General features: G+C 56.8%; 59 protein-coding genes and 4 tRNA genes. 8 read left to right on the forward strand and 55 right to left on the reverse strand.

From position 1 onward, the window contains the following. Positions 1 to 48 precede the first annotated feature (48 nt). The 3 genes from OK411_RS24985 to OK411_RS24995 all read right to left on the reverse strand — a co-directional run bounded on the left by OK411_RS24985 (position 49) and on the right by OK411_RS24995 (position 3,186). A complete protein-coding gene (locus OK411_RS24985) occupies positions 49 to 807 on the reverse strand; it encodes an alpha/beta hydrolase family protein (RefSeq protein ID WP_016772959.1) in 759 nt (252 codons plus the stop codon). Continuing rightward, positions 797 to 1,906, reverse strand: a complete 1,110-nt coding sequence (locus OK411_RS24990) for a DUF3182 family protein (RefSeq protein WP_264365838.1) — start codon at positions 1,904 to 1,906, stop codon at positions 797 to 799. The genes OK411_RS24985 and OK411_RS24990 overlap by 11 nt, the downstream gene beginning before the upstream one ends. A gap of 299 nt (positions 1,907 to 2,205) precedes the next feature. After that, a complete protein-coding gene (locus tag OK411_RS24995; RefSeq protein WP_024014512.1) occupies positions 2,206 to 3,186 on the reverse strand; it encodes a GlxA family transcriptional regulator in 981 nt (326 codons plus the stop codon). 101 nt (positions 3,187 to 3,287) lie between these two features. On the opposite strand from OK411_RS24995, the gene OK411_RS25000 reads away from it, so the two are divergent. From OK411_RS25000 to OK411_RS25030, 7 genes are all read left to right on the forward strand, one after another. Further along, positions 3,288 to 3,842, forward strand: a complete 555-nt coding sequence (locus OK411_RS25000; RefSeq protein WP_123443237.1) for a cysteine hydrolase family protein — start codon at positions 3,288 to 3,290, stop codon at positions 3,840 to 3,842. A 230-nt stretch (positions 3,843 to 4,072) separates the two neighbouring features. After that, the gene (locus OK411_RS25005; RefSeq protein WP_223631314.1) at positions 4,073 to 4,654 is read left to right on the forward strand and encodes a YjfI family protein; all 582 of its coding nucleotides are present in this window, start codon (positions 4,073 to 4,075) and stop codon (positions 4,652 to 4,654) included. A 17-nt stretch (positions 4,655 to 4,671) separates the two neighbouring features. Then, complete coding sequence (locus tag OK411_RS25010; protein ID WP_016772954.1) at positions 4,672 to 5,370, forward strand: PspA/IM30 family protein; 699 nt, start codon at positions 4,672 to 4,674, stop codon at positions 5,368 to 5,370. A gap of 210 nt (positions 5,371 to 5,580) precedes the next feature. Beyond that, a complete protein-coding gene (locus OK411_RS25015) occupies positions 5,581 to 6,231 on the forward strand; it encodes a YjfK family protein (protein WP_264365839.1) in 651 nt (216 codons plus the stop codon). Between the two features lie 15 nt (positions 6,232 to 6,246). Continuing rightward, positions 6,247 to 6,672, forward strand: coding sequence for a DUF350 domain-containing protein (locus OK411_RS25020; protein ID WP_016772952.1), 426 nt, complete (start codon positions 6,247 to 6,249; stop codon positions 6,670 to 6,672). An 18-nt stretch (positions 6,673 to 6,690) separates the two neighbouring features. Next, complete coding sequence (locus OK411_RS25025; protein WP_264365840.1) at positions 6,691 to 7,392, forward strand: DUF1190 domain-containing protein; 702 nt, start codon at positions 6,691 to 6,693, stop codon at positions 7,390 to 7,392. A 1-nt stretch (position 7,393) separates the two neighbouring features. Beyond that, positions 7,394 to 8,551 (forward strand): glutathionylspermidine synthase family protein, encoded by a 1,158-nt coding sequence (locus OK411_RS25030; protein ID WP_136494112.1) that lies wholly within the window; start codon positions 7,394 to 7,396, stop codon positions 8,549 to 8,551. A gap of 194 nt (positions 8,552 to 8,745) precedes the next feature. Here OK411_RS25030 and OK411_RS25035 read toward each other — a convergent pair whose 3' ends face one another. Beyond that, complete coding sequence (locus tag OK411_RS25035; RefSeq protein WP_003228709.1) at positions 8,746 to 9,264, reverse strand: single-stranded DNA-binding protein; 519 nt, start codon at positions 9,262 to 9,264, stop codon at positions 8,746 to 8,748. Between the two features lie 9 nt (positions 9,265 to 9,273). Then, positions 9,274 to 10,671, reverse strand: coding sequence for an MFS transporter (locus OK411_RS25040; RefSeq protein ID WP_024014518.1), 1,398 nt, complete (start codon positions 10,669 to 10,671; stop codon positions 9,274 to 9,276). A gap of 191 nt (positions 10,672 to 10,862) precedes the next feature. Between OK411_RS25040 and uvrA the strand changes: the two genes are divergently transcribed. Beyond that, positions 10,863 to 13,697: an excinuclease ABC subunit UvrA gene (uvrA, locus tag OK411_RS25045; protein ID WP_016772948.1), complete on the forward strand. Its 2,835-nt coding sequence runs from the start codon at positions 10,863 to 10,865 to the stop codon at positions 13,695 to 13,697. 64 nt (positions 13,698 to 13,761) lie between these two features. Here uvrA and bfr read toward each other — a convergent pair whose 3' ends face one another. From bfr to birA, 50 genes are all read right to left on the reverse strand, one after another. After that, on the reverse strand, positions 13,762 to 14,229 hold the full coding sequence (gene bfr / locus OK411_RS25050; RefSeq protein WP_016772947.1) for a bacterioferritin: 468 nt from the start codon (positions 14,227 to 14,229) through the stop codon (positions 13,762 to 13,764). 167 nt (positions 14,230 to 14,396) lie between these two features. Then, complete coding sequence (locus OK411_RS25055) at positions 14,397 to 15,833, reverse strand: catalase (RefSeq protein ID WP_024014520.1); 1,437 nt, start codon at positions 15,831 to 15,833, stop codon at positions 14,397 to 14,399. 239 nt (positions 15,834 to 16,072) lie between these two features. Next, the gene (rplQ, locus tag OK411_RS25060; protein ID WP_003176402.1) at positions 16,073 to 16,459 is read right to left on the reverse strand and encodes a 50S ribosomal protein L17; all 387 of its coding nucleotides are present in this window, start codon (positions 16,457 to 16,459) and stop codon (positions 16,073 to 16,075) included. 42 nt (positions 16,460 to 16,501) lie between these two features. Then, a complete protein-coding gene (locus OK411_RS25065) occupies positions 16,502 to 17,503 on the reverse strand; it encodes a DNA-directed RNA polymerase subunit alpha (RefSeq protein ID WP_016772946.1) in 1,002 nt (333 codons plus the stop codon). Between the two features lie 22 nt (positions 17,504 to 17,525). Next, the gene (gene rpsD / locus OK411_RS25070) at positions 17,526 to 18,146 is read right to left on the reverse strand and encodes a 30S ribosomal protein S4 (protein ID WP_003176404.1); all 621 of its coding nucleotides are present in this window, start codon (positions 18,144 to 18,146) and stop codon (positions 17,526 to 17,528) included. 18 nt (positions 18,147 to 18,164) lie between these two features. Beyond that, on the reverse strand, positions 18,165 to 18,554 hold the full coding sequence (gene rpsK, locus OK411_RS25075) for a 30S ribosomal protein S11 (RefSeq protein WP_002555466.1): 390 nt from the start codon (positions 18,552 to 18,554) through the stop codon (positions 18,165 to 18,167). Positions 18,555 to 18,584: 30 nt separating this feature from the next. Then, positions 18,585 to 18,941 carry a 30S ribosomal protein S13 gene (gene rpsM / locus OK411_RS25080; protein WP_003186020.1) on the reverse strand — a complete coding sequence of 119 codons (357 nt, stop codon included), beginning with the start codon at positions 18,939 to 18,941 and terminating at the stop codon, positions 18,585 to 18,587. Positions 18,942 to 19,071: 130 nt separating this feature from the next. Continuing rightward, complete coding sequence (gene rpmJ / locus OK411_RS25085; RefSeq protein ID WP_002555468.1) at positions 19,072 to 19,188, reverse strand: 50S ribosomal protein L36; 117 nt, start codon at positions 19,186 to 19,188, stop codon at positions 19,072 to 19,074. A gap of 27 nt (positions 19,189 to 19,215) precedes the next feature. Next, positions 19,216 to 20,544 carry a preprotein translocase subunit SecY gene (gene secY / locus OK411_RS25090; protein WP_016772945.1) on the reverse strand — a complete coding sequence of 443 codons (1,329 nt, stop codon included), beginning with the start codon at positions 20,542 to 20,544 and terminating at the stop codon, positions 19,216 to 19,218. Next, positions 20,545 to 20,982, reverse strand: coding sequence for a 50S ribosomal protein L15 (gene rplO / locus OK411_RS25095; RefSeq protein ID WP_003228720.1), 438 nt, complete (start codon positions 20,980 to 20,982; stop codon positions 20,545 to 20,547). Between the two features lie 3 nt (positions 20,983 to 20,985). Then, positions 20,986 to 21,162, reverse strand: coding sequence for a 50S ribosomal protein L30 (gene rpmD / locus OK411_RS25100; RefSeq protein WP_003176408.1), 177 nt, complete (start codon positions 21,160 to 21,162; stop codon positions 20,986 to 20,988). A 2-nt stretch (positions 21,163 to 21,164) separates the two neighbouring features. After that, a complete protein-coding gene (gene rpsE / locus OK411_RS25105; protein ID WP_007955637.1) occupies positions 21,165 to 21,665 on the reverse strand; it encodes a 30S ribosomal protein S5 in 501 nt (166 codons plus the stop codon). 3 nt (positions 21,666 to 21,668) lie between these two features. Then, on the reverse strand, positions 21,669 to 22,019 hold the full coding sequence (rplR, locus tag OK411_RS25110; protein ID WP_003186037.1) for a 50S ribosomal protein L18: 351 nt from the start codon (positions 22,017 to 22,019) through the stop codon (positions 21,669 to 21,671). A gap of 10 nt (positions 22,020 to 22,029) precedes the next feature. Continuing rightward, entirely contained in the window at positions 22,030 to 22,563 is a 534-nt protein-coding gene (rplF, locus tag OK411_RS25115) for a 50S ribosomal protein L6 (RefSeq protein WP_003228722.1), read from the reverse strand. 12 nt (positions 22,564 to 22,575) lie between these two features. Beyond that, on the reverse strand, positions 22,576 to 22,968 hold the full coding sequence (rpsH, locus tag OK411_RS25120; RefSeq protein WP_016772944.1) for a 30S ribosomal protein S8: 393 nt from the start codon (positions 22,966 to 22,968) through the stop codon (positions 22,576 to 22,578). A 208-nt stretch (positions 22,969 to 23,176) separates the two neighbouring features. Beyond that, the gene (rpsN, locus tag OK411_RS25125) at positions 23,177 to 23,482 is read right to left on the reverse strand and encodes a 30S ribosomal protein S14 (RefSeq protein WP_003186042.1); all 306 of its coding nucleotides are present in this window, start codon (positions 23,480 to 23,482) and stop codon (positions 23,177 to 23,179) included. A gap of 13 nt (positions 23,483 to 23,495) precedes the next feature. Then, positions 23,496 to 24,035: a 50S ribosomal protein L5 gene (gene rplE, locus OK411_RS25130; protein ID WP_003210069.1), complete on the reverse strand. Its 540-nt coding sequence runs from the start codon at positions 24,033 to 24,035 to the stop codon at positions 23,496 to 23,498. A 20-nt stretch (positions 24,036 to 24,055) separates the two neighbouring features. After that, a complete protein-coding gene (gene rplX, locus OK411_RS25135; RefSeq protein ID WP_003186046.1) occupies positions 24,056 to 24,370 on the reverse strand; it encodes a 50S ribosomal protein L24 in 315 nt (104 codons plus the stop codon). Between the two features lie 11 nt (positions 24,371 to 24,381). Continuing rightward, positions 24,382 to 24,750, reverse strand: coding sequence for a 50S ribosomal protein L14 (gene rplN / locus OK411_RS25140; RefSeq protein WP_002555479.1), 369 nt, complete (start codon positions 24,748 to 24,750; stop codon positions 24,382 to 24,384). Between the two features lie 23 nt (positions 24,751 to 24,773). Beyond that, on the reverse strand, positions 24,774 to 25,040 hold the full coding sequence (gene rpsQ / locus OK411_RS25145; protein ID WP_003194644.1) for a 30S ribosomal protein S17: 267 nt from the start codon (positions 25,038 to 25,040) through the stop codon (positions 24,774 to 24,776). A 2-nt stretch (positions 25,041 to 25,042) separates the two neighbouring features. Next, positions 25,043 to 25,234, reverse strand: coding sequence for a 50S ribosomal protein L29 (rpmC, locus tag OK411_RS25150; RefSeq protein WP_002555481.1), 192 nt, complete (start codon positions 25,232 to 25,234; stop codon positions 25,043 to 25,045). Continuing rightward, positions 25,234 to 25,647, reverse strand: a complete 414-nt coding sequence (rplP, locus tag OK411_RS25155; RefSeq protein WP_003228729.1) for a 50S ribosomal protein L16 — start codon at positions 25,645 to 25,647, stop codon at positions 25,234 to 25,236. The genes rpmC and rplP overlap by 1 nt, the downstream gene beginning before the upstream one ends. Positions 25,648 to 25,659: 12 nt before the next feature. After that, positions 25,660 to 26,346, reverse strand: a complete 687-nt coding sequence (gene rpsC, locus OK411_RS25160) for a 30S ribosomal protein S3 (protein ID WP_003176422.1) — start codon at positions 26,344 to 26,346, stop codon at positions 25,660 to 25,662. 13 nt (positions 26,347 to 26,359) lie between these two features. Beyond that, positions 26,360 to 26,692: a 50S ribosomal protein L22 gene (gene rplV / locus OK411_RS25165; RefSeq protein ID WP_003103908.1), complete on the reverse strand. Its 333-nt coding sequence runs from the start codon at positions 26,690 to 26,692 to the stop codon at positions 26,360 to 26,362. Positions 26,693 to 26,703: 11 nt separating this feature from the next. Next, a complete protein-coding gene (rpsS, locus tag OK411_RS25170) occupies positions 26,704 to 26,979 on the reverse strand; it encodes a 30S ribosomal protein S19 (protein WP_011336172.1) in 276 nt (91 codons plus the stop codon). Positions 26,980 to 26,995: 16 nt separating this feature from the next. After that, a complete protein-coding gene (gene rplB / locus OK411_RS25175; protein ID WP_016772943.1) occupies positions 26,996 to 27,820 on the reverse strand; it encodes a 50S ribosomal protein L2 in 825 nt (274 codons plus the stop codon). 14 nt (positions 27,821 to 27,834) lie between these two features. Further along, a complete protein-coding gene (rplW, locus tag OK411_RS25180; RefSeq protein ID WP_002555488.1) occupies positions 27,835 to 28,134 on the reverse strand; it encodes a 50S ribosomal protein L23 in 300 nt (99 codons plus the stop codon). Continuing rightward, complete coding sequence (gene rplD / locus OK411_RS25185; protein ID WP_003228735.1) at positions 28,131 to 28,733, reverse strand: 50S ribosomal protein L4; 603 nt, start codon at positions 28,731 to 28,733, stop codon at positions 28,131 to 28,133. Before rplD ends, rplW begins: the two co-directional genes overlap by 4 nt. Positions 28,734 to 28,745: 12 nt before the next feature. Beyond that, positions 28,746 to 29,381 (reverse strand): 50S ribosomal protein L3, encoded by a 636-nt coding sequence (rplC, locus tag OK411_RS25190; RefSeq protein WP_003228738.1) that lies wholly within the window; start codon positions 29,379 to 29,381, stop codon positions 28,746 to 28,748. 80 nt (positions 29,382 to 29,461) lie between these two features. Continuing rightward, the gene (rpsJ, locus tag OK411_RS25195; protein ID WP_003186070.1) at positions 29,462 to 29,773 is read right to left on the reverse strand and encodes a 30S ribosomal protein S10; all 312 of its coding nucleotides are present in this window, start codon (positions 29,771 to 29,773) and stop codon (positions 29,462 to 29,464) included. A 154-nt stretch (positions 29,774 to 29,927) separates the two neighbouring features. Continuing rightward, complete coding sequence (tuf, locus tag OK411_RS25200; RefSeq protein ID WP_024014521.1) at positions 29,928 to 31,121, reverse strand: elongation factor Tu; 1,194 nt, start codon at positions 31,119 to 31,121, stop codon at positions 29,928 to 29,930. A gap of 31 nt (positions 31,122 to 31,152) precedes the next feature. Next, entirely contained in the window at positions 31,153 to 33,258 is a 2,106-nt protein-coding gene (fusA, locus tag OK411_RS25205; protein WP_016772942.1) for an elongation factor G, read from the reverse strand. 30 nt (positions 33,259 to 33,288) lie between these two features. Then, the gene (gene rpsG, locus OK411_RS25210; RefSeq protein ID WP_016772941.1) at positions 33,289 to 33,762 is read right to left on the reverse strand and encodes a 30S ribosomal protein S7; all 474 of its coding nucleotides are present in this window, start codon (positions 33,760 to 33,762) and stop codon (positions 33,289 to 33,291) included. A gap of 107 nt (positions 33,763 to 33,869) precedes the next feature. Then, entirely contained in the window at positions 33,870 to 34,241 is a 372-nt protein-coding gene (gene rpsL, locus OK411_RS25215) for a 30S ribosomal protein S12 (RefSeq protein WP_003186084.1), read from the reverse strand. Between the two features lie 216 nt (positions 34,242 to 34,457). Continuing rightward, positions 34,458 to 38,657, reverse strand: coding sequence for a DNA-directed RNA polymerase subunit beta' (gene rpoC / locus OK411_RS25220; RefSeq protein ID WP_016772940.1), 4,200 nt, complete (start codon positions 38,655 to 38,657; stop codon positions 34,458 to 34,460). A gap of 64 nt (positions 38,658 to 38,721) precedes the next feature. Next, positions 38,722 to 42,795 carry a DNA-directed RNA polymerase subunit beta gene (gene rpoB, locus OK411_RS25225; RefSeq protein WP_016772939.1) on the reverse strand — a complete coding sequence of 1,358 codons (4,074 nt, stop codon included), beginning with the start codon at positions 42,793 to 42,795 and terminating at the stop codon, positions 38,722 to 38,724. Between the two features lie 221 nt (positions 42,796 to 43,016). After that, complete coding sequence (gene rplL, locus OK411_RS25230; RefSeq protein WP_007962228.1) at positions 43,017 to 43,382, reverse strand: 50S ribosomal protein L7/L12; 366 nt, start codon at positions 43,380 to 43,382, stop codon at positions 43,017 to 43,019. A gap of 73 nt (positions 43,383 to 43,455) precedes the next feature. Then, complete coding sequence (gene rplJ, locus OK411_RS25235) at positions 43,456 to 43,956, reverse strand: 50S ribosomal protein L10 (RefSeq protein WP_264365841.1); 501 nt, start codon at positions 43,954 to 43,956, stop codon at positions 43,456 to 43,458. Positions 43,957 to 44,154: 198 nt separating this feature from the next. Then, entirely contained in the window at positions 44,155 to 44,850 is a 696-nt protein-coding gene (gene rplA, locus OK411_RS25240; RefSeq protein ID WP_016772938.1) for a 50S ribosomal protein L1, read from the reverse strand. After that, entirely contained in the window at positions 44,850 to 45,281 is a 432-nt protein-coding gene (gene rplK, locus OK411_RS25245) for a 50S ribosomal protein L11 (RefSeq protein ID WP_003176435.1), read from the reverse strand. The genes rplA and rplK overlap by 1 nt, the downstream gene beginning before the upstream one ends. Before the next feature lie 118 nt (positions 45,282 to 45,399). Then, a complete protein-coding gene (gene nusG / locus OK411_RS25250; RefSeq protein ID WP_007957598.1) occupies positions 45,400 to 45,933 on the reverse strand; it encodes a transcription termination/antitermination protein NusG in 534 nt (177 codons plus the stop codon). A gap of 9 nt (positions 45,934 to 45,942) precedes the next feature. Beyond that, on the reverse strand, positions 45,943 to 46,311 hold the full coding sequence (gene secE, locus OK411_RS25255) for a preprotein translocase subunit SecE (protein ID WP_016772937.1): 369 nt from the start codon (positions 46,309 to 46,311) through the stop codon (positions 45,943 to 45,945). Between the two features lie 45 nt (positions 46,312 to 46,356). Beyond that, positions 46,357 to 46,432, reverse strand: a tRNA-Trp gene (locus OK411_RS25260). A gap of 53 nt (positions 46,433 to 46,485) precedes the next feature. After that, on the reverse strand, positions 46,486 to 47,679 hold the full coding sequence (gene tuf, locus OK411_RS25265; RefSeq protein ID WP_064361246.1) for an elongation factor Tu: 1,194 nt from the start codon (positions 47,677 to 47,679) through the stop codon (positions 46,486 to 46,488). A gap of 85 nt (positions 47,680 to 47,764) precedes the next feature. Beyond that, positions 47,765 to 47,840, reverse strand: a tRNA-Thr gene (locus tag OK411_RS25270). 27 nt (positions 47,841 to 47,867) lie between these two features. After that, a tRNA-Gly gene (locus tag OK411_RS25275) sits at positions 47,868 to 47,941 on the reverse strand. A 25-nt stretch (positions 47,942 to 47,966) separates the two neighbouring features. Then, a tRNA-Tyr gene (locus OK411_RS25280) sits at positions 47,967 to 48,051 on the reverse strand. A gap of 142 nt (positions 48,052 to 48,193) precedes the next feature. After that, positions 48,194 to 48,625, reverse strand: a complete 432-nt coding sequence (locus OK411_RS25285; RefSeq protein ID WP_024014525.1) for a hypothetical protein — start codon at positions 48,623 to 48,625, stop codon at positions 48,194 to 48,196. 7 nt (positions 48,626 to 48,632) lie between these two features. Then, positions 48,633 to 49,385: a pantothenate kinase gene (locus OK411_RS25290; RefSeq protein WP_217878905.1), complete on the reverse strand. Its 753-nt coding sequence runs from the start codon at positions 49,383 to 49,385 to the stop codon at positions 48,633 to 48,635. Beyond that, positions 49,375 to 50,328, reverse strand: a complete 954-nt coding sequence (gene birA / locus OK411_RS25295; RefSeq protein WP_217878906.1) for a bifunctional biotin--[acetyl-CoA-carboxylase] ligase/biotin operon repressor BirA — start codon at positions 50,326 to 50,328, stop codon at positions 49,375 to 49,377. Before birA ends, OK411_RS25290 begins: the two co-directional genes overlap by 11 nt. Positions 50,329 to 50,462: the final 134 nt, after the last annotated feature.

Here is a 50,462-nt window from a genome sequence, read left to right on the forward strand (position 1 = left end):
ACCTGTGGGAGCGAGCCTGCTCGCGAAGGGGCCGGTACATGCGAAACATCATCTGGATTGGATAATGCTCAACCGCTCCCCCACCACCATCTCGGTAATCCAGTCCACCAGAATCGAGGTGTAGGCCTGCTGCGAAACCGGGTCACTCAATGCGTGATCCGCGCCATCGATGATCCGGTGGGTCAACGAGTGGGTCTGCTGACACGCGGCGCGGTAACTCATGATCGTCGCGTGGGGCACGAAATCGTCGGTTTCCGATTCCACCAACAGCACGTCACCCGTGAATTGCGAGCAGGCATGCAAGGCGCGATTGCTGTCGGCGCGCACCAGCGTGCCGCGATAATCGCGCAGGTCGGCCTTGTCCAGATCGCGTTTGGGCGTGTGCCATTGCTCGTCGCGGTACAGCGCCGGCACGCGCAGCGCCAGCCAGCGCACCGGGCGCAGTGACGTCAGGATCGAGGCCAGATAGCCGCCATAACTGGTGCCGACCACAGCGATCGCCGAAGTGTCGAGGGCCGGGTGCGCCAGCAAGCGATCGTAGGCCGCCAGCAAATCACGCAGATTGTCTTCACGGGTCACCCGGGTCAGCGGAATTCCGGTGCCGCCGGTGTGCCCACGCAGGTCGAAGGTCAGGCAAACGCAACCCAGGCCGGCGATACCTTTGGCCCGTTCCAGATCACGTTCCTGACTGCCGCCCCAACCGTGCACAAACAACACCCCCGGGACCTTCGATTTGGGACTGAGAAAAGTCCCGCTCATCTGTTCGTCATCAATGTCGATTTGAATGCTTTCGCTTCTAGCCGTCATAGGATTGGACCGTCACGTATTTGAGAAGAAACGCGCTGTTTTCCGCCGGGCCGCGATAGACCTCGATGGCGTCCGCCGGCAGCGCCTGATCGGTATAGGTTTCCACCGACGACACGCGAATCGCGCGCATCTGTGGATCGTTGACGAAGCTTTGCAGCGCCGCCACTTCGGCGCTGCTGGCACCGCCCATGCGCCAGGATTGTTCGAGCACGCCGCTGCGCGGGTTACCGCTGGCGTCGAGGCCTTGGGCGATATCGTAATTGCGCCGCGAGGCGAAGAAGCGCGGGTAGGCTTGGTTGGCGGCGCTGTCGAAGACCTGTGCCTGCTCAATGGCCAGACGCACATCGTCAGGCAGATCCAGCGCGAGCAATTGGTCATAGCCCCCTTGCACCACCAGCAGATTCGAACCGCCGTAGACCTCTTCGCCCTGGCCGTCCTCGGTCAAGTATTGATCACCACAGTAGCTCAACACTTTGCCGCCGATGAACGACTGGCCGACGCTGTGGGTGACGACGTTGCTCAAGTCCTGCTCCAGCACTACGCCGTTCTTGAACAGATTTTGCGCCTCGGGCCGCGCGAGGATCTCATCGAACGCGTCGAGGCTTTTGATCACTTCCTGACCGCGACCGGCGCAAGCGTGAACCGGCTTCAAGCGAATCGGCCCGGCGTACAGCAGATGTTCGGCGGCGGGCCGTGCATCTTCCAGGGCAAATACGCTGAGACCGTCGAGCACAACGTTGCGCACCCGCTCCGAAAACAGCGGCGACCAGCCCTGCGGCGCGTGCGCCAGATGACTGCGCAAACCGTGGCTGATGGCTTTGGTGCAGATGAAATCGTATTCGACGTAACCGCCCCACAAGTCATCGGGGCCGTTGATGCCAAGCGCTTGCGCGTGGGAGGCGCCGACGATTGTCTGCGTCGGCAGCAGATAGAGGTCGCGGCCCGAATGTTTGGCCGGGTCGTAACTGCCGCCGAACTTGCAACCGAGAATCTGCGCCAACCAGCGCGCCAGAGCCTTGTTGGTCTCGACTTCATGTTGCGGCGCCTCGGCACGCACCGAATGGGCAACGACGATTTTGTTGCTGGGTGTCGGGGTCATGCGTTCCCCTTGCATCAGTCGATGGGTTCACTCAGGGAAATTGCAGAGATCAGGCCAATCAACGATCCCCCCGAACCGCCCGATAATCGGGAGCTTGCCGTGACTGTGCTGGCATCACGCCTGTTTCAAACTGCACGACAGCGCGCGCAACTCCGGCAAATTGCACGATCTCTCATCCTTGCAGAGTTTATTGTGGGAGCGAGCTTGCTCGCGAATGCGGGGTGTCAATCGAAGCTGATATGTCTGACACACCGAATTCGCGAGCAAGCTCGCTCCCACAGGAACCTCATTGATTCAGCTTACCGCGTCAGACCAAACCGCCCCCGGTAATCACTCGGCCCCAGCCCGGTAATCTTCTTGAAAATCGCACGAAACGCACCCGGATCCTGATAGCCCACCGTCCAGGCAATGTGGTCGATCGTGCCATTGGTGAACTCGAGCATTTCTCGCGCTTTGCCAACCCGCAGGTGCTGGCAATATTCGGTCGGTTTCAAGCCTGTCGCGGCGCGGAATCGGCGCAGGAAAGTGCGTTCTTCAAGGCCCGCGCGCTCGGCCATCGCGTTCAGCGAAACATCCGTCGCCCCGGTGCTTTGCAGCCAGTGCTGGACCTTGAGAATCGCCGCGTCGCCATGGCTGAGGATCGGCGCGAAATTGCTCCCGCATTCACTGGCGCTGTCGCTGTGTTCCATCACCAGAAAACGCGCGGTCGCGGTGGCGATGCTCGGGCCGAGCAAGCGATCGACCAGGCGCAGTCCCAGTTCCGACCAGGCCATCAGCCCCGCCGTGGTGATCAGGTCACCGTCGTCGACAATCGGCGTGTCGGCCTTGAGTTTGATCTTCGGGTAACGCTCGGCAAACGCCTGGGCCGAGGTCCAGTGCGTGGTGGCGCTGCGACCGTCGAGCAAGCCGCTTTCGGCGAGCATCAACGAGCCCACACAAACACCACCAAGGGTTGCGCCGCGCGCATGCTGATCGCGCAGCCATTGCGCAAGACTCGCGGTCATCTGCGCCGCATCGAACCCGCCGAGGGACGGCGGAATCAGCACGGCGAGCAAGGCGTCTTCGGCGCCGGGATGACTGTCATAGACCCGGGTCGGCAACTGCTCGCCCTCGACCTGCCAGTGACTCACCCGCAGCAAGGGCAATTGCACAGCCTGATACTCGGCGGAGATGCGGTTGGCCACGGCGAACAGGTCGGTCAGACCGTGCACCGCCGCCAGTTGCGCGCCGGGGTAAATCAGCACGCCCAGCTCAGCGGTGGCGGCTCTTTGTGCAGCCATTGTCAGTTTTCCCCCGTTTATTGTCGGTGCGGCCAATCCTCGAATCCTCGGCCAGCGTCAATACTGAGACCACACCCAATCACTGCCTCGAGGACAATCCCATGGCCAAGCAAGCGCTCATCGTAGTCGATATCCAGAACGACTACTTCCCCCAAGGCAAGTGGCCGCTGGTCGGCGCCGACGCCGCTGCGGACAACGCCGCACGGCTGATCGCAGCCTTTCGCGAAACGGGCGATCCGGTGGTGCACATTCGGCATGAATTCACTTCCGACGAGGCACCGTTTTTCACTCCCGGCTCCGAGGGCGCGAAACTGCATCCGAAAGTGCTCAACCATGCCGATGAGCCGGTGGTGCTCAAGCACTTCGTCAACTCGTTCCGTGAAACCGAACTGAAAGCGGTGCTCGACGAACACGGCATCACCGACCTGGTGGTGGTCGGCAGCATGAGCCATATGTGCGTCGATGGCATCACCCGCGCGGCGGCGGACATGGGTTACAGCGTGACCGTGATTCACGATGCCTGCGCCAGCCGTGATCTGGAATTCAACGGCCTGACGGTGCCGGCCGCCCATGTGCACGCAGCATTCATGGCCGCGCTGGGTTTCGCCTATGCCAGCGTGGTATCCACTGACGAGTTCCTCAGCAGCAACGCCTAGCAACAACTGCGCAATCCCCTGGCCCGCCGCGTTGCGGGCCTTTTTGCGTCTGTCACGAAAATCTCACGCGTGAGTCATTGATGGCACTTTGCATTGGTTGTAGTGTGGCCCACGCGTGAGACGCTCATAACCGGATTCCAGCCATGACAAGCCGCACTCGGACGACTGCCGCAGCCAGCCCCAAGGGCGAGCGTGGCAAGACGTCGGCGAAAAAACCATCGAGCTTCTACATGAAGCAGATGCGCGCAGGCCTGGCCGCCGCCGGTTATGTGAAACACGAAACTTGGGTGCTTCCGGAAAACCGAAGCTTGCTCAAGCAAATGGAGCAACAGCTACGCCAACCGATTCTGGCTGGCTCTTTCATGTCGGAGAAATACATGAGCGCAGGCAACAACTGGACCATCGACAGCCTCTTCAATGCCCTCAAGGCGCTGGAAGAGGTGGCTTCCCAAGAGATTTCGCTGTCCCTGATCCAGAGCTCCGAGCCGAGCATCAAGCTGGAAATGAACGAATTCGGCGGCCTGCCGATTCACATCGCCCTGGCCGGTCAGCAGATCATCGTCGACACCGTGCTGGTGGACATCGATTCGATCAGCAACGTCCAGGCGTTCAACGATGCCGTGCTGCGCAGCCGCGAGATGTTCCCGCTGTCGTCGATCGGGATCGAGTCGATGCCGAACGGGCAGACCGTCTACAACATGTTCGGCGCCCTCAGTGCTGATTCGAGCCTGACCAACGTGGTCACCGAGGTGAAAACCCTGGTCGACAACGTGCAGCGCGCCAGCGAAGCCTTCGAACACTTCTTCAAGTAATCAACAGGGAATATCCAATGACTCAGTCCATCTGGAGCAAGTTGTTCACCGCACTGCGCGGCGGCGCCAATGAAGTCGGCGAAGCCATCGCCGACCAGCAGGCCCTGCGCATCCTCGATCAGGAAATCCGCGACGCCGACACCGCGCTGTCCAATGCCCGCCGCGAACTGGTGACGATCATGGCCAAGCACAAACTGGCCGCCGACCGCGTCAGCGAATACGACGCCAAGATCAAGGACCTCGAAGCCAAGGCTGTAGCCGCGTTGAATGCCGGCCGTGAAGACCTGGCGCTGGAAGTGGCCGAAGCGATTTCGACCCTGACCAACGACCTCGCTGCCGAGAAGAAACTCAGCGATGAATTCGGCGCCTACGCCGACAACATGCGCAAAGACATCAGCAAAGCCGAATCGCGGATCAAGAGCCTGCGCCAGCAAGTGGACATGGCCAAGGCCCGCGACAGCGTGCAGAAAGCCCAGGTCAGCGCCTCGATTGCCAGCGGCGGCGCCAACGGCAAACTGGAAACTGCGGTCGGCACCCTGAACCGCCTGCAAGCCAAGCAGCAGCAACGCGCTGCCGAACTGAACGCCGCAGACGAACTGGCCGACGCCTCTACCGGCAACGACCTGGAACGCAAACTGCGCGACGCCGGCATCACGCCGAACGAAGGCAGCGCCAATGCGATCCTTGAGCGGCTGAAGCAGAAGTCCGCGCAGTAATGACTGAACGGTAACTTGTGGGAGCGAGCCTGCTCGCGAAAGCGTCGTGACAGTCAAATAATCGAGTGACTGACACAACCCATTCGCGAGCAGGCTCGCTCCCACATGGTTTCACGGCGTAATTGCCTCTGCTCGTTCACCGCTTCGCCCGTTACACTACCGCCACTTTTTCACCCCCGAACACCTCCACCCGCTTCAAGGAACGTACCCATGGGATGGTTTAAAGACTTGCTCGGCACCAGCAATTGGCAGACCGCTGCGCCAACGAGCACCGGCGCCAGCGGTCCACTGGGCATGGCACAAAGCAAAGGCGTGCGCTTCGACACGACCCTGGCATTGCTGCTGGAAGGCTCGACGTCGGTGCGGGTGCCATTCGATCAAGCGGTGTGGAGCGCCGGTTGGGTCGATCTCGGCCAGTCCAACAAGCTGCACCGCTACTACATGAACGACGAGGATTTCTGGGTGCAGATCCACGTCACCGGCGATGATCAGGTCGAGTCGGTCACCCTGTTCAATTACCTCAGCTATGTAACGGTCAACAGTGACGCCGAACTCCAGCGTCTGGCCGGCCCCAACAGCCTGATCGGTCTGCCGACCTACAACCACGACGGTGTTGAATACACCCGTGAATGGGGCACCGAACTGCATCAGACCGAACTGGTGCCAATGACCGAACACGTGGTCAACCCGGACGAGTCCTACACCATCAAGCACCACGCCATGCTGTATGCCCGCGACACCGGTCTGACCGATCGCCGCGAACTGCTGCTGTTCTCCGTCGAACAGGACGAAGAAGGCACCGTCAGCCTGAGCACCTCGCTGGGCATCTCGCTGTACACGACTGATTTGAGCGCCATTTAAAAAAGGAAGTTTTTCATGCTGGAAGTCTTGGCCGTTTCCCTGAACAAAACCGCGCTGGTCGGTTTTGTCGTCTACCTGATCGGCGCCGTGTTGCTGTTCATGCTGTTTCAATTCGTCTACACGCGCATTACCGCGCACAAGGAATTCGAACTGATCCGTGCCGGCAACACTGCCGCCGCCATTGCCCTGTCCGGGGCGATCATCGGTTTCGCCATTCCGGCGAGCAACGTGATCGCCTACTCGGTCAACGTGCTCGACTTCGTCCTCTGGGCGGTCATCGCCGCCGTCGTGCAGCTGTTGGCGTTCGTTGCGACCGGGCTGGTGCTCAAGGGCACGTCCCAGCGCATCGCCAACGGCGAAGTCGCCGCCGGCATTTATGTCGCCGCCGTGGCGATCAGCGTCGGCATGCTCAATGCCGCGTGCATGACACCGTCCCACTGACCGGCAGGAAGCCTCTCGATGAAACGCAGCAAATACGTGCAATTGTCCCTCGCCGCGTCGGTGGCGATGGCGATTTCCGGTGAAGCAGCGGCGCTGGATCAGCCGCGCAACTTCCAAAGCGTTGAACAGTGTGTCGACGCCGAAGTGGCCGCCGATCTCTGCTCCAGCGCCTACGTCGCCGCCCTGAACGAACACCGGCGCATCGCCCCGTCCTACACCGACAAGGCCAAGTGCGACGCAGACTTTGCCGCTGGCTGGTGTCAGAAAAATTCCGATGGCCGTTTCGTGCCGAAACTCGGCGGCTTCAAAGTGCCGGGCGATGCCGAGACGCCGCAGGATCTCGATGCCATCGCCAATTCGCAAATGCCGGCGGGGGACACCACGAGCAGCAGCAGCGCCAGCCACGGCGGCTCGCACTATTCCGGTGGCTCAGGTGGCGGCGGCAATGGCTGGCTGACCGGCTGGCTGATCGGCAACGCAATGAGCAACAACGCCGAACGCACCGTTTACCGTGATCGCGAAACGCGCCAGCCGTACAACACCTCAACGCAGTACCGCCGAGCTGACACAACCTCGCGCAGCCAGTCGGATTACGAGAGCAGCAAGAGCAAACCGGTGAACGTTGCGTCGTCGACTTCGCGCGGCGGCTTCGGCAGCCAGTCCAGCGCCCGCAGCGGTTGGGGTGGCTGGGGCAGCAGTTCCGGACGCTCGAGCAGCTGACATGAAAAAGATCCACTGCGCCGAGCGCCCCGACTGGAAACACACCGCCGAAAGCCTCGGTTTCCTGTTCCACACCATCGACGACGAACCGTACTGGGACGAAAGCGCCTACTACCAGTTCAGCCTCGCGCAGATCGAAAACGATCTGGAAGACCCGACCACCGAACTGCACGAGATGTGCATGGACCTGGTGGATCGCGTGGTCAACAGCGAGGAGTTGCTCGATCGCCTCAGCATCCCGGCGGCGTACTACGACATGATCCGCACCTCCTGGCGCGAGGGTCATCCGCATCTGTACGGTCGCATGGACTTTTCCTACAGCGGCAACGGGCCGGCGAAACTGCTGGAACTCAACTACGACACGCCGACCAGCCTCTATGAAGCGGCGGCGTTTCAGTGGGGCTGGCTGGAACAATGCATCGAGCGTGGCACGCTGCCGCCGCATGCTGACCAGTTCAACAGCATCGACACCAAGCTGCATCAGGCCTTCGCCGAGTTGCAGTTGAAGCGGCCGTTCTACTTTGCCTCGATGAAGGACTCGGTCGAGGACAAAGGCACCACCGACTATCTGCGGCTGATCGCGGAAAAGGTCGGCATCGAATCACGCCACATCGATATCGAAGACATCGGCCTGACGACTGAGGGCCGTTTCGTCGATCTGCAGGATCGCTGGATCCCGCATCTGTTCAAGCTGCACGCCTGGGAATTCATCTTCCACGAACCGTTCGGCGCAGCGATCGCCGAGTGCGATACGCAGTTTTTCGAACCGGCGTGGAAGGCGATTCTGTCCAACAAAGGTGCGCTGCCGCTGCTGTGGGAATTGCACAAGGGACATCCGAATCTGCTCGCCGCGCACCTTGATCCGAATCCGCAGAGTGGCGTGCCGAAGGGCTGGGTGCGCAAGCCGTACTTTTCCCGCGAAGGCGCCAACATCGAACTGCAAACAGCGGAAGGTCTGATCGTCAAAGAGGACGGGCCTTACACCGATGCGCCGTTCATCTTGCAGGAGTTCGCGCCGCTGCCGAAGTTTGGCGACAGCTACACGCTGATTGGCTCGTGGGTGATTGGTGATGAGGCGGCGGGGATTGGTGTGCGCGAGGACAATAGTCTGATCACCAAGGATTCAAGTCGCTTCCTGCCGCATCTCATTCTGGATTAAGACGAAGTTACCTTGTGGGAGCGAGCCTGCTCGCGAAAGCGTCCTGTCAGTTAGTGGTGCGTCGACTGATCTGACGCCTTCGCGAGCAGGCTCGCTCCCACAGGAGATTGTGAGTAGCCAGGAATTTCCTGAACAAAAAAGGCCCGTCGTTTAAGCGACGGGCCTTTTTCATTCAAGACGGTTACAGCGGCAAATCAGAACGGAATATCGTCATCGAAGCTGTCGAAATCCGGAGCCGGTTGCGGTGCGGCCTGCTGAGGTGCCGGAGCCGAACGCTGCTGTGGAGCCGACTGCTGCGGGCGCGGTGCCTGCTGACGTGGCGCCTGCTGCTGGTAGTTGTTGCCGCCGCCTTGCTGATCGCCCTGTTGTGGACGGCCGCCGAGCAGTTGCATGGTGCCTTGCATGTCGACCACGATTTCAGTGGTGTAACGCTTGATACCGTCCTTTTCCCACTCGCGGGTCTGCAGCTTGCCTTCGATGTAGACCTGCGAACCCTTGCGCAGGTATTCACCGGCAATCTCGGCCACCTTGCCGAACATCGACACACGGTGCCACTCGGTCTTCTCGACCTTCTGACCGGTCTGCTTGTCGGTCCACTGTTCGCTGGTGGCCAGACTCAGGTTGGTCACGGCGTTACCGTTAGGCAGGTAGCGAACTTCGGGATCCTGGCCGCAAGTGCCGACCAATATGACTTTGTTAACCCCACGGGCCATAACGTTCTCCTAAGCGTCGCACGCAGCCCCGGCCGGGTTGTTGACCAGGCGCTCGAGGGTGCTGCGATCCACTAATTCTTTGTCCAGTTTGATGTAAACAGCCGCCTCTTCGGCGACTATCACTGCATCTGTTACCCCTACCAGGGCCTTGAGGCGCTCGACCAGACCCGCTTCGCGGATCGCTTCGGGCGACAACGGCAAGCGCAGGCTCGTCACGTAGGGAGGTTCGCGCATGGTAACAGCAAAGGCCAGCCAAAGTGCAGCCAGCGCGGCGCATCCGAGGAACACAACCGACAGACCGCCATGCTGGAACAACCAGCCGCCGAGTATCCCGCCGAGTGCCGAACCGAGGAACTGGCTGGTGGAGTACACGCCCATGGCCGTGCCCTTGCCGCCTGCCGGTGAAACCTTGCTGATCAGCGACGGCAACGATGCCTCGAGCAGATTGAACGCGGTGAAAAACACCACCGTACCGATCACCAGAGCACGCAGGCTGTCGCCGAACTGCCAGAAGAATAGTTCAGTCAGCATCAATGTCATGACGGCGCCGAGCAAAACTCGTTTCATTTTGCGTTTCTTCTCGCCGTAGATAATGAACGGGATCATGGCGAAGAACGAAATCAGCAACGCGGTGAGGTAGACCCACCAGTGCTGTTCCTTGGGCAGACCGGCTTTTTCCACCAGTGCCAGCGGCAAGGCGACGAAGCTCGACATCAACATGGCATGTAACACAAAGATGCCCAGATCCAGGCGCAGCAGGTCCGGGTGCTTGAGCGTCGGCATCAGCGCCTGCCGGGCCACTCCGGATTCCCGGTGCTGCAACGGCCCGGTGGATTGCGGCACCATGAACATGATGATCAGGATGCCGAGCAGCGCCATGGCGCCAGTGGCGAGGAACAGCCCGGACAGCCCGAACGCACTGGTCAGTAACGGCCCGACCACCATGGCCACGGCGAACGACAGGCCGATGGTCATGCCGATCATCGCCATTGCTTTGGTCCGATGCTGCTCGCGGGTCAGGTCGGAAAGCAGCGCCATCACCGCTGCAGAAATCGCCCCGGCGCCCTGCAGGATTCGCCCGGCGATCACGCCCCAGATCGAATCGGCCTGGGAAGCCAGAACACTGCCGAGAGCGAAGACGATCAGGCCGAGGTAGATCACCGGCCGGCGACCGATGCGGTCGGAAATGATCCCGAACGGAATCTGGAAAATTGCCTGGGTCAGACCGTAAGCGCCAATCGCCAGCCCGATCAGGGCCGGGGTCGCTCCCGCCAGATCCATGCCATAGGTCGCCAGCACCGGCAACACCATGAACATGCCAAGCATACGGAAGGCGAACACCAGGGCCAGACCGCTCGCCGCGCGGGTCTCGCTGCCACTCATGCGTTCGCTGTGGGGATCGTGCATGGAAAAACCTCGTGTGAACCGGCGGCGATTCTACCAGTCCCATCGGAAGACGGGGTATATCGCGACGCTATGACGCGTATAGATGAAACTCTCTTCATGAACGGCAAAACGCCCTTCGTTGGATAGTGTGCATCCATCCAGTATTTGCCCGTATACTCCTACGTTTTCGACGCCCGCCAAGCGAGGCCACTTTGGACAAGATCCTGATACGTGGGGCCCGTACCCACAACCTGAAGAACATCGACCTGACCCTGCCACGGGACAAACTGATCGTCATCACCGGCCTGTCCGGATCCGGCAAGTCGTCGCTGGCGTTCGACACGCTGTATGCCGAAGGTCAGCGCCGCTATGTCGAATCGCTGTCGGCCTATGCCCGGCAGTTCCTGTCGATGATGGAAAAACCCGACGTCGACACCATCGAAGGCCTGTCGCCGGCGATCTCCATCGAACAGAAGTCGACCTCGCACAACCCGCGTTCCACGGTCGGCACCATCACCGAAATCTACGACTACCTGCGCTTGCTCTACGCTCGCGTGGGCACGCCGCGCTGCCCGGATCACGACATTCCACTGGAAGCGCAGACCGTCAGCCAGATGGTCGATCTGGTGCTGGCGCAGCCGGAAGGCAGCAAACTCATGCTGCTGGCGCCGGTGATCCGCGAACGTAAAGGCGAACACCTGTCGGTCTTCGAAGAATTGCGTGCGCAAGGTTTCGTCCGCGCCCGGGTCAACGGGCGGATCTGCGAGCTCGACGAGCTGCCGAAGCTGGATAAACAGAAGAAGCATTCGATCGATGTGATCGTCGACCGCTTCAAGGTCCGCGCCGATCTGCAGCAACGTCTGGCCGAATCCTTCGAAACCGCGCTGAAACTGGCCGACGGCATTGCCCTGGTCGCGCCGATGGACGACGAGCCGGGCGAAGAAATGATCTTCTCCGCACGCTTCGCCTGCCCGATCTGCGGCCATGCGATCAGCGAGCTGGAACCCAAGCTGTTTTCCTTCAACAACCCGGCCGGCGCCTGCCCGACCTGTGATGGCCTGGGTGTGAAACAGTTCTTCGACATCAAGCGTCTGGTCAATGGCGAGCTGACCCTGGCTGAAGGTGCAATACGCGGCTGGGACAGGCGCAACGTTTATTACTTCCAGATGCTCGGCTCACTCGCCTCGCACTACAAGTTCAGCCTGGACAAGCCCTTCAACGAGCTGAGCGCCGAGCAGCAGAAGTTCATCCTGCACGGTAGCGGCTCGCAGAACGTCGACTTCAAATACCTCAACGACCGTGGCGACATCGTCAAACGCTCGCACCCGTTCGAAGGTATCGTGCCGAATCTTGAGCGTCGCTATCGCGAAACCGAATCGGCGAGCGTGCGCGAAGAGCTGGCCAAGTTCCTCAGTCATCAGGCCTGCCCGGATTGCCGTGGCACGCGTCTGCGCCGTGAAGCGCGGCACGTCTGGGTCGGCGAGAAAACCTTGCCGGCAGTGACCAATCTGCCGATCGGCGATGCCTGCGAATATTTCGGCGCGCTGAAGATGACCGGTCGGCGTGGCGAAATCGCCGACAAGATCCTCAAGGAAATCCGCGAGCGTCTGCAATTCCTGGTCAACGTCGGCCTCGACTATCTGTCGCTGGATCGCAGCGCGGACACGCTCTCCGGTGGCGAGGCGCAGCGGATTCGTCTGGCCAGCCAGATTGGCGCCGGCCTGGTCGGTGTTCTGTATATCCTCGATGAACCGTCCATTGGTCTGCATCAGCGCGACAACGATCGGCTGCTCGGTACGCTCAAGCATTTGCGCGATATCGGCAACACGGTGATCGTGGTCGAGCATGATGAAGACGCGATTCGTCTGGCTGACTATGTCGTCGATATCGGCCCGGGCGCCGGTGTGCACGGCGGGCGGATCGTTGCCGAAGGCACGCCGGACGAAGTCATGGCGCACCCGGATTCGCTGACCGGCAAATACCTGTCCGGCCGGGTGAAGATCGAAGTGCCGGCCAAACGCACGCCGCGCAACAAGAAGCTCAACCTGTCGCTCAAAGGTGCGCGTGGCAACAACCTGCGCAACGTCGATCTGGACATCCCGATCGGCCTGCTGACTTGCGTGACTGGCGTATCCGGTTCGGGTAAATCGACACTGATCAACAACACGCTGTTCCCGCTGAGCGCCACCGCACTGAATGGCGCGACCACGCTGGAAGCGGCTGCGCACGACAGCATCAAAGGTCTGGAGCATCTCGACAAAGTCGTCGATATCGACCAGAGCCCCATCGGCCGTACGCCGCGCTCCAACCCGGCGACCTACACCGGGCTGTTCACGCCGATCCGCGAACTGTTTGCCGGCGTGCCCGAGTCACGCTCCCGTGGTTACGGCCCGGGGCGTTTCTCGTTCAACGTCAAGGGCGGTCGCTGCGAAGCGTGCCAGGGCGATGGCCTGATCAAGGTGGAAATGCACTTCCTGCCGGACATCTACGTGCCCTGCGATGTGTGCAAGAGCAAGCGCTACAACCGCGAAACCCTTGAGATCAAATACAAGGGCAAGAGCATCCATGAAACCCTCGAAATGACCATCGAGGAAGCACGGGAGTTCTTCGATGCGGTGCCGGCACTTGCGCGCAAGCTGCAAACGCTGATGGATGTCGGCCTGTCCTACATCAAGCTGGGGCAGTCGGCGACGACCCTGTCCGGCGGTGAAGCACAGCGGGTGAAGTTGTCGCGCGAGCTGTCCAAACGCGATACGGGCAAAACCCTGTATATCCTCGATGAGCCAACCACCGGCCTGCACTTCGCCGATATCCAGCAGTTACTCGATGTTCTGCATCGTCTGCGCGATCACGGCAACACCGTGGTGGTGATCGAGCATAACCTCGATGTGATCAAGACCGCTGACTGGTTGGTGGACCTCGGTCCTGAAGGCGGTTCCAAGGGCGGGCAGATCATTGCCACCGGTACGCCGGAGGAAGTTGCCGAGATGAAGCAATCTCACACCGGCCATTACCTCAAGCCGCTGCTGATCCGCGATCGGGCTTAACTGCCAGGCATGAAAAAGCCCCTGTCACCGTTGAAGTGACAGGGGCTTTTTTGTAGCCGTGCAATCAGGACGCGTGGGATTGCAGGTAGTTCTCGAGACCGATCAGCTTGATCAGGCCCAGCTGCTTTTCCAGCCAGTAGGTGTGATCTTCTTCGGTGTCGTTGAGCTGAACCCGCAGAATTTCGCGGCTGACATAGTCCTTGTGTTGCTCGCAAAGTTCGATGCCTTTGCAAAGCGCAGCGCGGACTTTGTATTCGAGGCGCAGATCAGCTTCAAGCATCGTAGGCACCGTGGTGCCGACATCCAGATCATCCGGACGCATGCGCGGCGTGCCTTCGAGCATCAGAATCCGCCGCATCAACGCATCGGCGTGGCCGGCTTCTTCTTCCATCTCGTGGTTGATGCGCTCGTAGAGCTTGGTGAACCCCCAGTCCTCATACATCCGCGAATGAACGAAATATTGGTCACGCGCGGCCAGTTCGCCGGTCAGCAACGTATTGAGGTAATCGATTACATCTGGGTGGCCTTGCATCGCCCTACATCTCCCTTCCTGAAAGTCTGTAGTTTGAACCAACCTGACCGGAAGGTCACTCACCGCGCGCAATAAAAGCGAAGATATTCTGAGAAAAGCGGGCCAAATAACGCAAAAACCGCCCAAATGAGGGCGGTTCTGCTTCTCGTTTAGACTACGTTAAGCTGTCAGTTGAGCAGCTTTGCGATTGCTTCTCCATACGCCGGATCGGCTTTGTAGAAATGCTGCAACTGACGATCGACGACGTCGCTAGAAACGCCCGCCATTGCGCCGGCAATGTTGCTGACCAGCAATGCTTTCTGCTCGTCGCTCATCAAGCGGAACAAGGCACCGGCATGGCTGTAGTAGTCGGTGTCTTCGCGGTGATCATAACGATCAGCGGCACCGCTCAAGGCCAGCGCTGGCTCAGCGTAATGTGGCGCTTGTTTCGGCGACTCAACGTAGCTGTTCGGTTCATAGTTCGGCGCCGCGCCGCCATTGCTGCCGAACGCCATGGAGCCGTCACGCTGATAAGTATTCACCGGACTGCGCGGAGCGTTCACCGGCAATTGCTGGTGATTGGTGCCCACACGGTAGCGGTGCGCGTCAGCGTATGCGAATACACGGCCTTGCAGCATGCGGTCTGGCGACAGACCGACGCCTGGCACCATGTTGCTCGGGCCAAACGCAGCCTGCTCAACTTCCGCGAAGTAGTTCAACGGGTTGCGATTCAGCTCCAGCTCACCAACTTCGATCAACGGAAACTCTTTCTGCGACCAGGTCTTGGTCACGTCGAACGGATTCTCGTAATGAGCCGCCGCTTGCGCTTCGGTCATGATCTGAATGCACACGCGCCATTTCGGAAATTCACCGCGCTCGATGGCCTCGAACAGGTCACGCTGCGCATAGTCCGGGTCGGTACCGGCCAAACGGGCGGCCTCGGCTGGCGCCAGGTTCTTGATGCCCTGCTGGGTCTTGTAGTGCCACTTCACCCAGTGACGCTCACCTTTGGCGTTGATCAGGCTGTAGGTGTGGCTACCGAAGCCGTGCATGTGACGGTAGCCGTCAGGGATGCCACGATCAGAAAACAGGATGGTGACCTGGTGCAGCGCTTCAGGCGAATGCGACCAGAAATCCCACATCATCTGCGCGCTTTTCAGGTTGCTTTGCGGCAGACGCTTTTGCGTGTGGATAAAGTCAGGAAATTTCAGCGGATCGCGGATGAAGAACACTGGCGTGTTGTTGCCGACGATGTCCCAATTGCCTTCCTCGGTGTAGAACTTCAAGGCGAAGCCGCGCGGATCGCGCTCAGTGTCGGCCGAACCACGCTCGCCACCTACGGTAGAAAAGCGCAGAAAGGTTGGCGTTTGTTTGCCTACCGACTCAAACAACTTCGCACTGGTGTATTCAGTGATGTCACGGGTGACGGTGAACGTGCCGTAGGCGCCCGAGCCCTTAGCGTGGACACGGCGTTCTGGAATGTTTTCACGGTTGAAGTGCGCAAGTTTTTCGATCAGATGGAAATCGTCGAGAAGCAGCGGACCGCGTGGGCCGGCGGAACGGGAATTCTGGTTGTCAGCGACTGGCGCGCCACTGGCGGTTGTAAGCGTCTTGGTCTGGCTCATGCGGTCTTCTTCCTCTGTCAGTCTTGAACTGCCGGCTAATGGGCTTGGCGGGAAGTATTGATCATCGACGTTACAGCTACAAATTCATTAACTTGCAGGCATCGATAGATAATTACTAATTATGTGTTCCCGGCACATAGTGGCAGTTCAACCATGTCAGAAACTTGTACGGACGACGCATTTCTTACAGGCACAAAAAACCGGGCACTAGGCCCGGTTCTTTGTTTCAGACTGACGTCTTACTCGGCGGATACAGCTTCGCCAGCAGTAGCACGATCAACCAACTCGACGTACGCCATAGGCGCGTTGTCGCCAGCGCGGAAACCGCACTTGAGGATGCGCAGGTAGCCACCCTCACGGGTAGCGTAACGCTTGCCCAGGTCGTTGAAGAGCTTACCAACGATAGCTTTCGAACGAGTACGGTCGAAAGCCAGACGGCGGTTAGCCAGGCTGTCTGTCTTGGCCAGAGTGATCAGCGGCTCGGCAACGCGGCGCAGTTCTTTGGCTTTTGGCAGAGTAGTTTTGATCAGCTCGTGCTCGAACAGCGACACCGCCATGTTTTGGAACATGGCCTTGCGGTGCGAGCTGGTGCGGCTCAGGTGACGACCACTTTTACGATGACGCATGGTTCATTCCTTACCAAACACTACGTTCGGTGATTACGACGATCAGGCAGTCGCCTTGTCGTCCTTCTTAAGACTTGCAGGCGGCCAGTTGTCGAGGCGCATGCCGAGGGACAGACCGCGGGAGGCCAGAACGTCCTTGATTTCAGTCAAGGATTTCTTGCCCAGGTTCGGAGTCTTCAACAGCTCTACTTCGGTACGCTGAATCAGGTCGCCGATGTAGTAGATGTTTTCCGCCTTAAGGCAGTTAGCCGAACGTACAGTCAGTTCCAGATCGTCAACCGGGCGAAGCAGGATCGGATCGATCTCGTCTTCCTGCTCGACAACCAGCGGCTCACTTTCACCTTTGAGGTCGACGAACGCAGCCAGCTGCTGTTGCAGGATGGTTGCAGCGCGACGGATAGCCTCTTCAGGATCCAGGGTACCGTTGGTTTCCAGATCAATAACCAGCTTGTCCAGGTTGGTACGCTGTTCGACACGGGCGTTTTCCACCACGTAAGCGATACGGCGAACCGGGCTGAACGAAGAGTCAAGCTGCAAGCGACCGATGCTGCGGCTTTCGTCTTCATCGCTCTGACGCGAGTCGGCTGGTTCATAACCACGACCACGAGCTACGGTGAGCTTCATGTTCAGGGCGCCGTTAGACGCCAGGTTAGCGATTACGTGATCGGGATTAACGATCTCGACATCATGATCCAGCTGAATATCGGCAGCGGTAACCACCCCCGAACCCTTCTTCGACAAGGTCAGCGTAACTTCGTCACGACCGTGCAGCTTGATGGCCAGACCTTTAAGGTTCAACAGGATTTCAATTACGTCTTCCTGTACACCTTCGATGGCGCTGTACTCGTGGAGCACACCGTCAATCTCGGCCTCGACTACTGCGCAGCCGGGCATTGAGGACAACAGGATGCGGCGCAGCGCGTTGCCCAGGGTGTGGCCAAAACCACGCTCGAGAGGCTCGAGAGTGATCTTGGCGCGGGTTGGACTGACAACCTGCACATCAATGTGGCGGGGTGTCAGGAACTCATTTACCGAAATCTGCATGGATGCACCTATTTTCTAGCCCTTACTTGGAGTAGAGCTCGACAATCAGGCTTTCGTTGATGTCGGCGGACAGATCACTGCGAGCAGGAACGTTCTTGAAAACGCCCGACTTCTTCTCAGTGTCTACTTCTACCCATTCTACGCGGCCACGTTGGGCACACAGATCGAGAGCTTGGACAATGCGAAGTTGGTTTTTTGCTTTCTCGCGAACTGCAACCACGTCACCAGCACGAACCTGATACGACGGAACGTTTACGGTCTGACCGTTTACGCTGATCGACTTGTGCGATACCAGCTGGCGGGATTCGGCACGAGTCGAACCAAAGCCCATACGGTATACAACGTTGTCCAGACGGCATTCGAGCAGTTGCAGCAGGTTTTCACCGGTTGCACCTTTCTTGCCAGCAGCTTCTTTGTAGTAGCCGCTGAACTGACGCTCGAGAACGCCGTAGATACGACGGACCTTCTGCTTTTCACGCAGTTGGGTGCCGTAGTCGGACTGGCGACCGCGGCGTTGGCCGTGGATACCAGGTGCTGCTTCAATGTTGCACTTCGATTCGATCGCGCGCACGCCGCTCTTCAGGAAGAGATCGGTGCCTTCGCGACGAGCGAGTTTGCATTTTGGACCAATGTAACGAGCCATTCTTTACAATCTCCTGGATTACACGCGGCGCTTCTTCGGCGGACGGCACCCGTTGTGCGGGATTGGCGTCACGTCGGTGATGCTGGCGATCTTGTAGCCACAGCCGTTCAAAGCGCGGACTGCGGATTCACGACCTGGACCTGGACCCTTGACGTTGACGTCGAGGTTTTTCAGGCCGTATTCCAGCGCAGCTTGACCAGCACGCTCAGCAGCTACTTGAGCAGCGAACGGGGTGGACTTGCGGGAACCGCGGAAACCCGAACCACCGGAGGTAGCCCAGGAAAGAGCGTTACCTTGACGGTCGGTGATGGTCACGATGGTGTTGTTAAAAGATGCATGGATGTGGGCGATGCCATCAACCACTGTCTTTTTAACTTTTTTACGAGGACGAGCAGCAGGTTTTGCCATGATTAAATTCCTGTCGATTCGCTGGGGCGATTACTTGCGGATCGGCTTACGCGGACCTTTACGGGTACGCGCGTTGGTCTTGGTACGCTGACCGCGTACTGGCAGACCACGACGATGACGCAGACCGCGATAGCAACCGAGGTCCATCAAGCGCTTGATTTTCATGTTGATTTCGCGACGCAGGTCACCTTCAGTGGTGAACTTCGCCACTTCGCCACGCAGCTGTTCAATTTGCTCGTCGCTCAGATCTTTGATCTTTGCTGCTGGGTTTACCCCAGTCACTGCACAGATCTTCTGCGCAGTAGTGCGACCAACACCATAGATGTAGGTCAGCGAGATAACAGTATGCTTGTTATCTGGAATGTTAACGCCTGCAATACGGGCCATTCAGTGGGACTCCAATTGACAGCTACCTACGCCCCGGAAGCCAAGAAATAGGGCGCGAGATAATATCGCTGTAATAACAAATAATCAACCCGGTAGCGCACTAGCTACCGGGCTTGAAGCACAATCACACTCAGCCTTGGCGCTGTTTGTGACGCGGTTCCGCGCTGCAAATTACTCGAACAACACCTTCGCGGCGAATAATCTTGCAGTTACGGCACAGCTTTTTCACCGATGCACGAACTTTCATCACCAACTCCTCGAACCTTATGGGTACTCAGCGCAACATGCCGCTGCCGTAACCCTTCAGGTTGGCTTTCTTCATCAGGGATTCGTACTGGTGCGAAACGAGGTGCGATTGTACTTGGGACATGAAGTCCATCACAACCACGACCACGATCAGCAACGAGGTCCCGCCAAGGTAGAACGGAACGTTTGCTGCAACCACCAGGAATTGGGGCAACAGGCACACGGCCGTCATGTAAAGAGCACCGAACAGGGTCAAGCGGGTCAGAACGCCATCAATATAGCGCGCAGACTGCTCACCTGGACGAATGCCCGGAATAAAGGCACCGGACTTCTTCAGGTTTTCCGCTACGTCTTTCGGATTGAACATCAACGCCGTATAGAAGAAGCAGAAGAAAATAATCCCTGCACTAAACAGCAGAATATTCAACGGCTGACCAGGAGCGATCGACTGCGAGATGTCCTGCAACCAGCCCATACCTTCAGACTGACCGAACCAGGCACCCAACGAAGCCGGGAACAGCAAAATGCTGCTCGCGAAAATAGCCGGAATAACACCGGCCATGTTCACCTTCAGCGGCAAGTGGCTTGTCTGCGCAGCAAAAACCTTGCGGCCCTGCTGACGCTTGGCGTAGTGAACAGCAATACGACGCTGACCACGCTCAATGAACACCACGAAACCGATAATCGCTACTGCCAGCAAACCGATGGCAACCAGGGCGAAGATGTTGATATCACCCTGACGCGCAGACTCGAAAGACTGCCCGATTGCTCTCGGAAGACCGGCGACGATACCCGAAAAAATCAACATCGAGATACCGTTGCCAACACCACGCTCAGTAATCTGCTCACCCAGCCACATCATGAACATCGCACCAGCCACAAATGTGGTTACCGCGACGAAATGGAAGCCAAAGTCACCAGTGAACGCGACGCCCTGCCCCGCCAGACCAATGGACATGCCAATAGCCTGGACCAGAGCGAGAGCGACGGTGAGGTAGCGGGTGTACTGGCTAATCTTGCGACGGCCAGCTTCACCTTCCTTCTTCAACTGCTCCAGCTGCGGGCTGACGGCGGTCATCAGTTGCATGATGATCGATGCCGAAATGTACGGCATGATCCCCAGTGCAAAGATGCTCATCCGTTCCAGCGCGCCGCCGGAGAACATGTTGAACAAGCTAAGAATGGTCCCCTCATTCTGTCGAAACAGGTCTGCGAGTCGGTCCGGGTTGATACCTGGAACCGGGATGTGTGCGCCTATTCGGTAGACGATAATCGCCAGGAACAGAAAACGCAGACGAGCCCAGAGTTCAGACATACCGCCTTTGCCGAGCGCAGAGAGAGCACCTTGCTTAGCCATTTATTCCTCGAACTTGCCGCCAGCTGCTTCGATAGCCGCACGCGCACCTTTGGTGGCGCCGATTCCCTTGCCGATAGTGACAGCGCGAGTCACTTCACCGGACAGCATGATTTTCACACGCTGTACGTTGACGTTGATCACGTTGGCATCTTTCAGGGACTGCACAGTAACGATGTCGCCTTCCACTTTGGCCAGCTCGGACAAACGCACTTCTGCGCGATCCATGGCTTTCAGGGAAACGAAACCGAACTTAGGCAGGCGACGATGCAGCGGCTGTTGACCGCCTTCAAAGCCTGGAGCGATGGTGCCACCGGAGCGGGAGGTCTGACCTTTGTGACCACGACCACCAGTCTTGCCCAAACCACTACCGATACCACGGCCCGGACGATGCTTTTCGCGACGGGAACCCGGCGCTGGACTCAGATCATTGAGTTTCATCGATTAACCCTCGACACGCAGCATGTAGTAAGCCTTGTTGATCATCCCGCGATTCTCGGGAGTATCCTGGACTTCTACAGTGTGACCGATGCGACGCAGACCCAGACCCTTAACGCACAGTTTGTGGTTAGGGATGCGGCCGGTCATGCTTTTGATCAGCGTAACTTTAACGGTAGCCATGATTACTTGATCTCCTCAACACGCAGGCCACGCTTGGCAGCGATGGACTCAGGAGACTGCATAGCCTTCAGACCCTTGAAAGTGGCGTGAACCACGTTTACCGGGTTAGTCGAGCCGTAGCACTTGGCCAGAACGTTCTGAACGCCAGCAACTTCGAGGACAGCACGCATAGCGCCGCCAGCGATGATACCGGTACCTTCAGAAGCAGGCTGCATGTACACCTTCGAAGCGCCGTGAGCGGACTTCATTGCGTACTGCAGAGTGGTGCCGTTCAGGTCAACTTGAATCATGTTGCGGCGAGCAGCTTCCATTGCCTTCTGGATCGCAGCAGGCACTTCACGCGACTTGCCACGGCCGAAGCCAACACGCCCTTTACCATCACCAACCACGGTCAACGCGGTGAAAGTGAAGATACGGCCGCCTTTAACGGTTTTGGCTACGCGGTTAACTTGAACCAGCTTCTCGATGTAGCCTTCGTCGCGCTTTTGGTCGTTATTTGACATAACTTAGAACTCCAGCCCAGCTTCACGAGCAGCATCAGCCAGCGCTTTAACGCGGCCGTGGTACTTGAAGCCAGAGCGGTCGAAAGCCACTTGCGATACGCCAGCGGCCTTAGCACGCGTAGCGACCAGCTGGCCAACCTTTGTGGCCGCGTCGATGTTGCCAGTGGCACCATCACGCAGTTCTTTATCCAAAGTCGAGGCACTTGCCAGGACTTTGTTGCCGTCGGCCGAGATGACCTGGGCGTAGATGTGCTGCGACGAGCGGAACACGCAGAGACGCACGACTTCGAGTTCGTGCATTTTCAGGCGTGCTTTGCGAGCGCGACGCAGTCGAGTAACTTTTTTGTCGGTCATTTGCTATGCCCTACTTCTTCTTGGCTTCTTTACGACGGACGACTTCGTCCGCGTAGCGCACACCTTTGCCTTTGTACGGCTCTGGTGGACGGAAGTCGCGGATCTCGGCGGCCACTTGACCTACCAGCTGCTTGTCGATGCCCTTGATCAGGATATCGGTCTGGCTAGGAGTCTCAGCGGTGATGCCTTCCGGCAGTTCGTAATCCACTGGGTGCGAGAAGCCAAGAGCCAGGTTCAGAACCTGACCTTTTGCTTGCGCCTTGTAACCAACACCGACCAGCTGGAGCTTGCGCTCGAAGCCTTGGCTTACGCCCTGGACCATGTTGTTTACCAACGCACGCGTGGTACCGGCCATTGCGCGAGTTTGTTGATCGCCATTGCGAGCAGCGAAACGCAGCTCACCAGCTTCTTCAACGATCTCAACGGACGAATGGATGTTCAGTTCAAGAGTACCCTTGGCACCCTTCACCGAAAGCTGTTGGCCTGCGAATTTGACTTCGACACCGGCTGGCAGCTTAACGGGGTTCTTAGCGACGCGAGACATGCTTATCCCCCCTTAGAACACAGTGCAAAGAACTTCGCCGCCGACACCGGCAGCGCGCGCAGCACGATCCGTCATCACACCTTTGTTGGTGGAGACGATAGACACGCCAAGACCGCCACGAACTTTCGGCAGATCTTCAACGGACTTGTACTGACGCAGGCCTGGACGACTAACGCGCTTCACTTCTTCGATAACCGGACGGCCTTCGAAGTACTTCAGCGAGATGGACAGCGACGGCTTGGCGTCGGTGGTGATCTGAAAATCCGCGATGTAACCTTCGTCCTTCAGGACTTTTGCTACAGCAGCCTTCAACGTGGAAGACGGCATGCTTACGACAGACTTTTCAGCCATCTGGGCATTACGGATTCGAGTTAGCATGTCCGCTAACGGGTCCTGCATACTCATGGGCTAGACGCTCCTAATACAAAAAAATTAGCCTTGCGGCTACTACTTGTCGCCGAGAACTTCCGGGCAGAAAAACACGGGCTCAGGCGAGCCGGTCATTCTAGACACACCCCAGAAATGAATCAAGCCCCAAAAGGGGCTTGATTCAGATTCAAGGCCACCGATGGTCAGGTTCTTGCGAACCCGAACATCGAGACTTTGACAACTGTTACCAGCTGGCTTTAACCAGACCTGGTACGTCACCACGCATTGCAGCTTGACGCAGCATGTTACGGCCGAGGCCGAACTTGCGGTACACGCCGTGCGGACGACCAGTCAGGCGGCAACGGTTACGCATGCGCGAAGCGCTTGCGTCACGTGGTTGCTTCTGCAGAGCTACGGTAGCTTCCCAACGCGCTTCTGGACTTGCGTTCAGATCGACGATGATAGCTTTCAGCGCTGCACGCTTGGTGGCGTACTTGGCAACGGTGAGCTGACGCTTCAGCTCACGGTTCTTCATGCTCTTCTTGGCCATTTTCCTACTCCAATCAGTTGCGGAACGGGAATTTGAAAGCACGCAGCAGAGCGCGGCCTTCATCATCGTTCTTGGCAGTGGTGGTCAGGGTAATGTCCAGACCGCGGAGAGCATCGATCTTGTCGTAGTCGATTTCCGGGAAGATGATCTGCTCTTTCACGCCCATGCTGTAGTTGCCACGACCATCGAAGGACTTGGCATTCAGGCCGCGGAAGTCGCGAACCCGAGGCAGGGAGATCGACAGCAGACGATCCAGGAACTCGTACATACGCTCACGGCGCAGGGTCACTTTGACGCCGATCGGCCATCCTTCGCGGACTTTGAAGCCAGCGATGGATTTACGAGCGTAGGTCACAACGACTTTCTGGCCGGTGATCTTTTCCAGGTCAGCAACAGCGTGCTCGATGACTTTTTTGTCGCCGATCGCTTCGCCCAGACCCATGTTCAGGGTGATTTTGGTAACGCGCGGAACTTCCATCACGTTCGAAAGCTTAAGTTCTTCCTTAAGTTTCGGAGCGATTTCCTTCCGGTAAATCTCTTTTAGTCGTGCCATGGTCTTCTACCTAGCAGTGTTCAAGCATCAACCGCTTTTTGGGTCGACTTGAAGACACGAATTTTCTTACCGTCTTCTACTTTGAAACCAACGCGGTCAGCCTTGTTGGTTTCGCCGTTGAAGATGGCGACGTTGGAAGCGTGCAGTGGCGCTTCTTTCTCGACGATACCGCCCTGTACGCCCGACATCGGGTTAGGCTTGGTATGACGCTTGACCAAGTTCAGACCACCAACAACCAGACGGTTGTCAGCAAGAACCTTCAGCACCTTACCGCGCTTACCTTTGTCTTTGCCGGCGATCACGATGATCTCGTCGTCACGACGAATCTTTTGCATGTCGGATCTCCTTACAGCACTTCTGGGGCGAGCGAGACGATCTTCATGAACTTCTCAGTACGAAGTTCACGGGTCACTGGCCCAAAGATACGGGTGCCGATCGGCTCTTGCTTGTTGTTCAGAAGAACAGCAGCGTTGCCATCAAAGCGGATAATGGAGCCATCAGCACGACGTACGCCGTGACGAGTGCGGACTACAACAGCAGTCATCACTTGGCCTTTTTTCACCTTACCGCGAGGAATTGCTTCCTTCACGGTAACTTTGATGATGTCACCGATACCAGCGTAACGACGATGGGAGCCACCCAGCACCTTGATGCACATAACACGGCGAGCGCCGCTGTTATCGGCCACATCGAGCATGGATTGAGTCTGAATCATATAATTTCTCCGACCCCTAGCCCTTAGACTTCCACAGCGCGTTCGAGAACATCAACCAGCGCCCAAGACTTGGTCTTGGCCATCGGACGAGTTTCACGAATAGTGACTTTGTCGCCGATGTGGCACTGATTGGTTTCGTCGTGCGCGTGCAGCTTAGTCGAACGCTTAACGTATTTACCGTAGATCGGGTGCTTTACGCGACGCTCGATCAGAACGGTGATGGTTTTGTCCATCTTGTCGCTGACAACACGGCCAGTCAGCGTACGGACAGTTTTTTCGGCTTCAGCCATGATCACTTACCTGCCTGCTGGTTGAGCACAGTCTTCACGCGAGCGATGTCACGCTTAACTTGCGAGAGCAGATGAGACTGCCCCAACTGGCCAGTTGCTTTCTGCATGCGCAGATTGAACTGGTCGCGCAGCAAGCCGAGCAGTTGCTCGTTCAGCTGCTGTGCGGATTTTTCACGAAGTTCATTCGCTTTCATCACATCACCGTCCGTTTAACAAAGGAGGTGGCGAGCGGCAGCTTTGCAGCAGCCAGGGCGAAAGCCTCACGCGCCAGCTCTTCAGAAACACCCTCGATTTCATACAGGACTTTGCCTGGCTGAATCTGGGCAACCCAGTACTCCACGTTACCCTTACCTTTACCCATACGAACCTCGAGAGGTTTCTTGGAGATCGGCTTGTCCGGGAATACACGGATCCAGATCTTGCCGCCACGTTTTACGTGACGGGTCAGAGCACGACGCGCTGACTCGATCTGACGAGCGGTGAGACGACCACGAGCAACAGACTTCAGCGCGAACTCGCCGAAGCTGACTTTGCTACCGCGCAGTGCCAGACCACGGTTGTGGCCGGTCATCTGCTTGCGGAACTTCGTACGCTTTGGTTGCAACATTTGGCGTACCCCTTACTTAGCAGCTTTTTTACGAGGCGCTGGTGCTTGTGGTTTCAGTTCTTCTTGGCGACCACCAATAACTTCGCCTTTGAAGATCCAAACCTTTACACCGATCACACCGTAAGTGGTGTGAGCTTCGTAGTTGGCATAGTCGATGTCGGCACGCAGGGTGTGCAGCGGCACACGACCTTCGCGATACCATTCAGTACGTGCGATTTCAGCACCGCCGAGACGACCGCTCACTTGGATTTTGATGCCTTTGGCACCAATGCGCATGGCGTTCTGTACAGCGCGCTTCATAGCGCGACGGAACATTACACGACGCTCCAGCTGCTGAGCTACGCTCTGCGCAACCAGCATACCGTCGAGCTCCGGCTTGCGGATCTCTTCGATATTGATGTGCACAGGCACACCCATTTGCTTGGTCAGGTCCTGACGCAGTTTCTCAACATCTTCACCTTTCTTCCCGATAACGATACCTGGACGAGCGGTGTGGATGGTGATGCGTGCAGTTTGGGCCGGACGATGGATATCGATACGGCTTACGGACGCGCTTTTTAGTTTGTCTTGGAGATACTCACGCACTTTCAGATCTGCGAACAAGTAGTCCGCATAAGTCCGACCGTCTGCGTACCAGACGGAGGTGTGCTCCTTGACGATTCCCAGGCGAATGCCAATGGGATGTACTTTCTGACCCATCTCTTCGACTCCGTTACTTGTCAGCAACCTTGACAGTGATATGGCAAGACCGCTTGACGATGCGATCAGCACGGCCTTTGGCACGTGGCATGATGCGCTTCAGCGAACGCCCTTCGTTGACGAAAACGGTGCTGACCTTCAGGTCATCAACGTCTGCGCCTTCGTTATGCTCGGCGTTGGCTACGGCCGACTCCAGCACTTTCTTCATGATCTCGGCGGCTTTCTTACTGCTGAAAGCCAACAGGTTGAGCGCTTCGCCCACCTTCTTCCCGCGGATCTGGTCGGCGACCAAGCGGGCTTTCTGGGCGGAGATTCGAGCGCCCGACAACTTAGCGGCTACTTCCATTTCCTTACCCCTTAACGCTTGGCTTTCTTGTCAGCCACGTGCCCGCGATAGTTGCGGGTACCGGCGAACTCGCCCAGTTTGTGGCCGACCATGTCTTCGTTAACGAGAACTGGGACGTGCTGACGACCGTTGTGTACTGCGATGGTCAGACCGACCATTTGTGGCAGGATCATCGAACGACGCGACCAGGTTTTAATTGGTTTGCGATCGTTCTTTTCCGCCGCCACTTCGATCTTCTTCAGTAGGTGAAGATCAATAAAAGGACCTTTTTTCAGAGAACGTGGCACTGTCGTATCCCTCTATTTACTTGCGACGACGGACGATCATTTTGTCGGTACGCTTATTACCACGAGTCTTCGCGCCCTTAGTCGGGAAGCCCCATGGCGATACCGGATGACGACCACCAGAGGTACGACCTTCACCACCACCATGTGGGTGGTCAACCGGGTTCATGGCAACACCACGAACGGTTGGGCGAACGCCACGCCAGCGTTTGGCACCAGCTTTACCCAGCGAACGCAGGCTGTGCTCGGAGTTCGAGACTTCACCCAGGGTCGCACGGCATTCAGCCAGGACTTTACGCATTTCACCGGAACGCAGACGCAGGGTCACGTAGACACCTTCACGAGCGATCAGCTGAGCCGAAGCACCAGCGGAACGAGCGATCTGTGCACCTTTACCTGGCTTCAATTCGATGCCGTGTACGGTTGAACCGACTGGAATGTTGCGCAGTTGCAGAGCGTTGCCTGGCTTGATTGGAGCCAGAGCGCCTGCGATCAGCTGGTCGCCAGCACTCACGCCTTTAGGGGCGATGATGTAGCGGCGCTCGCCGTCTGCGTAGCAGAGCAGTGCGATGTGAGCAGTACGGTTTGGATCGTATTCGATACGCTCGACAGTGGCGACGATGCCATCTTTGTCGTTGCGACGGAAATCGACCATACGGTAATGCTGCTTATGACCACCACCGATGTGACGAGTGGTAATACGGCCATTGTTGTTGCGACCACCAGACTTCGATTTTTTCTCGAGCAGCGGTGCGTGAGGAGCGCCTTTATGCAGCTCCTGGTTGACCACCTTGACCACAAAACGGCGGCCAGGGGAAGTCGGTTTGCATTTAACGATTGCCATGATGCACCCCTTCCTTACTCAGCACTGCTGCTGAAATCGAGATCTTGGCCTGGCTGAAGGGAGATAACTGCCTTCTTCCAGTCATTACGCTTGCCCAGACCGCGAGCAGTGCGCTTGCTCTTACCCAGAACGTTCAGGGTAGTGACGCGCTCTACTTTCACGCTGAACAGGCTTTCGACGGCCTTCTTGATTTCCAGCTTGGTTGCATCGGTAGCAACCTTGAAAACGAACTGGCCTTTCTTGTCTGCCAGAACCGTAGCCTTCTCGGAAACGTGCGGGCCAAGCAGAACTTTAAATACGCGTTCCTGGTTCATCCCAGCAGCTCCTCGAATTTCTTCACGGCCGACACGGTGATCAACACCTTGTCGTATGCGATCAGACTAACTGGATCGGAACCTTGCACATCACGTACATCTACGTGCGGCAGGTTGCGAGCAGCCAGGTACAGGTTCTGATCAACAGCGTCCGACACGATCAGAACGTCGGTCAGGCTCATGTTGTTCAGTTTGCCCAGCAGATCTTTGGTTTTCGGAGTTTCAACAGCGAAATCCTGAACCACGACCAGACGATCAGTACGCACCAGCTCAGCAAGGATGGAACGCATTGCTGCGCGATACATCTTCTTGTTCAGCTTCTGGGAGTGATCCTGTGGACGAGCTGCGAAAGTGGTACCGCCGCCACGCCAGATTGGGCTACGGATAGTACCGGCACGAGCACGGCCAGTACCTTTCTGACGCCATGGGCGCTTGCCGCCACCACGAACGTCGGAACGGGTCTTCTGCTGCTTGCTACCTTGACGGCCGCCGGCCATGTAGGCCACGACTGCTTGGTGAACCAGCGTCTCGTTGAATTCGCCGCCAAATGTCAGTTCGGAAACTTCGATCGCTTGAGCGTCATTTACATTTAATTGCATGTCAGCTTCCCCTTAACCGCGAGCCTTGGCTGCTGGACGTACAACCAGGTTGCCGCCAGTAGCGCCAGGAACAGCACCCTTGACCAACAACAGATTGCGTTCAGCGTCCACGCGCACTACTTCCAGGGACTGCACGGTCACGCGCTCAGCGCCCATATGACCGGACATTTTTTTGCCCTTGAATACACGACCAGGAGTCTGGCACTGGCCGATAGAGCCTGGGACGCGGTGGGATACGGAGTTACCGTGGGTGTTATCTTGCCCGCGGAAATTCCAACGCTTGATCGTACCCTGGAAGCCTTTACCCTTGGACTGACCGGTTACATCAACCAGTTGACCAGCGGCGAAGATTTCAGCGTTGATCAGATCGCCAGCCTGGTACTCGCCTTCTTCAAGGCGGAATTCCATGGTGGTGCGACCAGCGGCAACGTTCGCTTTAGCGAAGTGGCCAGCCTGAGCTGCTGTTACACGCGAAGCGCGACGCTCGCCGACAGTGACTTGCACTGCACGATAGCCATCGGTCTCTTCAGTTTTGAACTGGGTGACGCGATTCGGCTCGATCTCAATGACCGTGACCGGAATGGAGACACCTTCTTCGGTGAAAATACGGGTCATACCGCATTTACGACCGACTACACCAATAGTCATGTTGTAAACCTCATGAGTGTACGGGGCTTTCACCCGCTATGGCCGCCCATTTCAGAGCGTTACACGACCAAGACCGAGTCTTAGCCGAGGCTGATCTGCACTTCCACACCGGCCGCAAGATCAAGCTTCATCAGCGCATCAACGGTTTTATCCGTTGGCTGGACGATGTCCAGAACACGCTTATGAGTGCGGATCTCGTACTGGTCACGCGCGTCTTTGTTGACGTGCGGGGAAACCAGAACGGTGAACCGCTCTTTACGGGTAGGCAGTGGAATTGGACCACGCACTTGAGCACCAGTACGTTTCGCGGTTTCCACGATTTCCTGGGTTGATTGGTCGATCAGGCGATGGTCAAAAGCCTTCAACCTGATACGGATTTGCTGATTTTGCATTGGATTTCAGACTCCGGCTGCTATTCCCACCGGGCGCAATACGCCCGTTAAAAGGAGGCGCAATTCTATAGACGCCCCCGATAGGTGTCAACCCAATAAAAAAGCCCCCGCTGAGCGGGGGCTTTTTCAATCCATCAAGCTGACTTTAAAAGTCTTACTCGATGATTTTGGCTACGACGCCAGCGCCGACGGTACGACCGCCTTCACGGATAGCGAAACGCAGACCGTCTTCCATCGCGATGGTTTTGATCAGGGTAACAGTCATCTGAATGTTGTCACCTGGCATTACCATTTCAACGCCTTCTGGCAGCTCGCAGTTACCAGTCACGTCAGTAGTACGGAAGTAGAACTGTGGACGGTAGCCTTTGAAGAACGGAGTGTGACGACCGCCTTCTTCCTTGCTCAGAACGTAAACTTCTGCGGTGAACTTGGTGTGCGGCTTGACCGAACCTGGCTTGACCAGAACCTGGCCACGTTCAACGTCGTCACGCTTGGTACCACGCAGCAGAACGCCGCAGTTTTCGCCAGCACGACCTTCGTCGAGCAGCTTGCGGAACATCTCAACACCGGTGCAGGTGGTGGTGGTGGTGTCACGCAGACCAACGATTTCCAGAGCATCCTGAACGCGAACGATACCGCGCTCGATACGACCAGTCACAACAGTACCGCGACCCGAGATCGAGAATACGTCTTCGATTGGCATCAGGAATGGCTTGTCGATCATACGAACTGGTTCTGGGATGTAGGTATCCAGAGTTTCAACCAGTTTACGAACGGCAGTGGTGCCCATTTCGTTGTCGTCTTTGCCTTCCAGCGCCATACGAGCCGAACCGATGATGATCGGAGTGTCGTCGCCTGGGAAGTCGTAGGTCGACAGCAGGTCACGAACTTCCATCTCAACCAGTTCCAGCAGCTCAGCGTCGTCTACCAGGTCAGCCTTGTTCAGGAAAACCACGATGTACGGAACGCCTACCTGACGGGACAGCAGGATGTGCTCACGGGTTTGTGGCATCGGACCATCAGCGGCCGAGCAAACCAGGATCGCGCCGTCCATCTGGGCAGCACCGGTGATCATGTTCTTCACATAGTCAGCGTGACCTGGGCAGTCAACGTGAGCGTAGTGACGAATAGTCGAGTTGTACTCAACGTGAGCGGTGTTGATGGTGATACCGCGAGCTTTTTCTTCTGGTGCGCTGTCGATCTTGTCGAATTCAACGACGGCCGAACCGAAAACTTCGGAGCAGACGCGAGTCAGAGCAGCAGTCAGAGTGGTTTTACCGTGGTCAACGTGACCAATGGTGCCAACGTTGACGTGCGGTAGGGAACGATCAAATTTTTCTTTAGCCACGACAATTAACTCCTAGCCTAAAGGGGCTGAATCAGCCTTGTTTTTTGGTTACGGATTCGACGATGTGCGACGGAGCCGTATCGTATTTTTTGAATTCCATAGAGTAGCTTGCGCGACCCTGGGACATGGAACGAACGTCGGTCGCATAACCGAACATCTCACCCAGTGGAACCTCGGCACGGATAACCTTGCCGGACACTGTGTCCTCCATACCCTGGATCATGCCGCGACGACGGTTAAGGTCGCCCATCACATCACCCATATAGTCTTCAGGCGTAACAACCTCTACCGCCATGATCGGCTCGAGCAACTCACCGCCACCCTTCTGGGCCAGTTGCTTGGTCGCCATGGAAGCAGCCACCTTGAACGCCATCTCGTTGGAGTCGACGTCGTGGTAAGAACCATCGAACACGGTAGCCTTCAGGCCGATCAGCGGATAGCCGGCAACAACGCCGTTCTTCATCTGCTCTTCGATACCCTTCTGGATAGCCGGGATGTATTCCTTAGGAACCACACCACCTACAACTTCGTTCACGAATTGCAGACCTTCCTGACCTTCGTCAGCAGGAGCAAAACGGATCCAGCAGTGACCGAACTGGCCGCGACCACCGGACTGACGAACGAACTTGCCTTCGATTTCACAGTTCTTCGTGATGCGCTCACGATACGAAACCTGAGGCTTGCCGATGTTGGCTTCGACGTTGAACTCACGGCGCATCCGGTCAACCAGGATGTCCAGGTGCAGCTCGCCCATGCCGGAGATGATCGTCTGACCAGTCTCTTCATCAGTTTTAACGCGGAAAGACGGGTCTTCCTGAGCGAGTTTGCCCAGAGCGATACCCATTTTTTCCTGGTCATCCTTGGTCTTAGGCTCTACGGCAACCGAAATAACCGGCTCCGGGAAGTCCATGCGAACCAGGATGATTGGCTTGTCAGCGTTGCAGAGGGTTTCACCAGTGGTGACGTCCTTCATGCCGATCAGGGCCGCGATGTCACCAGCGCGTACTTCCTTGATCTCTTCACGGGCGTTTGCGTGCATTTGCACCATACGACCCACGCGCTCTTTCTTGCCTTTGACCGAGTTGATCACGCCGTCGCCGGAGTTCAACACGCCCGAGTAAACGCGGACGAAGGTCAGGGTACCCACGAATGGGTCGGTAGCGATCTTGAACGCCAGAGCCGCGAAAGGCTCGTTGTCGTCTGCATGACGCTCCATCTCTTCTTCCTCGTTATCAGGGTTGGAACCCTTGATAGCAGGAATGTCGGTCGGAGCAGGCAGGTAGTCGATAACGGCGTCGAGAACCAGGGGAACGCCCTTGTTCTTGAACGAAGAACCGCAAACGGCCAGAACGATTTCGCCGGCGATAGTACGCTGACGCAAAGCAGCCTTGATCTCTTCGATCGACAGCTCTTCGCCTTCCAGGTACTTGTTCATCAGCTCTTCGTTGGCTTCGGCAGCAGCTTCAACCATGTTGTTGCGCCACTCTTCAGCCAGCTCTTGCAGCTCGGCAGGAATGTCCTTGCGAACAGGGACCATACCTTTGTCGGAGTCGTTCCAGTAGACAGCTTGCATGTTGATCAGATCGATCTGACCCTGGAAGTTGTCTTCGGAACCGATGGCCAACTGGATCGGCACCGGAGTGTGACCCAGACGCTGTTTGATCTGACCGATCACGCGCAGGAAGTTGGCGCCGGCACGGTCCATCTTGTTTACGTAAACAAGACGTGGAACGCCGTATTTGTTGGCTTGACGCCATACGGTTTCCGACTGCGGCTCAACACCCGAAGTACCGCAGAACACAACGACAGCGCCGTCGAGTACGCGCAGGGAACGCTCAACTTCAATGGTGAAGTCAACGTGGCCCGGGGTATCGATTACGTTGAAACGGTGCTCGTGAGAGTACTGCTTCTCGGAACCTTTCCAGAAGGCGGTAATGGCAGCAGAAGTAATGGTAATACCACGCTCCTGCTCCTGAACCATCCAGTCTGTGGTCGCGGCGCCATCATGCACCTCGCCCATTTTGTGACTTTTGCCGGTGTAAAACAGTACGCGCTCGGTGGTGGTGGTTTTACCAGCATCCACGTGAGCGACGATACCGATGTTACGGTAGCGGCTAATCGGAGTAGTACGAGCCATAAAGCCCTCGCAAAATTAGTGAAGCTAAAATTAGAAGCGGTAGTGCGAGAAAGCTTTGTTAGCTTCGGCCATACGGTGCACGTCTTCACGCTTCTTAACAGCAGCACCTTTACCTTCAGCAGCATCCAGCAGTTCGCCAGCCAAACGCAGAGCCATAGACTTCTCGCCGCGCTTACGGGCGAAGTCTACCAACCAGCGCATTGCCAGAGCGTTACGACGGGAAGGACGAACCTCGACCGGAACCTGGTAAGTAGCACCACCAACGCGGCGCGACTTCACTTCGACCAGCGGAGCGATGGCGTCGAGTGCTTTTTCGAAGAGTTCCAGGGGATCGGTGCCAGCCTTACGGGCCGCAACGGTTTCCAGGGCACCATAAACGATACGCTCGGCAACGGCTTTCTTGCCGCTTTCCATAACGTGGTTCATGAATTTGGCGAGGATCTGGCTTCCGTATTTCGGATCGTCCAGAATCTCACGCTTTGCTGCTACGCGACGTCTTGGCATGATAAGCCCTCAAGCGGTCTTCAGGTTAGCTCGGGACAGATCCAGAGGATGCGTGCCCGACCTTACTCTTATCGACTCAATAAAATAAAAATCTGCAAAACGACCGATTACTTCGGACGCTTGGTACCGTACTTCGAACGACCCTGGTTACGGCCTTTAACGCCGGAAGTATCCAAGGAGCCGCGAACGGTGTGGTAACGAACACCTGGCAAGTCTTTTACACGACCGCCGCGGATCAGTACCACGCTGTGCTCTTGCAGGTTGTGGCCTTCACCACCGATGTACGAGGAAACCTCGAAACCGTTGGTCAGACGCACACGGCATACTTTACGCAGTGCCGAGTTAGGTTTTTTCGGCGTGGTGGTGTACACACGGGTGCACACGCCACGACGTTGCGGGCAGTTCTGCAGCGCAGGTACGTCGGATTTCTCGACGATACGCTTACGCGGCTGACGTACCAGCTGGTTGATAGTTGCCATCTACTAGCTCCACTGTTGTCTTGCGACGCTATTGTCTTGCAAGAAAAGCAAAATGGCAGGAACGAATTCCCGCCAAATTTAGGGGATCAAGAGTCTAAAGAGGATCTTGATTCCAGTCAAGGCAAGGCCCCGACCTCCCCGCCCATCGAACCTTGACTTAATGTCTCGATTCGACGAACGGAGCGATCAGGGCCTCACGCTCGTTTATCGCAGAACTCAGTTACCGCTCGAGTTCAGCGCTTCGGTCAGTGCAGCTTCCACTTCACTGGCGCTTACGCGCAACGGCTTGTCGGCATCACGGCGACGCTTGCGCTCGCTGTGATAGGCAAGACCGGTACCGGCCGGGATCAGACGACCCACGACTACGTTTTCTTTCAGGCCGCGCAGGTAATCGCGCTTGCCGGTGACTGCCGCTTCGGTCAGTACGCGGGTGGTTTCCTGGAAGGAAGCCGCCGAGATGAACGATTCGGTGGACAACGACGCCTTGGTGATACCCAGCAGAACGCGAGTGAACTTGGAGACAAACTTGTCTTCCGCGCTCAGACGCTCGTTCTCTACCAGAACGTGAGTCAGTTCCATCTGGTCGCCCTTGATGAAGCTGGAATCGCCGGACTCGGAGATCTCAACTTTACGCAGCATCTGACGCAGGATGGTCTCGATGTGCTTGTCGTTGATCTTCACACCTTGCAGACGATAAACGTCCTGGATCTCGTTGACGATGTACTTGGCCAGCGCGCTTACACCCAGCAGACGCAGGATGTCGTGCGGATCGCTTGGACCGTCGGAGATAACTTCGCCGCGGTTTACCTGTTCGCCTTCGAAGACGTTCAGGTGACGCCACTTCGGAATCAGCTCTTCGTACGGATCGCTACCGTCGTTCGGGGTAATGACCAGACGGCGCTTGCCTTTGGTTTCTTTACCGAACGCGATGGTGCCGCTGACTTCAGCCAGAATCGACGCTTCTTTCGGACGACGGGCTTCGAACAGGTCGGCAACACGCGGCAGACCACCGGTGATGTCACGGGTCTTCGAAGTTTCCTGCGGGATACGAGCGATAACGTCACCGATCGCAATCTTCGCACCGTCAGCCACACCGACCAGGGCGTTGGCTGGCAGGAAGTACTGAGCGATAACGTCAGTGCCTGGCAGCAACAGATCCTTGCCGTTGTCGTCGACCATCTTCACTGCTGGACGGATTTCCTTACCGGCAGCTGGACGATCTTTCGCGTCAAGTACTTCAATGTTGGTCATACCGGTCAATTCGTCAGTCTGACGCTTGATCGTGATGCCTTCTTCCATGCCCACGTAGGTCACGGTACCTTTCATTTCGGTAACGATCGGGTGAGTGTGCGGATCCCACTTGGCCACGATTGCGCCAGCGTCGACCTTGTCACCTTCCTTAACCGAAATCACAGCACCGTACGGCAGCTTGTAACGCTCGCGCTCACGACCGAAGTCGTCCGCGATTGCCAGCTCACCGGAACGGGACACAGCAACCAGATGGCCATCCACTCGCTCAACGTGCTTCAGGTTGTGCAGACGGACGGTACCGCCATTCTTCACCTGAACGCTGTCGGCTGCGGAAGTACGGCTTGCCGCACCACCGATGTGGAACGTACGCATGGTCAGCTGAGTACCCGGCTCACCGATGGACTGGGCAGCGATAACGCCGACCGCTTCACCGATGTTCACCTGGTGACCACGAGCCAGATCACGGCCGTAGCACTTGGCGCAGATGCCGTAGCGGGTTTCGCAGCTGATCGGCGAACGAACGATCACTTCGTCGATGCTGTTCAGCTCGATGAACTCGACCCACTTCTCGTCAACCAGAGTGCCGGCAGGAACGATAACGTCCTCGGTACCCGGCTTGAATACGTCACGGGCAATGACACGACCCAATACGCGCTCACCCAACGGTTCTACAACGTCACCGCCTTCAATGTGCGGAGTCATCAGCAGACCGTGTTCGGTGCCGCAATCGATCTCGGTTACTACCAGATCCTGCGCCACGTCTACCAGACGACGAGTCAGGTAACCGGAGTTAGCGGTTTTCAACGCGGTATCCGCCAGACCTTTACGAGCACCGTGAGTCGAGATGAAGTACTGAAGTACGCTCAGACCTTCACGGAAGTTCGCAGTAATCGGCGTTTCAATGATGGAACCATCCGGCTTGGCCATCAGACCACGCATACCGGCCAGCTGACGAATCTGTGCTGCGGAACCCCGCGCACCCGAGTCAGCCATCATGTACATCGAGTTGAAAGACTCTTGGTCGACTTCGTCGCCGTGACGGTCGATGACTTTCTCTTTCGAGAGGTTGGCCATCATCGCCTTGGAAACTTCGTCGTTCGCTTTCGACCAGAGGTCGATCACTTTGTTGTACTTCTCGCCCTGGGTTACCAGGCCGGAGGCGTACTGGCTCTCGATCTCTTTCACTTCGTCGGTGGCTGCACCGATGATGCGGGCTTTTTCATCCGGGATAACGAAGTCGTTAACACCGATGGAAACGCCGGAGATGGTCGAGTAAGCGAAACCGGTGTACATCAACTGGTCAGCGAAGATCACGGTCTCTTTCAGACCAACCACGCGGTAGCACTGGTTGATCAGCTTGGAGATCGCCTTTTTCTTCATCGGCAGGTTGACTACGTCGAACGACAGACCTTTTGGCACAACCTGGAACAGCAGCGCACGGCCGACAGTGGTGTCGACAATACGGGTACCGCTCACGCTGTTGCCATCACGGTCGTTGACGGTTTCGTTGATACGAACCTTGACCTTGGCGTGCAGTGCGGCTTCGCCGGCACGGAACACACGGTCGACTTCCTGCAGATCCGCGAAAACACGACCTTCGCCCTTGGCGTTGATCGCTTCACGAGTCATGTAGTACAGACCCAATACAACGTCCTGCGACGGAACGATGATTGGCTCACCGTTGGCTGGCGACAGAATGTTGTTGGTCGACATCATCAACGCACGCGCTTCGAGCTGGGCTTCCAGCGTCAGCGGTACGTGCACGGCCATCTGGTCGCCGTCGAAGTCGGCGTTGTACGCGGCGCAGACCAGAGGGTGCAGCTGGATAGCCTTACCTTCGATCAGTACCGGTTCAAACGCCTGGATACCCAGACGGTGAAGGGTCGGCGCACGGTTGAGCAGAACCGGGTGTTCGCGAATCACTTCAGCGAGAACGTCCCAAACCTCTGGCAACTCGCGCTCGACCATTTTCTTGGCCGCTTTGATGGTGGTCGCCAGACCACGCATTTCCAGCTTGCCGAAAATGAACGGCTTGAACAGCTCGAGAGCCATCTTCTTCGGCAGACCGCACTGGTGCAGACGCAGGGTCGGGCCTACGGTAATTACCGAACGACCGGAGTAGTCAACACGCTTACCGAGCAAGTTCTGACGGAAACGACCTTGCTTACCCTTGATCATGTCAGCCAGGGATTTCAGAGGACGCTTGTTGGAACCAGTGATAGCGCGGCCACGACGACCGTTGTCGAGCAGTGCATCGACCGCTTCCTGCAACATACGCTTTTCGTTGCGCACGATGATGTCCGGCGCGGACAGATCCAGCAGGCGCTTCAAACGGTTGTTACGGTTGATCACTCGACGATACAGATCGTTGAGGTCGGAGGTCGCGAAACGACCGCCATCCAGCGGGACCAGTGGACGCAGATCTGGCGGCAGAACCGGCAGAACGGTCAGCACCATCCACTCTGGCAGGTTGCCGGAACCCTGGAAGGCTTCCATCAACTTCAGACGCTTGGACAGCTTCTTGATCTTGGTTTCCGAGTTGGTTTGCGGAATCTCTTCGCGCAGACGGCCAATCTCGTGCTCCAGGTCGATAGCGTGCAGCAGTTCACGGACAGCTTCGGCACCCATGCGGGCGTCGAAATCGTCACCGAACTCTTCCAGCGCTTCGAAATACTGCTCGTCGTTCAGCAGCTGACCTTTTTCAAGGGTGGTCATGCCTGGATCGATAACGACATAGCTCTCGAAGTAGAGAACGCGTTCGATATCACGCAGGGTCATGTCCATCAGCAGGCCGATACGCGACGGCAGCGATTTCAGGAACCAGATGTGGGCAACCGGCGAAGCCAGTTCAATGTGCGCCATGCGCTCACGACGAACCTTGGCCAGTGCAACTTCAACGCCGCACTTCTCGCAGATCACACCACGGTGCTTCAAGCGCTTGTACTTACCGCACAGGCACTCGTAATCCTTTACCGGACCAAAGATCTTGGCGCAGAACAGGCCGTCACGCTCGGGTTTGAACGTACGGTAGTTGATGGTTTCCGGCTTTTTAACTTCACCGAACGACCACGAACGGATCATCTCCGGCGAGGCCAATCCGATGCGGATGGCGTCGAACTCTTCGACTTGACCCTGGTTTTTCAGCAAATTCAGTAGGTCTTTCAAGGCCTTTCCTCCTGGCGGAGCAGAGAGCGGGCATTCCTGCCCCGCTCTCGATTCGCGTCACGTGTTATTCGGTTTCCAGATCGATATCGATGCCGAGGGAACGAATTTCCTTGATCAACACGTTGAAGGACTCGGGCATGCCCGGCTCCATACGGTGATCGCCATCCACGATGTTCTTGTACATCTTGGTACGGCCGTTCACATCGTCCGACTTCACTGTGAGCATTTCTTGCAGAGTGTAAGCAGCACCGTATGCTTCCAGTGCCCAGACCTCCATCTCCCCGAAACGCTGACCACCGAACTGCGCCTTACCACCCAGCGGCTGCTGGGTAACCAGGCTGTAAGAACCGGTAGAACGCGCGTGCATCTTGTCGTCTACCAAGTGGTTCAGCTTCAGCATGTACATGTAGCCAACGGTAACTGGACGCTCGAACTTGTTGCCGGTACGGCCGTCGGTCAGTTGCATCTGGCCGCTTTCCGGCAGGTCTGCCAGTTTCAGCATGGCCTTGATTTCGCTTTCCTTGGCGCCGTCGAACACTGGAGTGGCCATTGGAACGCCGCCACGCAGGTTGTTCGCCAGATCGAGGATTTCCTGATCGGAGAAGCTGTCCAGATCTTCGTTACGACCGCCGATCTGGTTGTAGATCTCGTCCAGGAAGGTGCGCAGTTCAGCGACTTTACGCTGCTCTTCGACCATCCGGTTGATCTTCTCGCCCAGACCTTTGGCCGCGAGGCCCAGGTGGGTTTCGAGGATCTGACCAACGTTCATACGCGAAGGTACGCCCAGCGGGTTGAGGACCACGTCGACCGGGGTGCCATTGGCATCGTGCGGCATGTCTTCAACCGGCATGATCACGGAGACCACACCCTTGTTACCGTGACGACCGGCCATCTTGTCGCCCGGCTGGATGCGGCGACGGATTGCCAGGTAAACCTTGACGATTTTCAGCACGCCTGGAGCCAGGTCATCGCCCTGCTGCAGTTTGCGCTTCTTGTCTTCGAACTTGTCGTCCAGCAGACGGCGACGATCAACGATGTAGGCCTGAGCCTTCTCGAGCTGCTCGTTCAGAGCATCTTCAGCCATGCGCAGTTTGAACCACTGGCCGTGCTCAAGACCGTCGAGTACTTCGTCGGTGATGTCCTGACCTTTCTTCAGGCCGGCGCCGCCTTCGGCCTTGTGGCCTACCAGTGCGGAACGCAGACGCTCGAAAGTCGCGCCTTCAACGATGCGGAACTCTTCGTTCAGATCCTTGCGGATCTCGTCCAGCTGGGACTTCTCGATCGACAGTGCACGAGCATCACGCTCAACGCCGTCACGGGTGAAGACCTGTACGTCGATGACAGTACCTTTGGTGCCGGTAGGCACGCGCAGAGAGGTGTCTTTAACGTCGCTGGCTTTTTCACCGAAGATTGCACGCAGCAGTTTTTCTTCCGGAGTCAGTTGGGTCTCGCCTTTCGGAGTGACCTTGCCAACCAGGATGTCGCCTGCGCCTACTTCAGCACCTACGTAAACGATACCGGCTTCGTCCAGCTTGTTCAGTGCAGCTTCACCCACGTTCGGGATGTCCGCAGTGATTTCCTCTGGGCCAAGCTTGGTGTCACGGGCCACACAGGTCAGTTCCTGAATGTGGATCGTGGTGAAACGGTCTTCCTGAACCACACGCTCGGACAGGCAGATGGAGTCTTCGAAGTTGAAGCCGTTCCATGCCATGAACGCGATGCGCATGTTCTGACCCAGCGCCAGTTCACCCATGTCGGTGGACGGGCCGTCGGCCATGATGTCGCTACGCTGAACGCGATCACCTTTACGCACCAGCGGACGCTGGTTGATGCAGGTGTTCTGGTTCGAGCGGGTGTACTTGGTCAGGTTGTAGATGTCGACACCGGCTTCACCGGTTTCAACTTCGTCATCGGCAACACGAACCACGATACGGCTGGCATCGACGGAATCGATCACGCCACCACGACGAGCCACGACGCAAACGCCGGAGTCACGGGCTACGTTACGCTCCATGCCGGTACCTACCAGCGGCTTGTCAGCGCGCAGAGTCGGTACAGCCTGACGCTGCATGTTCGAACCCATCAACGCACGGTTGGCGTCGTCGTGCTCGAGGAACGGAATCAGCGACGCTGCAACCGATACAACCTGCTTCGGCGAAACGTCCATCAGGGTGACGTCTTCCGGCGCCTTGACGGTGAATTCGTTCAGGTGACGTACGGCAACCAGTTCGTCGATCAGGACTTTCTGCTCGTTCATGGTCGCCGAAGCCTGCGCGATCACGTGATCGGCTTCTTCAATAGCGGACAGGAACACGATCTCGTCGGTGACGACACCCTCTTTCACCACGCGGTACGGGCTTTCCAGGAAGCCGTACTGGTTGGTGCGAGCGTACGCAGCCAAGGAGTTGATCAGGCCGATGTTCGGACCTTCCGGCGTTTCAATCGGGCAGACACGACCGTAGTGAGTCGGGTGTACGTCACGGACTTCGAAGCCTGCGCGCTCACGAGTCAGACCGCCAGGGCCGAGTGCAGAGACACGACGCTTGTGGGTGATCTCGGACAGCGGGTTGTTCTGGTCCATGAACTGCGACAGCTGGCTGGAACCGAAGAACTCTTTCACCGCCGCAGCCACTGGCTTGGCGTTGATCAGGTCTTGCGGCATCAGGCCTTCGCTTTCAGCCATCGACAGACGCTCTTTGACCGCACGCTCAACACGTACCAGGCCAACGCGGAACTGGTTCTCGGCCATTTCGCCTACGCAGCGAACACGACGGTTACCCAGGTGGTCGATGTCATCGACGATGCCTTTACCGTTGCGGATGTCGACCAGAGTCTTCAGGACCGCGACGATGTCTTCCTTGCACAGCACGCCCGAACCTTCGATCTCGGTACGACCGATACGACGGTTGAACTTCATCCGGCCGACCGCAGACAGGTCATAGCGCTCAGGGCTGAAGAACAGGTTGTTGAACAGGGTTTCGGCAGCGTCTTTGGTTGGCGGCTCGCCTGGACGCATCATGCGATAGATCTCGACCAGCGCTTCCAATTGGTTGCTGGTGGAGTCGATCTTCAGCGTGTCGGAGACGAACGGACCGCAGTCGATGTCGTTGGTGTACAGGGTCTCGATGCGAACGACCTGAGCCTTGGCGATTTTTGCCAGGACTTCAGTGTTCAGCTCGGTGTTGCATTCGGCCAGGATTTCTCCGGTAGCCGGGTGCACGATAGCCTTGGCGGTGGTGCGGCCAAGGACGTAGTCCAGTGGCACGTCCAGCGTCTTGATACCGGCTTTTTCGATCTGGTTGATGTGGCGCGCGGTAATACGGCGGCCTTGCTCAACGATGACCTTGCCCTTCTCGTCCTGGATGTCCAGAACCGCAACTTCACCACGCAGGCGCGACGGCACCAGTTCCAGGCTGAGGGTTTCGCCGCTCAGGTGGAATACGTTGGTGGTGTAGAACGCGTCCAGCACTTCTTCGGTGGTGTAACCGAGTGCGCGCAGCAGTACCGAAGCCGGCAGTTTGCGACGACGGTCGATACGCACGAAGACGCAGTCTTTCGGGTCGAATTCGAAGTCCAGCCACGAACCGCGGTAAGGAATGATGCGAGCCGAGTACAGCAGTTTGCCGGAGCTGTGCGTCTTGCCGCGGTCGTGGTCGAAGAACACGCCCGGGGAACGGTGCAGCTGGGAAACGATAACACGCTCGGTACCGTTGATTACGAAGGTACCGTTCTCAGTCATCAGGGGAATTTCACCCATGTAGACTTCTTGCTCTTTGATGTCCTTGATCGCTTTGTTCGACGATTCTTTGTCGAAAATGATCAGGCGCACTTTTACCCGCAAAGGTACGGCGAAAGTCACACCGCGCAATACGCATTCTTTGACATCAAATGCCGGTTCGCCCAGGCGATAACCGACGTACTCCAGCGCAGCATTGCCGGAGTAGCTGATGATCGGGAAAACGGATTTGAAGGCCGCATGCAGGCCCACGTCGCGGAACTGATCTTTAGTCGCTCCCGCTTGCAAGAATTCACGATACGAATCCAGCTGGATGGCCAGGAGGTAAGGCACATCCATGACGTCCGGCAACTTGCTAAAGTCCTTGCGGATACGTTTTTTCTCAGTATATGAGTAAGCCATCAGCGTTCCCCAGCTTGGTCACCTGCTTGTTTGGCCCCTCCCGACGGGAGCAGCCAGAAAATCGTGCAAACCCCATGGTTTGCGCCACCGCATCGGGTGGTTACAGCGCCTTTATCAGCACCGACCCAGTCGGCTGCCAATAACGGAAAAAGGCCGGTGGCAAGAGCCACCAGCCATCAGCCTGTCGCTTGACGCTCGGGCTGGAGGAGCAAAGTCGATGCTTACTTCAGCTCGACTTTAGCGCCTGCTTCTTCCAGCTTCTTCTTGGCGTCTTCAGCCGCTTCTTTCGAAACGCCTTCAGCTACAACCTGAGGAGCGCCGTCTACTTTCTCTTTGGCTTCTTTCAGGCCCAGACCGGTCAGTTCACGAACTGCCTTGATCACGTTAACCTTCTTCTCGCCAGCTTCCAGCAGAACAACGTTGAACTCGGTTTGCTCTTCAACAGCAGCAGCAGCTACAGCTGGGCCAGCCGAAGCGGCAGCAGCGGTAACACCGAAGGTTTCTTCCATCGCTTTGATCAGCTCAACGATTTCCACTACGGATTTCTGGCCGATTGCTTCGATGATTTGTTCGTTAGTCAGAGACATGACTCAATTCCTGAATTGGGGGACGGCCTACGCGACCATCGAAATAAACAAAAAACGCGAGAAGTGACGAGCCTTAGGCTGCGGCAGCTTCTTTCTGGTCGCGAATTGCCGCCAGAGTACGAGCCAATTTGCTGGTTGCGCCTTGAATCACGCTCATCAGCTGAGAAACTGCTTCGTCACGGGTCGGCAGAGTTGCCAGTACGTCGATCTGATTAGCTGCGAGGAACTTGCCCTCGAACGCAGCTGCCTTGATCTCGAACTTGTCCTGACCCTTGGCAAACTCTTTGAAGATACGGGCAGCAGCGCCCGGATGTTCGTTCGAGAATGCAATCAGGGTCGGGCCGGTGAACACGTCGTTGAGGACACTGTATTGAGTGTCAGCAACAGCGCGCTTGAGCAGGGTGTTACGTACAACACGTACGTAAACGCCAGCTTCACGAGCCTCTTTACGGAGTCCGGTCATTGCGCCTACTGTTACGCCACGTGCATCAACCACGACAGCGGACAGAGCGACTTTGGCAGCCTCGTTGACTTCAGCGACGATGGCCTTCTTGTCTTCGAGATTAATTGCCACGGGTTTAACTCCTGCTTGTTACCGTTTCATTCGATCGGAACCGAATGTCGTTTTGGTGTCTGATTCGGTAAGGAACCGGGAGCACCATCTGCGTAGGCTTGAGGTTTAAGGCTTGCGCCGCCTACGGTCTTGGATAGCCCCCGCCAGGCAGGGACCCCAATCTTTCAATTGGCGCGGCAAACCGCGCCAACCTTTGTCTTACGCGTCGAGCGAGCTCTGGTCGATAACCAGACCTGGGCCCATGGTGGTGCTCAGGGTAACGCGCTTGACGTAAATGCCTTTCGAGGAAGCCGGCTTGATACGCTTCAGATCAGCGATCAGGGCTTCAACGTTTTCCTTCAGCTTGACGGCGTCGAAGCCCATCTTGCCAACGGAAGTGTGGATGATGCCGTTTTTGTCGGTGCGATAACGAACCTGACCAGCTTTGGCGTTCTTGACCGCGTTGGCTACGTCTGGAGTTACGGTGCCGACTTTCGGGTTAGGCATCAGGCCACGTGGACCGAGGATCTGACCCAACTGACCTACAACGCGCATGGCATCCGGGGATGCGATCACTACGTCATAGTTCAGGTCGCCGCCTTTCATTTCGGCAGCCAGGTCGTCCATACCTACACGGTCAGCGCCGGCAGCCAGAGCGGCCTCAGCAGCTGGACCCTGGGTGAACACAGCAACGCGAACGGTCTTGCCAGTGCCGTGTGGCAGCACAGTAGCGCTACGAACAACCTGGTCAGATTTACGCGGGTCTACACCCAGGTTTACAGCAACGTCGAACGACTCGCTGAACTTGACAGTCGACAGCTCGGCCAGCAGAGCAGCGGCGTCTACAATGTTGTAGGCCTTGCCTGCTTCGATTTTGCCGGCGATAGCCTTTTGACGCTTGGTCAGCTTAGCCATTACACACCCTCCACGTTAAGGCCCATGCTACGAGCAGAACCGGCGATAGTACGCACGGCTGCATCCATATCAGCTGCAGTCAAATCCGCGTTTTTGGTTTTCGCGATTTCTTCCAGCTGAGCACGGGTAACAGTGCCAACCTTAACGGTGTTCGGACGAGCGGAACCGCTGGTCAGACCGGCCGCCTTCTTCAGCAGAACCGAAGCAGGGGTGGATTTGGTTTCGAAAGTGAAGCTACGGTCGCTGTAGACAGTGATGATCACTGGAGTCGGCAGACCTGGCTCAAGACCCTGGGTACGGGCGTTGAAAGCCTTGCAGAATTCCATGATGTTCACGCCGTGCTGACCCAGAGCAGGACCAACCGGTGGACTTGGGTTAGCCTGAGCGGCCTTCACTTGCAGCTTGATGTAAGCGGTAATCTTCTTGGCCATGAGGCACTCCAATTACGGGTTCGAACGCCTCGAAAGGCTCCCCGGTTACTTGCGCGTTTATCCCAGTGACGACAAAACCCCACAGCCTAAGGCTGCGGGGTTGGGATTGCTTGTCCAGTTAGACCTTCTCGACCTGACTGAACTCGAGCTCCACCGGAGTAGAGCGACCGAAAATGAGCACTGCCACTTGGATCCGGCTCTTTTCGTAGTTAACTTCTTCCACAACGCCATTGAAATCAGCGAATGGACCGTCATTGACACGTACCGTCTCGCCCGGCTCGAACAACGTCTTCGGCTTCGGCTTGTCGCTACCATCAGCAACGCGACGCAGAATCGCTTCTGCCTCTTTATCGGTAATTGGTGCAGGCTTGTCGGCAGTACCGCCGATGAACCCCATCACCCGAGGAGTATCCTTGACCAAGTGCCAAGTACCCTCGTTCATATCCATCTGGACCAGCACATAGCCCGGGAAGAACTTCCGTTCGCTTTTGCGCTTCTGGCCGTTACGCATCTCTACCACTTCTTCAGTGGGAACCAGAATCTCGCCGAAGCCATCTTCCATGCCAGCCAGCTTTACGCGCTCGATCAGCGAGCGCATCACATGCTTCTCGTAACCCGAGTAAGCATGCACAACATACCAACGCTTAGCCACGGGACACCCTTAGCCGACAATCAAGGAAACAAGCCAGCCGAGCAGGGAATCAAGACCCCACAACAGCAACGCCATAACCAGAACAACAGCCACGACAATCAGCGTGGTTTGCGTGGTTTCTTGGCGAGTTGGCCACACGACTTTACGAATCTCGGTGCGAGCTTCCTTAACCAGTACAAAGAAAGACTTGCCCTTCGCGGTCTGCAGGCCTACAAAGGCAGCTACAGCAGCAATGGCAAGCAAAGCGAGTACACGGTACAGGATCGGCGACGCAGCGTAATACTGATTGCCAACAACGCCAACAACTACCAAAGCGACTACTACAAGCCACTTGAGCAGATCGAAGCGAGAGCCTTGAGCTTCAGCTTTAGGAGTCATCTATGAAGATCCTGTGAAAAGAAAGCCAGACACACCGAGTGAATCTGGCAGGTCAGGAGGGAATCGAACCCCCAACCTACGGTTTTGGAGACCGTCGCTCTGCCAATTGAGCTACTGACCTAAAACAAAATCAGGCCGACCATTATGCCGGCCCGAAAAATACATTACAACCGCTTATTCGATGATTTTGGCTACGACGCCAGCGCCGACGGTACGACCGCCTTCACGGATAGCGAAACGCAGACCGTCTTCCATCGCGATGGTTTTGATCAGGGTAACAGTCATCTGAATGTTGTCACCTGGCATTACCATTTCAACGCCTTCTGGCAGCTCGCAGTTACCAGTCACGTCAGTAGTACGGAAGTAGAACTGTGGACGGTAGCCTTTGAAGAACGGAGTGTGACGACCGCCTTCTTCCTTGCTCAGAACGTAAACTTCTGCGGTGAACTTGGTGTGCGGCTTGACCGAACCTGGCTTGACCAGAACCTGGCCACGCTCAACGTCGTCACGCTTGGTACCACGCAACAGAACGCCGCAGTTCTCGCCAGCACGACCTTCGTCGAGCAGCTTGCGGAACATTTCAACACCGGTGCAAGTAGTAACGGTGGTGTCACGCAGACCAACGATTTCCAGCGGATCCTGAACGCGAACGATACCGCGCTCGATACGACCAGTCACAACAGTACCGCGACCCGAGATCGAGAATACGTCTTCGATTGGCATCAGGAATGGCTTGTCGATCATACGAACTGGTTCTGGGATGTAGGCATCCAGAGTTTCAACCAGTTTCTTGACGGCAGTGGTGCCCATCTCGTTGTCGTCTTTGCCTTCCAGCGCCATACGAGCCGAACCGATGATGATCGGAGTGTCGTCGCCCGGGAAGTCGTAAGTCGACAGCAGGTCACGAACTTCCATCTCAACCAGTTCCAGCAGCTCAGCGTCGTCTACCAGGTCAGCCTTGTTCAGGAAGACCACGATGTACGGAACGCCAACCTGACGGGACAGCAGGATGTGCTCACGGGTTTGCGGCATCGGACCATCAGCGGCCGAGCAAACCAGGATAGCGCCGTCCATCTGAGCAGCACCGGTGATCATGTTCTTCACGTAGTCAGCGTGACCTGGGCAGTCAACGTGAGCGTAGTGACGGATCTTCGAGTTGTACTCAACGTGCGCGGTGTTGATGGTGATACCGCGAGCTTTTTCTTCTGGTGCGCTGTCAATCTTGTCGAAGTCAACGATTGCAGAACCGAAAACTTCGGAGCAAACGCGAGTCAGAGCAGCAGTCAGAGTGGTTTTACCGTGGTCAACGTGACCAATGGTCCCAACGTTGACGTGGGGCAGGGAACGATCAAATTTTTCCTTAGCCATCGATATCACCCTCTACAGAAGAAATTAGACAAACAATATCAACCATTAAAACAAAGGCAGATATTTTCATATCTGCCTTGTTATATGGAGCTCTTGAGCGGATTTGAACCGCTGACCTCACCCTTACCAAGGGTGTGCTCTACCAACTGAGCTACAAGAGCAAAACCCTTTTGCACAACCTGCAAACTTGGAGCGGGTAGCGGGAATCGAACCCGCATCATCAGCTTGGAAGGCTGAGGTTCTACCACTAAACTATACCCGCGGAGCCTGCAGCTCACGCTTAAATCTGGTGGAGGGAGAAGGATTCGAACCTTCGAAGTCGTAGACGTCAGATTTACAGTCTGATCCCTTTGGCCGCTCGGGAACCCCTCCTAATCAGGCCGGCATTCTATATCATGCCCAACCTCTGTCAAGCATTTTCTCATTTAAAAACCTGAGGTTAGCTGCGTTGACACGCTTCACTTCGAATCCCGTTTAAGGTGTTCGCTGTGGAGCGGGCGCCATTCTATGCAAACTATTGAGCAGGTGCAACCCCTTCGCACAGCATTATTTTATGTTTTAACCCATTGAATTCCTTGGAAAGGTTTTGCAACTGCTGATCGCCCAACAACGGCTGGCCATCCGGCGCAACTGCAAGCCAGTAACCGCTTCCTGCAGCAGCTTTCGGCACGGATTGAGCATTGACCTTCATCGCCACCAGGCGCTGTTGCAACCTGGCAATTGAATCCTCTTCAGAAAATCCACCAAGGAAAAGACACTGCTGACGCGGCACCACCTGCCCTCTCCCGCTTTCACCAGCAGTTTCGCTCAGTAGACGGATATCCTGCTGCGCACCGCGATACAGACTAAGGGGCGTTACATCTTTGGCTCGCAAGGGCGCTTCCTGCTGATGCCAGACATAGTAAAAAACATTGAGAACCACTAGAAGCAGGAACAACCAACGCATATAAACCTCAGGACAAGGGACACGCCATCGCCAAGCCGACGAAAACCAGGTCGGGCACAACCCTGGCGTCAGGCGCGACGCCTTTAACCAACTCGGCATCCCCTCCCGTAACAAAGACGGTGAATTGCTCCCCCCAGTACGCTCGAGCCAGCTCTAATTGAGTGAGAACAAAGCCCCTCAGCATCAAAGAACAACCGCGCTCCACCGCTTCCACGGTGGTACGCCCCGGGACATGACTGGAAAGGGCGCGCTCTGCCGCCTCATCACCATAACGAATTTTACGGGTATGGGTGCGAAGCTGGTTTCGCATCAAAGGCATGCCTGGACAAATGAACCCACCGAGATGCTCACCGTCAGGCCCGACAAAATCGGCAGTAACCGCGGTACCGAAGTCGAGAACCAGACAAGCACTCCCGGCAGCCAGGTGAAAGCCGCCAAGCATCGCCAGCCAGCGATCAAGCCCCAGACGCTCATAGTCTTCGTAGCCGTTTCGAACACCAGACATCTCGCGAGCGGGCTTCGCACACACGATAGGAATACTGAACTCGCGCTCAAGCATTTCGGTTAAAGCGCTGGTTTCCTCGTTAGTCCTGACGCTTACCAAACGACACTTGCGCAGCGAGAGTGACTTTATGATGCGTAGGCTCTCAAGCAAAGCCTGATTGGAATCTACAATTCCTTCCGAGACTAGCTCGCTCGCCGACGCATCCAGCACGCGCCATTTTATAAAGCTATTGCCGCAGTCAAGCTCAAGAATCATCACGCAACCTCAGGCTGAGCTCACCGCCACTAAAGGCCTTTTCGACACCATCTACAATCAAGCGCAACCCGCCTTGGTTATCAATCCCGAGCACTATTCCATCGATACGGCTGTTACCCGCGATCAACGACACGGAACGCCCCTGCCACAGATGATTTTCCGCCCATTCTGCCTGCAGATTTGCGAACCCGTTGAGCTGGTGTTTATGGATATAAGTCTTGAGTTGATTACTCAATTCAACCACCAGAGCATTGCGATCGCAGGCTTTGCCTGACTGCAGTTTTATAGAAGTCCATTGCTGGTCGACCTCATCGGCAACCTGCATATTCACGTTGATTCCTATACCCAATACAACATGACACACATCCGCCGGATCGCCGACGAGTTCGAGCAGAATGCCAGCTATTTTCTTGTTACCCACCAAAACATCATTGGGCCACTTCAAACCGGCATTGGGCACACCGGTGTTTCGCAAGGCCTGCATCACCGCCAAGCCGACAACAAGGCTGAACCCCTCAAGCTGACGCATGCCGCCTTCGATGCGGAGTACAAGGCTGTAATAAAGATTTTCTGCAAATGGGCTTACCCACTTACGACCTCGACGACCACGGCCTGCCAATTGTCGCTCCGCGAGCACCAAAAACGGCGCGGCGGCGCCGTCACTGATGGAGCGCAGAGCTTCGGCATTTGTCGAGTCAACAGAGTCGAACACACGCACCGGCCATTGAGGCATCTTGCTGGTTATTTCCAGAGGATCAAGGAGCGTCAGAGGCGTCGACAATTGATATCCGCGACCGCGAATTTTATGGATCGACAGGCCAAGTTCAGCTTCAAGCTGTTGTAGCTGCTTCCATACAGCACTTCGGCTTATTCCCAGGGCAACGCCCAAGTCCTGTCCGGAATGGAATCGTCCATCCTTCAGTAGATTCAACAACGTCAGCATGCAGGTATCGCCTCACAATGAGGCCCGCATAATAGCCATGCCCCGGGCCGTTGCATAGAAATCAAGCGGACACATTTCTCGCAGGCAAAACAAAACCCCAACTGCTTTCGCAATTGGGGTTTCGGAATTTAATC

Source organism: Pseudomonas sp. RG1 (genome assembly GCF_025910115.1).
Lineage (GTDB): Bacteria > Pseudomonadota > Gammaproteobacteria > Pseudomonadales > Pseudomonadaceae > Aquipseudomonas > Aquipseudomonas atacamensis.

Bases quoted from the DNA above. Each gene is read 5' to 3' on its own strand.
- OK411_RS24985 (WP_016772959.1), bottom strand. From the start codon at position 807: ATGACGGCTAGAAGCGAAAGCATTCAAATCGACATTGATGACGAACAG.
- OK411_RS24990 (WP_264365838.1), bottom strand. From the start codon at position 1,906: ATGACCCCGACACCCAGCAACAAAATCGTCGTTGCCCATTCGGTGCGT.
- OK411_RS24995 (WP_024014512.1), bottom strand. From the start codon at position 3,186: ATGGCTGCACAAAGAGCCGCCACCGCTGAGCTGGGCGTGCTGATTTAC.
- OK411_RS25000 (WP_123443237.1), top strand. From the start codon at position 3,288: ATGGCCAAGCAAGCGCTCATCGTAGTCGATATCCAGAACGACTACTTC.
- OK411_RS25005 (WP_223631314.1), top strand. From the start codon at position 4,073: ATGAAGCAGATGCGCGCAGGCCTGGCCGCCGCCGGTTATGTGAAACAC.
- OK411_RS25010 (WP_016772954.1), top strand. From the start codon at position 4,672: ATGACTCAGTCCATCTGGAGCAAGTTGTTCACCGCACTGCGCGGCGGC.
- OK411_RS25015 (WP_264365839.1), top strand. From the start codon at position 5,581: ATGGGATGGTTTAAAGACTTGCTCGGCACCAGCAATTGGCAGACCGCT.
- OK411_RS25020 (WP_016772952.1), top strand. From the start codon at position 6,247: ATGCTGGAAGTCTTGGCCGTTTCCCTGAACAAAACCGCGCTGGTCGGT.
- OK411_RS25025 (WP_264365840.1), top strand. From the start codon at position 6,691: ATGAAACGCAGCAAATACGTGCAATTGTCCCTCGCCGCGTCGGTGGCG.
- OK411_RS25030 (WP_136494112.1), top strand. From the start codon at position 7,394: ATGAAAAAGATCCACTGCGCCGAGCGCCCCGACTGGAAACACACCGCC.
- OK411_RS25035 (WP_003228709.1), bottom strand. From the start codon at position 9,264: ATGGCCCGTGGGGTTAACAAAGTCATATTGGTCGGCACTTGCGGCCAG.
- OK411_RS25040 (WP_024014518.1), bottom strand. From the start codon at position 10,671: ATGCACGATCCCCACAGCGAACGCATGAGTGGCAGCGAGACCCGCGCG.
- bfr (WP_016772947.1), bottom strand. From the start codon at position 14,229: ATGCAAGGCCACCCAGATGTAATCGATTACCTCAATACGTTGCTGACC.
- OK411_RS25055 (WP_024014520.1), bottom strand. From the start codon at position 15,833: ATGAGCCAGACCAAGACGCTTACAACCGCCAGTGGCGCGCCAGTCGCT.
- rplQ (WP_003176402.1), bottom strand. From the start codon at position 16,459: ATGCGTCATCGTAAAAGTGGTCGTCACCTGAGCCGCACCAGCTCGCAC.
- OK411_RS25065 (WP_016772946.1), bottom strand. From the start codon at position 17,503: ATGCAGATTTCGGTAAATGAGTTCCTGACACCCCGCCACATTGATGTG.
- rpsD (WP_003176404.1), bottom strand. From the start codon at position 18,146: ATGGCTCGTTACATTGGTCCAAAATGCAAACTCGCTCGTCGCGAAGGC.
- rpsK (WP_002555466.1), bottom strand. From the start codon at position 18,554: ATGGCAAAACCTGCTGCTCGTCCTCGTAAAAAAGTTAAAAAGACAGTG.
- rpsM (WP_003186020.1), bottom strand. From the start codon at position 18,941: ATGGCCCGTATTGCAGGCGTTAACATTCCAGATAACAAGCATACTGTT.
- rpmJ (WP_002555468.1), bottom strand. From the start codon at position 19,188: ATGAAAGTTCGTGCATCGGTGAAAAAGCTGTGCCGTAACTGCAAGATT.
- secY (WP_016772945.1), bottom strand. From the start codon at position 20,544: ATGGCTAAGCAAGGTGCTCTCTCTGCGCTCGGCAAAGGCGGTATGTCT.
- rplO (WP_003228720.1), bottom strand. From the start codon at position 20,982: ATGAAACTCAATGATCTGAGTCCAGCGCCGGGTTCCCGTCGCGAAAAG.
- rpmD (WP_003176408.1), bottom strand. From the start codon at position 21,162: ATGGCTACCGTTAAAGTTACGCTGATCAAAAGCATGACCGGCCGCATC.
- rpsE (WP_007955637.1), bottom strand. From the start codon at position 21,665: ATGTCAAATAACGACCAAAAGCGCGACGAAGGCTACATCGAGAAGCTG.
- rplR (WP_003186037.1), bottom strand. From the start codon at position 22,019: ATGACCGACAAAAAAGTTACTCGACTGCGTCGCGCTCGCAAAGCACGC.
- rplF (WP_003228722.1), bottom strand. From the start codon at position 22,563: ATGTCTCGCGTCGCTAAGAACCCCGTTAAGCTGCCAGCCGGTGTCGAA.
- rpsH (WP_016772944.1), bottom strand. From the start codon at position 22,968: ATGAGTATGCAGGACCCGTTAGCGGACATGCTAACTCGAATCCGTAAT.
- rpsN (WP_003186042.1), bottom strand. From the start codon at position 23,482: ATGGCCAAGAAGAGCATGAAGAACCGTGAGCTGAAGCGTCAGCTCACC.
- rplE (WP_003210069.1), bottom strand. From the start codon at position 24,035: ATGGCACGACTAAAAGAGATTTACCGGAAGGAAATCGCTCCGAAACTT.
- rplX (WP_003186046.1), bottom strand. From the start codon at position 24,370: ATGCAAAAGATTCGTCGTGACGACGAGATCATCGTGATCGCCGGCAAA.
- rplN (WP_002555479.1), bottom strand. From the start codon at position 24,750: ATGATTCAGACTCAATCCATGCTCGATGTGGCCGATAACAGCGGCGCT.
- rpsQ (WP_003194644.1), bottom strand. From the start codon at position 25,040: ATGGCTGAAGCCGAAAAAACTGTCCGTACGCTGACTGGCCGTGTTGTC.
- rpmC (WP_002555481.1), bottom strand. From the start codon at position 25,234: ATGAAAGCGAATGAACTTCGTGAAAAATCCGCACAGCAGCTGAACGAG.
- rplP (WP_003228729.1), bottom strand. From the start codon at position 25,647: ATGTTGCAACCAAAGCGTACGAAGTTCCGCAAGCAGATGACCGGCCAC.
- rpsC (WP_003176422.1), bottom strand. From the start codon at position 26,346: ATGGGTCAGAAAGTACATCCCATTGGCATTCGCCTGGGAATCGTCAAG.
- rplV (WP_003103908.1), bottom strand. From the start codon at position 26,692: ATGGAAGTAGCCGCTAAGTTGTCGGGCGCTCGAATCTCCGCCCAGAAA.
- rplB (WP_016772943.1), bottom strand. From the start codon at position 27,820: ATGGCAATCGTTAAATGCAAACCGACTTCCCCTGGCCGCCGTTTTGTG.
- rplW (WP_002555488.1), bottom strand. From the start codon at position 28,134: ATGAACCAGGAACGCGTATTTAAAGTTCTGCTTGGCCCGCACGTTTCC.
- rplD (WP_003228735.1), bottom strand. From the start codon at position 28,733: ATGCAATTAAATGTAAATGACGCTCAAGCGATCGAAGTTTCCGAACTG.
- rplC (WP_003228738.1), bottom strand. From the start codon at position 29,381: ATGACTATTGGTGTAGTCGGTCGTAAATGCGGTATGACCCGTATTTTC.
- rpsJ (WP_003186070.1), bottom strand. From the start codon at position 29,773: ATGCAAAATCAGCAAATCCGTATCAGGTTGAAGGCTTTTGACCATCGC.
- fusA (WP_016772942.1), bottom strand. From the start codon at position 33,258: ATGGCTCGTACTACTCCGATTAGCCGCTACCGTAACATCGGTATCGTC.
- rpsG (WP_016772941.1), bottom strand. From the start codon at position 33,762: ATGCCAAGACGTCGCGTAGCAGCAAAGCGTGAGATTCTGGACGATCCG.
- rpsL (WP_003186084.1), bottom strand. From the start codon at position 34,241: ATGGCAACTATCAACCAGCTGGTACGTCAGCCGCGTAAGCGTATCGTC.
- rpoB (WP_016772939.1), bottom strand. From the start codon at position 42,795: ATGGCTTACTCATATACTGAGAAAAAACGTATCCGCAAGGACTTTAGC.
- rplL (WP_007962228.1), bottom strand. From the start codon at position 43,382: ATGTCTCTGACTAACGAACAAATCATCGAAGCAATCGGCCAGAAATCC.
- rplA (WP_016772938.1), bottom strand. From the start codon at position 44,850: ATGGCTAAGCTGACCAAGCGTCAAAAGGCTATCGCCGGCAAAATCGAA.
- rplK (WP_003176435.1), bottom strand. From the start codon at position 45,281: ATGGCCAAGAAGATTACCGCTTACATCAAGCTGCAAGTGAAGGCCGCT.
- secE (WP_016772937.1), bottom strand. From the start codon at position 46,311: ATGACTCCTAAAGCTGAAGCTCAAGGCTCTCGCTTCGATCTGCTCAAG.
- tuf (WP_064361246.1), bottom strand. From the start codon at position 47,679: ATGGCTAAGGAAAAATTTGATCGTTCCCTGCCCCACGTCAACGTTGGG.
- OK411_RS25285 (WP_024014525.1), bottom strand. From the start codon at position 48,625: ATGCGTTGGTTGTTCCTGCTTCTAGTGGTTCTCAATGTTTTTTACTAT.
- OK411_RS25290 (WP_217878905.1), bottom strand. From the start codon at position 49,385: ATGATTCTTGAGCTTGACTGCGGCAATAGCTTTATAAAATGGCGCGTG.
- birA (WP_217878906.1), bottom strand. From the start codon at position 50,328: ATGCTGACGTTGTTGAATCTACTGAAGGATGGACGATTCCATTCCGGA.